Source organism: Novosphingobium sp. CECT 9465 (assembly GCF_920987055.1).
Taxonomy (GTDB): Bacteria; Pseudomonadota; Alphaproteobacteria; order Sphingomonadales; family Sphingomonadaceae; genus Novosphingobium.
In genome coordinates, this window is record NZ_CAKLBX010000001.1 from 679,747 (window position 1) to 735,044 (window position 55,298).

General features: G+C 63.2%; 54 protein-coding genes and 1 tRNA gene (2 of these 55 only partly in view). 31 read left to right on the plus strand and 24 right to left on the minus strand.

The window, feature by feature from the left end:
• The 4 genes in view from LUA85_RS03305 to LUA85_RS03320 are tightly spaced (at most 48 nt apart) and all read left to right on the plus strand, a layout consistent with a single transcriptional unit that may run on beyond the window.
• Positions 1 to 492 carry the 3' portion of a cysteine desulfurase family protein gene (locus tag LUA85_RS03305; protein ID WP_256448213.1) on the plus strand. The gene continues 528 nt to the left of window position 1, outside the view, so the window shows 492 of its 1,020 coding nt (coding positions 529-1,020); the start codon falls outside the window, past its left edge; the stop codon is at positions 490 to 492.
• Positions 489 to 1,571: a cysteine desulfurase family protein gene (locus tag LUA85_RS03310; RefSeq protein ID WP_231466912.1), complete on the plus strand. Its 1,083-nt coding sequence runs from the start codon at positions 489 to 491 to the stop codon at positions 1,569 to 1,571. The genes LUA85_RS03305 and LUA85_RS03310 overlap by 4 nt, the downstream gene beginning before the upstream one ends.
• A gap of 2 nt (positions 1,572 to 1,573) precedes the next feature.
• A complete protein-coding gene (locus LUA85_RS03315; protein WP_231466913.1) occupies positions 1,574 to 1,906 on the plus strand; it encodes a 2Fe-2S iron-sulfur cluster-binding protein in 333 nt (110 codons plus the stop codon).
• Between the two features lie 48 nt (positions 1,907 to 1,954).
• On the plus strand, positions 1,955 to 3,109 hold the full coding sequence (locus tag LUA85_RS03320; RefSeq protein WP_231466914.1) for a mechanosensitive ion channel family protein: 1,155 nt from the start codon (positions 1,955 to 1,957) through the stop codon (positions 3,107 to 3,109).
• Between the two features lie 68 nt (positions 3,110 to 3,177).
• Here LUA85_RS03320 and LUA85_RS03325 read toward each other — a convergent pair whose 3' ends face one another.
• Positions 3,178 to 3,702, minus strand: coding sequence for a type 1 glutamine amidotransferase domain-containing protein (locus LUA85_RS03325; protein ID WP_231466915.1), 525 nt, complete (start codon positions 3,700 to 3,702; stop codon positions 3,178 to 3,180).
• 139 nt (positions 3,703 to 3,841) lie between these two features.
• On the opposite strand from LUA85_RS03325, the gene parC reads away from it, so the two are divergent.
• Positions 3,842 to 6,130: a DNA topoisomerase IV subunit A gene (parC, locus tag LUA85_RS03330; protein ID WP_231466916.1), complete on the plus strand. Its 2,289-nt coding sequence runs from the start codon at positions 3,842 to 3,844 to the stop codon at positions 6,128 to 6,130.
• Between the two features lie 68 nt (positions 6,131 to 6,198).
• On the opposite strand, the gene LUA85_RS03335 is transcribed toward parC, so the two are convergent.
• Together LUA85_RS03335 and LUA85_RS03340 are read right to left on the minus strand one after the other, a co-directional pair.
• Positions 6,199 to 6,465, minus strand: coding sequence for a hypothetical protein (locus LUA85_RS03335; protein ID WP_231466917.1), 267 nt, complete (start codon positions 6,463 to 6,465; stop codon positions 6,199 to 6,201).
• A gap of 484 nt (positions 6,466 to 6,949) precedes the next feature.
• Complete coding sequence (locus LUA85_RS03340) at positions 6,950 to 8,983, minus strand: protein-disulfide reductase DsbD (protein WP_231466918.1); 2,034 nt, start codon at positions 8,981 to 8,983, stop codon at positions 6,950 to 6,952.
• 186 nt (positions 8,984 to 9,169) lie between these two features.
• Here LUA85_RS03340 and LUA85_RS03345 point away from each other — a divergent pair, with 186 nt between their 5' ends.
• Together LUA85_RS03345 and LUA85_RS03350 are read left to right on the plus strand one after the other, a co-directional pair.
• Positions 9,170 to 10,777, plus strand: a complete 1,608-nt coding sequence (locus tag LUA85_RS03345) for an alkaline phosphatase family protein (RefSeq protein ID WP_371823706.1) — start codon at positions 9,170 to 9,172, stop codon at positions 10,775 to 10,777.
• Positions 10,774 to 12,006, plus strand: coding sequence for an FAD-dependent monooxygenase (locus LUA85_RS03350; RefSeq protein ID WP_231466919.1), 1,233 nt, complete (start codon positions 10,774 to 10,776; stop codon positions 12,004 to 12,006). Before LUA85_RS03345 ends, LUA85_RS03350 begins: the two co-directional genes overlap by 4 nt.
• Here LUA85_RS03350 and LUA85_RS03355 read toward each other — a convergent pair.
• Positions 12,003 to 12,769, minus strand: a protein-coding gene (locus tag LUA85_RS03355) for an IS5 family transposase (protein ID WP_231466484.1) whose coding sequence is annotated in 2 segments (ribosomal slippage) — positions 12,003 to 12,457 and positions 12,457 to 12,769 — 768 coding nt in all. Because the reading frame shifts where the segments join, the coding sequence is not laid out codon by codon here. The genes LUA85_RS03350 and LUA85_RS03355 overlap by 4 nt on opposite strands.
• Before the next feature lie 55 nt (positions 12,770 to 12,824).
• Here LUA85_RS03355 and LUA85_RS03360 point away from each other — a divergent pair.
• Positions 12,825 to 12,992 carry a hypothetical protein gene (locus LUA85_RS03360; protein ID WP_231466483.1) on the plus strand — a complete coding sequence of 56 codons (168 nt, stop codon included), beginning with the start codon at positions 12,825 to 12,827 and terminating at the stop codon, positions 12,990 to 12,992.
• 23 nt (positions 12,993 to 13,015) lie between these two features.
• Here the strand turns inward: LUA85_RS03360 and LUA85_RS03365 are convergent, their stop codons facing one another.
• From LUA85_RS03365 to hemC, 3 genes are all read right to left on the minus strand, one after another.
• Complete coding sequence (locus LUA85_RS03365) at positions 13,016 to 13,855, minus strand: MICOS complex subunit MIC60 (RefSeq protein ID WP_231466920.1); 840 nt, start codon at positions 13,853 to 13,855, stop codon at positions 13,016 to 13,018.
• Positions 13,856 to 13,944: 89 nt separating this feature from the next.
• A complete protein-coding gene (locus LUA85_RS03370; RefSeq protein WP_231466921.1) occupies positions 13,945 to 14,625 on the minus strand; it encodes a uroporphyrinogen-III synthase in 681 nt (226 codons plus the stop codon).
• Positions 14,622 to 15,560: a hydroxymethylbilane synthase gene (gene hemC / locus LUA85_RS03375; RefSeq protein WP_231466922.1), complete on the minus strand. Its 939-nt coding sequence runs from the start codon at positions 15,558 to 15,560 to the stop codon at positions 14,622 to 14,624. Before hemC ends, LUA85_RS03370 begins: the two co-directional genes overlap by 4 nt.
• A 45-nt stretch (positions 15,561 to 15,605) precedes the next feature.
• On the opposite strand from hemC, the gene tsaD reads away from it, so the two are divergent.
• Genes tsaD through LUA85_RS03395 form a run of 4 tightly spaced genes read left to right on the plus strand, consistent with a single transcriptional unit; the run spans position 15,606 to position 19,704 of the window.
• On the plus strand, positions 15,606 to 16,658 hold the full coding sequence (gene tsaD / locus LUA85_RS03380; RefSeq protein WP_231466923.1) for a tRNA (adenosine(37)-N6)-threonylcarbamoyltransferase complex transferase subunit TsaD: 1,053 nt from the start codon (positions 15,606 to 15,608) through the stop codon (positions 16,656 to 16,658).
• Positions 16,655 to 17,650 carry an NAD(P)H-dependent glycerol-3-phosphate dehydrogenase gene (locus LUA85_RS03385; protein WP_231466924.1) on the plus strand — a complete coding sequence of 332 codons (996 nt, stop codon included), beginning with the start codon at positions 16,655 to 16,657 and terminating at the stop codon, positions 17,648 to 17,650. Before tsaD ends, LUA85_RS03385 begins: the two co-directional genes overlap by 4 nt.
• Complete coding sequence (locus LUA85_RS03390) at positions 17,643 to 19,139, plus strand: lipopolysaccharide biosynthesis protein (protein WP_231466925.1); 1,497 nt, start codon at positions 17,643 to 17,645, stop codon at positions 19,137 to 19,139. Before LUA85_RS03385 ends, LUA85_RS03390 begins: the two co-directional genes overlap by 8 nt.
• 19 nt (positions 19,140 to 19,158) lie before the next feature.
• Positions 19,159 to 19,704, plus strand: a complete 546-nt coding sequence (locus LUA85_RS03395) for a hypothetical protein (RefSeq protein WP_231466926.1) — start codon at positions 19,159 to 19,161, stop codon at positions 19,702 to 19,704.
• On the opposite strand, the gene LUA85_RS03400 is transcribed toward LUA85_RS03395, so the two are convergent.
• The 4 genes from LUA85_RS03400 to uvrB form a co-directional block, all read right to left on the minus strand.
• Positions 19,701 to 20,267, minus strand: a complete 567-nt coding sequence (locus LUA85_RS03400) for a hypothetical protein (protein ID WP_231466927.1) — start codon at positions 20,265 to 20,267, stop codon at positions 19,701 to 19,703. The genes LUA85_RS03395 and LUA85_RS03400 overlap by 4 nt on opposite strands.
• A gap of 9 nt (positions 20,268 to 20,276) precedes the next feature.
• Complete coding sequence (locus LUA85_RS03405) at positions 20,277 to 20,573, minus strand: addiction module antidote protein (RefSeq protein ID WP_231466928.1); 297 nt, start codon at positions 20,571 to 20,573, stop codon at positions 20,277 to 20,279.
• The gene (locus LUA85_RS03410; RefSeq protein WP_231471754.1) at positions 20,542 to 20,850 is read right to left on the minus strand and encodes a type II toxin-antitoxin system RelE/ParE family toxin; all 309 of its coding nucleotides are present in this window, start codon (positions 20,848 to 20,850) and stop codon (positions 20,542 to 20,544) included. The genes LUA85_RS03405 and LUA85_RS03410 overlap by 32 nt, the downstream gene beginning before the upstream one ends.
• 162 nt (positions 20,851 to 21,012) lie before the next feature.
• The gene (gene uvrB / locus LUA85_RS03415; RefSeq protein WP_231466929.1) at positions 21,013 to 23,199 is read right to left on the minus strand and encodes an excinuclease ABC subunit UvrB; all 2,187 of its coding nucleotides are present in this window, start codon (positions 23,197 to 23,199) and stop codon (positions 21,013 to 21,015) included.
• Between the two features lie 127 nt (positions 23,200 to 23,326).
• Between uvrB and LUA85_RS03420 the strand changes: the two genes are divergently transcribed.
• The 7 genes from LUA85_RS03420 to LUA85_RS03450 all read left to right on the plus strand — a co-directional run bounded on the left by LUA85_RS03420 (position 23,327) and on the right by LUA85_RS03450 (position 29,817).
• Positions 23,327 to 23,875 (plus strand): DUF3617 domain-containing protein, encoded by a 549-nt coding sequence (locus LUA85_RS03420; RefSeq protein ID WP_231466930.1) that lies wholly within the window; start codon positions 23,327 to 23,329, stop codon positions 23,873 to 23,875.
• Positions 23,876 to 23,955: 80 nt separating this feature from the next.
• Positions 23,956 to 24,756: an esterase/lipase family protein gene (locus LUA85_RS03425; protein ID WP_371823640.1), complete on the plus strand. Its 801-nt coding sequence runs from the start codon at positions 23,956 to 23,958 to the stop codon at positions 24,754 to 24,756.
• A 134-nt stretch (positions 24,757 to 24,890) separates the two neighbouring features.
• Positions 24,891 to 26,324: a circularly permuted type 2 ATP-grasp protein gene (locus LUA85_RS03430; RefSeq protein ID WP_231466931.1), complete on the plus strand. Its 1,434-nt coding sequence runs from the start codon at positions 24,891 to 24,893 to the stop codon at positions 26,322 to 26,324.
• Complete coding sequence (locus tag LUA85_RS03435) at positions 26,324 to 27,271, plus strand: alpha-E domain-containing protein (RefSeq protein ID WP_231466932.1); 948 nt, start codon at positions 26,324 to 26,326, stop codon at positions 27,269 to 27,271. Before LUA85_RS03430 ends, LUA85_RS03435 begins: the two co-directional genes overlap by 1 nt.
• 6 nt (positions 27,272 to 27,277) lie before the next feature.
• Positions 27,278 to 28,090 (plus strand): transglutaminase family protein, encoded by an 813-nt coding sequence (locus tag LUA85_RS03440; RefSeq protein WP_231466933.1) that lies wholly within the window; start codon positions 27,278 to 27,280, stop codon positions 28,088 to 28,090.
• Positions 28,091 to 28,169: 79 nt separating this feature from the next.
• Positions 28,170 to 28,934 (plus strand): proteasome-type protease, encoded by a 765-nt coding sequence (locus LUA85_RS03445; RefSeq protein WP_231466934.1) that lies wholly within the window; start codon positions 28,170 to 28,172, stop codon positions 28,932 to 28,934.
• A gap of 262 nt (positions 28,935 to 29,196) precedes the next feature.
• Positions 29,197 to 29,817, plus strand: coding sequence for a response regulator transcription factor (locus LUA85_RS03450; RefSeq protein WP_231466936.1), 621 nt, complete (start codon positions 29,197 to 29,199; stop codon positions 29,815 to 29,817).
• A 13-nt stretch (positions 29,818 to 29,830) separates the two neighbouring features.
• Here the strand turns inward: LUA85_RS03450 and LUA85_RS03455 are convergent, their stop codons facing one another.
• From LUA85_RS03455 to LUA85_RS03465, 3 genes are all read right to left on the minus strand, one after another.
• On the minus strand, positions 29,831 to 30,496 hold the full coding sequence (locus tag LUA85_RS03455; protein WP_231466938.1) for an extensin family protein: 666 nt from the start codon (positions 30,494 to 30,496) through the stop codon (positions 29,831 to 29,833).
• Positions 30,497 to 30,575: 79 nt separating this feature from the next.
• A tRNA-Val gene (locus LUA85_RS03460) sits at positions 30,576 to 30,651 on the minus strand.
• A 57-nt stretch (positions 30,652 to 30,708) separates the two neighbouring features.
• Entirely contained in the window at positions 30,709 to 32,460 is a 1,752-nt protein-coding gene (locus LUA85_RS03465) for a cation:proton antiporter (RefSeq protein ID WP_231466940.1), read from the minus strand.
• Positions 32,461 to 32,564: 104 nt separating this feature from the next.
• Here LUA85_RS03465 and LUA85_RS03470 point away from each other — a divergent pair, with 104 nt between their 5' ends.
• The 3 genes from LUA85_RS03470 (at position 32,565) to LUA85_RS03480 (ending at position 36,475) form a co-directional block, all read left to right on the plus strand.
• Positions 32,565 to 34,055: a DUF4139 domain-containing protein gene (locus tag LUA85_RS03470; RefSeq protein ID WP_231466942.1), complete on the plus strand. Its 1,491-nt coding sequence runs from the start codon at positions 32,565 to 32,567 to the stop codon at positions 34,053 to 34,055.
• Complete coding sequence (locus LUA85_RS03475; RefSeq protein ID WP_231466943.1) at positions 34,012 to 35,592, plus strand: DUF4139 domain-containing protein; 1,581 nt, start codon at positions 34,012 to 34,014, stop codon at positions 35,590 to 35,592. The genes LUA85_RS03470 and LUA85_RS03475 overlap by 44 nt, the downstream gene beginning before the upstream one ends.
• A gap of 223 nt (positions 35,593 to 35,815) precedes the next feature.
• Positions 35,816 to 36,475, plus strand: coding sequence for an SCO family protein (locus tag LUA85_RS03480; protein WP_231466945.1), 660 nt, complete (start codon positions 35,816 to 35,818; stop codon positions 36,473 to 36,475).
• Positions 36,476 to 36,595: 120 nt separating this feature from the next.
• Here LUA85_RS03480 and LUA85_RS03485 read toward each other — a convergent pair whose 3' ends face one another.
• Positions 36,596 to 37,576: a MarR family transcriptional regulator gene (locus tag LUA85_RS03485; protein ID WP_231466947.1), complete on the minus strand. Its 981-nt coding sequence runs from the start codon at positions 37,574 to 37,576 to the stop codon at positions 36,596 to 36,598.
• Positions 37,577 to 37,896: 320 nt separating this feature from the next.
• Positions 37,897 to 39,186 (minus strand): adenylosuccinate synthase, encoded by a 1,290-nt coding sequence (locus LUA85_RS03490; protein ID WP_231466949.1) that lies wholly within the window; start codon positions 39,184 to 39,186, stop codon positions 37,897 to 37,899.
• Positions 39,187 to 39,423: 237 nt separating this feature from the next.
• Here LUA85_RS03490 and LUA85_RS03495 point away from each other — a divergent pair, with 237 nt between their 5' ends.
• The gene (locus LUA85_RS03495) at positions 39,424 to 40,344 is read left to right on the plus strand and encodes an alpha/beta hydrolase (RefSeq protein WP_256448214.1); all 921 of its coding nucleotides are present in this window, start codon (positions 39,424 to 39,426) and stop codon (positions 40,342 to 40,344) included.
• Positions 40,345 to 40,979: 635 nt separating this feature from the next.
• On the opposite strand, the gene LUA85_RS03505 is transcribed toward LUA85_RS03495, so the two are convergent.
• Positions 40,980 to 41,186: a hypothetical protein gene (locus LUA85_RS03505; protein WP_231466951.1), complete on the minus strand. Its 207-nt coding sequence runs from the start codon at positions 41,184 to 41,186 to the stop codon at positions 40,980 to 40,982.
• Between the two features lie 33 nt (positions 41,187 to 41,219).
• Here LUA85_RS03505 and LUA85_RS03510 point away from each other — a divergent pair, with 33 nt between their 5' ends.
• Positions 41,220 to 41,516: a hypothetical protein gene (locus LUA85_RS03510; protein WP_231466953.1), complete on the plus strand. Its 297-nt coding sequence runs from the start codon at positions 41,220 to 41,222 to the stop codon at positions 41,514 to 41,516.
• Positions 41,517 to 41,543: 27 nt separating this feature from the next.
• Here the strand turns inward: LUA85_RS03510 and LUA85_RS03515 are convergent, their stop codons facing one another.
• From LUA85_RS03515 to LUA85_RS03530, 4 genes are all read right to left on the minus strand, one after another.
• A complete protein-coding gene (locus LUA85_RS03515) occupies positions 41,544 to 42,677 on the minus strand; it encodes an ATP phosphoribosyltransferase regulatory subunit (RefSeq protein WP_231466955.1) in 1,134 nt (377 codons plus the stop codon).
• A 249-nt stretch (positions 42,678 to 42,926) separates the two neighbouring features.
• A complete protein-coding gene (gene serA, locus LUA85_RS03520; protein WP_231466957.1) occupies positions 42,927 to 44,510 on the minus strand; it encodes a phosphoglycerate dehydrogenase in 1,584 nt (527 codons plus the stop codon).
• A gap of 186 nt (positions 44,511 to 44,696) precedes the next feature.
• Positions 44,697 to 45,836 (minus strand): phosphoserine transaminase, encoded by a 1,140-nt coding sequence (locus LUA85_RS03525; protein WP_231466959.1) that lies wholly within the window; start codon positions 45,834 to 45,836, stop codon positions 44,697 to 44,699.
• A gap of 249 nt (positions 45,837 to 46,085) precedes the next feature.
• Entirely contained in the window at positions 46,086 to 46,736 is a 651-nt protein-coding gene (locus LUA85_RS03530; RefSeq protein ID WP_231466961.1) for a TlpA disulfide reductase family protein, read from the minus strand.
• Here LUA85_RS03530 and argH point away from each other — a divergent pair.
• The 4 genes from argH to LUA85_RS03550 all read left to right on the plus strand — a co-directional run bounded on the left by argH (position 46,696) and on the right by LUA85_RS03550 (position 50,488).
• A complete protein-coding gene (gene argH / locus LUA85_RS03535; RefSeq protein WP_231466963.1) occupies positions 46,696 to 48,078 on the plus strand; it encodes an argininosuccinate lyase in 1,383 nt (460 codons plus the stop codon). The two genes, LUA85_RS03530 and argH, sit on opposite strands and share 41 nt — an antisense overlap.
• A complete protein-coding gene (locus tag LUA85_RS03540) occupies positions 48,075 to 48,326 on the plus strand; it encodes a hypothetical protein (RefSeq protein WP_231466965.1) in 252 nt (83 codons plus the stop codon). The genes argH and LUA85_RS03540 overlap by 4 nt, the downstream gene beginning before the upstream one ends.
• Positions 48,327 to 48,336: 10 nt before the next feature.
• Positions 48,337 to 49,596, plus strand: a complete 1,260-nt coding sequence (lysA, locus tag LUA85_RS03545; protein ID WP_231466967.1) for a diaminopimelate decarboxylase — start codon at positions 48,337 to 48,339, stop codon at positions 49,594 to 49,596.
• Positions 49,597 to 49,708: 112 nt separating this feature from the next.
• A complete protein-coding gene (locus tag LUA85_RS03550; protein WP_231466969.1) occupies positions 49,709 to 50,488 on the plus strand; it encodes a bifunctional precorrin-2 dehydrogenase/sirohydrochlorin ferrochelatase in 780 nt (259 codons plus the stop codon).
• Between the two features lie 60 nt (positions 50,489 to 50,548).
• On the opposite strand, the gene LUA85_RS03555 is transcribed toward LUA85_RS03550, so the two are convergent.
• The 3 genes from LUA85_RS03555 to LUA85_RS03565 all read right to left on the minus strand — a co-directional run bounded on the left by LUA85_RS03555 (position 50,549) and on the right by LUA85_RS03565 (position 53,573).
• Complete coding sequence (locus LUA85_RS03555) at positions 50,549 to 51,457, minus strand: SDR family NAD(P)-dependent oxidoreductase (protein WP_231466971.1); 909 nt, start codon at positions 51,455 to 51,457, stop codon at positions 50,549 to 50,551.
• Positions 51,458 to 51,506: 49 nt separating this feature from the next.
• Entirely contained in the window at positions 51,507 to 52,607 is a 1,101-nt protein-coding gene (locus LUA85_RS03560) for a branched-chain amino acid aminotransferase (RefSeq protein WP_231466973.1), read from the minus strand.
• Between the two features lie 417 nt (positions 52,608 to 53,024).
• Complete coding sequence (locus LUA85_RS03565) at positions 53,025 to 53,573, minus strand: hypothetical protein (protein ID WP_231466974.1); 549 nt, start codon at positions 53,571 to 53,573, stop codon at positions 53,025 to 53,027.
• On the opposite strand from LUA85_RS03565, the gene LUA85_RS03570 reads away from it, so the two are divergent.
• From LUA85_RS03570 to LUA85_RS03580, 3 genes are all read left to right on the plus strand, one after another.
• Positions 53,572 to 54,354 carry a TlyA family RNA methyltransferase gene (locus LUA85_RS03570; RefSeq protein ID WP_371823641.1) on the plus strand — a complete coding sequence of 261 codons (783 nt, stop codon included), beginning with the start codon at positions 53,572 to 53,574 and terminating at the stop codon, positions 54,352 to 54,354. The genes LUA85_RS03565 and LUA85_RS03570 overlap by 2 nt on opposite strands.
• 121 nt (positions 54,355 to 54,475) lie before the next feature.
• On the plus strand, positions 54,476 to 55,030 hold the full coding sequence (locus LUA85_RS03575; RefSeq protein WP_231466978.1) for a TspO/MBR family protein: 555 nt from the start codon (positions 54,476 to 54,478) through the stop codon (positions 55,028 to 55,030).
• A 64-nt stretch (positions 55,031 to 55,094) separates the two neighbouring features.
• Positions 55,095 to 55,298: the 5' portion of an accessory factor UbiK family protein gene (locus LUA85_RS03580; protein ID WP_231466980.1), read on the plus strand. The gene runs 60 nt beyond the window's last position; the window shows 204 of its 264 coding nt (coding positions 1-204); its start codon is at positions 55,095 to 55,097; its stop codon lies off the right edge, out of view.

The window sequence follows — 55,298 nt, forward strand, 5'->3', positions numbered from 1 at the left end:
AAGTTTGGCGGTCCGATCGGCATCGGTGCCTTGCTGGTGCGCGATTGGGCCATGCTGCATCCGACCGGAGGGCAGGAGCGTGGCTATCGTGGCGGGACCGAAAACCTGCCCGGCGTGCTGGCGATGGCGGCGGCGCTTGAGGCGGGGAATGACTGGCTGGAGGACGCTGCGCGCCTTCGGTCTTGGCTGGACGATGCGATCACAAACGCGGGCGGCGAGGTGATTGCTGCCGAGGCGCCGCGTCTGCCGACCATCGGCGCTTATCGTATGCCCGGCAGATCGGCCAATGCCCAACTGATCCGCTTCGATGGCGCAGGCATCGCTGTTTCGGCGGGCAGTGCCTGTTCATCGGGTTCGCTGAAGACCAGCCATGTGCTTTCCGCGATGGGGACCGCGGGCGCGGGTGAGGTGATCCGCGTATCCATCGGACGCGAGACGACCGAGGCGGAGATCGCGCGGTTCGTGGACGTCTGGCGGGATATTCGCGGATGATCTACCTCGATTATCAGGCGACAACGCCGCTGGCGCCCGAAGCGCGCGAGGCGATGATGCCGTGGCTGGCGGGGCCGGAAACCGCTGGGTTTGCCAATCCGCACAGCCCGCACCGCTATGGCCGCGCGGCGGCGGCGGCAGTGGAGGTGGCGCGGGCGCGAGTGGCGGCGCTGCTGCCGCCGGGCGGGCGCGTGGTGTTTACCTCAGGCGCGACCGAGGCGCTCAACCTGGCGATCATCGGATCGGGACGGAAACGGCTTGCGGTTTCTGCCATCGAACATGCGGCGGTGCTGGATACGGCGCGGTTCGTCGATCCCGATGTAACTGTGCTGCCGGTGTCGGGCGAAGGGCTGGTCGATGCCGACGGTGCGATTCCCGAAGGCACCGGGCTGGTCGCGGTGATGCAGGTGAACAACGAGATCGGGACGGTGCAGCCGGTCGAGACTATCGCCGCACAGGCGCGGGCGATGGGGGCGCTGTTCCTGTGCGATGCGGTGCAGGGCGCGGGGAAGCTGGCCGCGCCGGAAGGGGCGGACCTGATCGCACTGTCCTCGCACAAGCTTTACGGTCCGAAGGGCATCGGCGCGCTGTGGGTGCGGGACGGGGTGAAACTTGCGCCTCTGATCCATGGCGGCGGGCAGGAAGGCGGCTTGCGTTCGGGCACACTCTCGCCCGCGCTCTGCGCCGGTTTCGGCGCGGCGGCGGCGCTGTGCACAAGTCTGGGTACAAGCGATGCAGAGCATGTGGAGAAGCTGTGGACGCTGGCGCGGTCGCTGTTCGAGGACTGGACGCTGAACGGCAGCGAGACGGAGCGCTGGCACGGGAATCTCAATGTGCGACTTCCCGGTCTCAACGTGGGGCGGCTGTTGTCGGAATGCCGCAATGTCGCATTTTCCGCCGGGTCTGCCTGCGCCAGCGGGTCGGGCAGGCCAAGCCATGTCTTGCGCGCACTCGGACTTTCGGACAGGGATAGCAAAACGGCGATCCGGCTAGGGTTCGGACGCTATACCGGGGAAGAGGATCTGGTTCAGGCCGCAGCGGCAATCCATGCCGCGGCGAAGGTTCAGGGAGTCTTGTAGCCATGGTCCGCGTCACCTTCGTAACCCCCCAGGGCGAAAAGATCGCCGCTGAAGGCGAAGCCGGGACGCGCCTGCTCGAACTCGGTCAGGCAAAAGGCATGCCGCTGGAGGGCACATGTGAAGGCCAGATGGCCTGCTCCACCTGCCACGTGGTCATTTCGCCCGACTGGTTCGACAAGCTTCCCGTCGCGGCCGATGACGAGGAGGACATGCTCGACCTTGCGGCGGGCGTTACGCGCACGAGCCGCCTGTCATGCCAGATCGAACTGACCGACGCGATTGACGGGCTGGTGGTGCATATCCCGGCCGAAGCGCGGGATATGCAGGGGCGTTAGCATCCGTCCCTTCGGGAACCCGACGCTGACTGAGGCTTTCCGTTAGGCATGCAAGTTTCTCCACGTGCCACGAATCCCGCTGTTTCAGCCAATCCCGAACTTCTGATCGCTGAAACCAGCGCCTGGATTGCCGAAAACTGGCTGCGCATCGCCATTGCGGCGGGCATTGCGGCAGGCATCGTCCTGCTATTGCTGACCTTGCAGAAACTGGCGCAGCGCTTGTGCCGCGAAGATGAGGCGCTGGTCAGTTGGCGAACCATTCTGGGCCGGCTCGCGGCGCGCACGCGGTTCTGGTTCATCGTCATTCTTTCGGCGCGGATCGTCGATGGCTATGCGGCCACGCCGCCGTGGCTCGATACGACCATAGGCTTCCTCTTCACCATCGGCATGACGCTACAGGCCGCAATCTGGGCGCGTGAACTGGTGCTGGGCGTGGTCGAACACAGGGCAGGCGGTGCACAGCATGCCAATGGCGCGCTGACATCCGCGCTGGGTATCATCCGCGCGCTGGTGACATTCCTTGTCTTCGCCATCGCGCTGGTTCTGATCCTCGGCAATCTGGGCGTCAATGTCGCCGGTCTGGTCGCGGGTCTGGGTATCGGCGGCATCGCAATCGGTCTTGCCGCCCAAGGCATCTTTTCCGACCTCTTTGCAGGAGTATCGATCCTGTTCGACCGGCCGTTCAAGGTGGGCGACAACATCGGTTGGGGAGAGAACCTCGGCACGGTGGAGCGGATCGGCATGCGGACCACGCGCGTCCGGCTTTTTACCGGAGAATTGCTGATAATTTCGAACAAGAACCTGCTCGACAGGGAAATCCGCAATGTGACCGTGCGCGATCACATTCGCCTGTCGTTCATCTTGGGCGTGACTTACGAGACGCCTCCCGAAACGCTGGCGCGCATTCCGGCGATGCTGCGCGAGATGGGCGAGGCGGAAAATGCCAAAGTTGCAAGGGCCGGGTTCGAAGCCTTTGGCGCAAGCTCGCTGGATTTTTCATTCATCATCGATGTGCCGGGATCCGACTGGAACATCGCTCATCCCACCCGCGATCGCCTGTTGGTAGCGATCATGCAGCGTTTTGGGGCGGAAGGAATCAGCCTGGCCTATCCTACCCAGACATCCTACACCGCAGCGCCCGATGGTACGCTGGTCATGCCCTATCCCGATGTCAGCGCTATTGCTGACAGCATGAAAGTATGATGCTCGCCGCAAACCCGCGCCGCTTTCTCATGTAAGAAAGCGGCGCGGGACCAATCAATCGGCGCCAATCAATCGGTCAGCGCATCGATCAGTGCTTTTGAAAATGCGGGAATGTCATCAGGATTGCGGCTGGTGATGAAATTGCCATCGATGGCCACCTCTTCATCGACCACGTCAGCGCCCGCGTTTGCAAGATCGGTGCGGATCGAAGGCCATCCGGTTACGGTGCGTCCGTCAAGAATATCGGCTTCGGCCAGAAGCCACGGGGCGTGGCAGATCGCGGCGATGGTCTTGCCCGCATCGTCGAAATCGTTGACGAGGTCGATGGCATCGTCATCCATCCGCAGGATATCGGGGTTCATCTGGCCGCCGGGCAGAAGCAGCGCGTCAAAGTCGTCAGCCGAAACTTCGTCGAGCGTCATCTCTACCGCCACCGCATCGCCCCAGTTCTTGTCCTTCCAGCCGGTGATCGATCCGGGCTTGAGGCTGGCTACGACCGTTTCGAAGCCTGCATCTTCCAATGCCTTCTTCGGTTCCATCAGTTCGGATTGTTCAAAGCCATCGGCCGCGAGGATGAGGACGCGTTTGGTCATGGGGATTCTCCGGGGGAAAAGGATTGTCTACCAACCGGGGCAGACAGTTCTCTTACAATTGATCGCCGATAGGGTTGTTCCCCGGCTTTTGTTCAGCGGCCTTTCGTAAAAGCTATCCGATTGCTAAACCAGCGGTGCCATGGCGATCACCACAGACAACGAACCCGATCCGTTTGACGCAATCGTCGACGCGCCTTTCGATTCCGCGCTGTCGGAGCGCTATCTCGTCTATGCGATGTCGACGATCACGGCCCGCTCGCTGCCCGATCTGCGCGATGGGCTGAAGCCGGTGCACCGCCGCCTGTTGTGGGCGATGCGGCAACTGAAGCTGGATGCGACCGGCGCATTCAAGAAATCGGCGCGCGTGGTGGGCGACGTGATCGGCAAGTATCACCCGCACGGCGATGCCTCGGTCTATGACGCGATGGTCCGGCTGGCGCAGGATTTCGCGCTGCGTTATCCGCTGGTCGAGGGGCAGGGCAACTTCGGCAATATCGATGGCGATAATGCCGCCGCCTATCGCTATACCGAAGCGCGCCTGACGCGGACCGCGATGCGGCTGATGGCCGGGCTGGAAGACGGCACGGTCGATTTCCAGCCGACCTACAATGGCGAAGAGGAAGAGCCGGAAATCTTTCCGGGGCTGTTCCCAAATCTGCTCGCCAATGGCTCCAGCGGCATCGCCGTGGGCATGGCCACGAACATTCCGAGCCACAACGTGGCCGAGATCGTGGACGCCACGTTGCTGCTGATCGACAATCCGGCGGTCGAGCACGAACAGTTGATGCAGGTGTTTCACGGGCCTGATTTCGCGACCGGCGGCGTGGTGGTGGATAACCCTGCGGCGATTTCGGCCGCCTATGCCAGCGGACGCGGGGCGATCCGGGTGCGGGCGCGCTTTTCCACCGGGCGCGATGAGGCGGGCAAATGGGAAGAGACGGGGATCGAGCGGCTGGGCAGCGGCCAGTGGCAACTGGTCATCTCGGAAATCCCCTATCAGGTGCAGAAAGGCAAGCTGATAGAGCAGATCGCGCAGCTCATTGCCGACAAGAAGCTGCCGATCCTTGAAGACGTGCGCGATGAATCCGACGAACAGATCCGGCTGGTGCTGGTGCCCAAGAGCCGCAATGTAGACCCGGATCTGCTCAAGGAATCGCTCTACCGGCTGACTGATCTTGAAAATCGCTTCGGGCTGAACCTCAATGTGCTGGATGCACGGCGCACGCCGGGCGTTCTGGGGCTGAAGCTGCTGCTCCAGGAATGGGTGATCAGCCAGATCGACATTCTGCTGCGCCGTTCGCGGCACCGGCTGGAGAAAATCGCCGCGCGCCTGGAACTGGTCGGCGGCTATATCATCGCCTACCTCAACCTTGACCGGATCATCGAGATCATCCGCACCGAGGATGAGCCTAAGCCGGTGATGATGGCCGAATTCGATCTGACCGACCGTCAGGCCGAGGCGATTCTCAACATGCGGCTGCGCAGTTTGCGCAAGCTGGAGGAAATGGAGCTGCGCAAGGAGCAGGCCGATCTGATTGCCGAACAGGAAGAGCTGCAAAAGCTGCTCGACAGCCCGGCCAAGCAGCGCACCCGCCTCAAGCGTGACCTCAATGCATTGCGCAAGGAATATGCCGAGACCACGCTGCTGGGCCGCCGTCGCACGACGATTGCAGAGGCCGCGCGGACCCGCGAATTCAACATGGACGCCATGATCGAGAAGGAGCCGCTAACGGTGATCCTTTCGGCCAAGGGATGGATCAGGGCGGCCAAGGGGCATTTGCCATTGGACGGCGATTTCAAGTTCAAGGAAGGCGATGGCCCCGCCCATGCCTTCCACTGCCAGACCACCGACAAACTGCTGGTGGCGGTGGACAACGGGCGGTTCTACACGCTTGGCGCCGATAAACTCCCCGGCGCGCGCGGCTTTGGCGAACCCATCAGGACGATGGTAGACATCGATTCCGAGGCGCAGATCGTCAGCGTGGTGGTCTACAAGCCCAAGGGGCAACTGCTGCTGGCGGCCAATACCGGGCGTGGCTTTGCGGCAGAGATGGACGAACTGCTCGCCGAAACGCGCAAAGGGCGCGGCGTGGTTTCAACCAAGCCTGGCGTGAAGCTGGTGGTAGTGCGCGAAATCGCTGCGGAACACGATCACGTCGCGGTGATCGGCGACAACCGCAAGCTGGTAATCTTCGGCCTGTCCGAAGTGCCAATCCTCGCCAAAGGGCAAGGGGTGACGCTGCAACGCTACAAGGACGGCGGCATGGCCGATGTGATCACGCTGAAGCTGGAAGATGGCCTTTCGTGGACAATGGGCGGCGAATCCGGGCGCACGCGGACCGAGAAGGACTTGCTGCCGTGGAAGGTCGCGCGCGGGGCGGCTGGGCGGTTGCCGCCGAACGGGTTCCCGCGGGATAACAAGTTTTGACGGTGGCGGTTCTTCGAAAACCTGACGTTCCGGATACGACGCCAAAGGCGACGTCCGTCTCTCGTGCACTATCGCTTGGTTTCAACAACAGTTTGGTCTGGGTCGTAAGACTCAGAAGGCTGGCCGTCGAAAAGCACGTCGCCGCGCATCCACCATTTCCCCGCACCTTCAGCGCACATGCCGTAGGTGCAATCGAGGTTGTTCGACACCATGTGGCGCAATCGCTCGACTGCCGCACAATCCACGTTCGGGCCGAACCTGATGTGTGTAACCGGTAGAGGGTTCAGGCTGCTGGTATGCTGAACGTCGATTGGGGGATCGGCCTGCCATTCCACTCGATGCGGTCCGCCTGCGGGACGTCAATTACGTTCAACACCAAAAGGGTGCTTCGGCCTTGCCGCGGTGTGATCCAGCCGTCGGGAGGAGCAGCACACCCTTCAGCATAGGTCCTCGCATTGCCGCAGCCTGCGAGCAGAAAAGCCAGACTTGCGAACATGGCTGCGATCTTCATTGGTTCAGCTTAGATTACAGGCTTCCAGAAACAACTCGAATGTCGCAAATCCACCCAATTTCCGTCATTCGACACCTAAGGCTCCAACCTCAAAACCTGCCGTCACCCTGAGCTTGTCTCAGGGTCTATCTCTCCCCACGCACTGCCGTTTGAGGTTGCACGTTGGATGCTGAAACGAGTTCAGCATGACGTTTGGTGGGAAGTGATCGAGAGCCTATTCAACTGTGCCCCCTCCTAGCGCCGTTCGTGTCGAGCGAAGTCGAGACACTGCGCACTGTGTCTCGACTTCGCTCGACACGAACGGGGCTTCAGGAGTTTGGCAATCCTGCCAGCATGTCGGGCGTCAGCACTTGCGGCAATTGGCGGGCGTCACCGCCTGCTGGATACCACAGGTAAAGCGGCACCCCCGCAGCACCTTGGGCGGTGAGGAATTTGGTGATGGCGGGATCGCGGCGGGTCCAATCGCCCACCAGCACGACGACGCCTGCTTTTTCAAATGCGGCGCGGGTGCTTTCGCGCTCGATCGAGGTGCTTTCGTTCACTTTGCACGAGAGGCACCAGTCGGCGGTGAAATAGGCGAAGACGGGTTTACCGGACTTGCGCGCCTCGGCCAATGCGGCTTCGCTGAACGGCTTGGCGGCGAGGAGGCCGCTGCTTTCCGCAACGCTGGCGGTGGCGAGGCGCGGCGCTCCGACGAAGGCGATTGCGGCAAGCACAAGCGTTGCGGGCGCGACCCAGCGGGCGACGGCGTGGCCTTGGCGTTGGCCTCTTCCGGCGAAGGCCAGCACGACAATGAACGCAGCGGAGAGCGCCACGGCGGCGGCGGCGAATGTCTCACCGCCCAGGCGCCACGCCAGCCAGCCCAGCGCCAGAACGGTCAGCGCCATCGGCACGGCCATGATCCGGCGGAAGCGGTCCATCCACGCGCCGGGCTTGGGCAACAGACGGCGCAGCGCGGGGATAAAGCCGAGCAGCAGGAACGGCAGCGCCAGGCCAAGGCCCAGCGCCGCAAACACGCCGAGCGCCGCCCACCATGGCAGCACCAGCGCCGCGCCCATCGCGGCGGCCATGAACGGGCCGGTGCAGGGCGTGGCGACGAAGGCGGCGAGCAACCCGGTGCCGAATGCACCCGATGATCCCGCGCCCCGCTCTATCGACAGGCCGGGAAGTTCGAACAGTCCGGCGAAGTTTGCGGTGATCGCCACGGCCAGCAGCAGCAGCACCGCGACCACGCCGGGCTCCTGCAACTGGAATGCCCAGCCTACTTGTTCGCCGCCCGCGCGCAGGGCCAGCATCACCCCGCCCAAGGCAAGGCAGGCGAGGACCACGCCGCCGGTATAGGCCAGCCCTTCGGCCTTGGCGTTGTGCGAATTGCCGCGCGCCAGCGCCAGCGCCTTGAGGCTGAGGATGGGAAACACGCAGGGCATGATGTTCAGCACCAGCCCGCCCAGAAATGCGCCAATCAGCGCGAGGGCAAGCGCAGAGGCGGTGAATGCCGCCCCGCCCACTTCATCGCCGCCTTCGGGCACGGCACCGGGCACGGTGGCAAAGGCGATGCCGCCCGCGTCCCTGCCCATGGCCAGAACGCCTTCGACTTTTGCGGGTGAAGCGGGAGATTTGCCCAGCGGGACTTCGACGACCAACGTATCGCCATTGCGAAAGAATCGCTGCGGTGCGGCGTAATCAGCCAATCGCTCGGTCGAGAGAAACAGGTGCGGCGCGTCGAGCGGGGCGCTGGCAGGAAAGGGGAGCGCGAGGCGCAAGACCTTGGGACCAAAGGCGAAAGTGCCGTTGCGGTCCAGCGGCGCGGGCATGGCGGCCCGCCAGCCTTCGAAACGCGCGTCCTTTGCCCCGCTGCCGATGGTGACCGCCCCGCTAAGCTCCGCGCGTTCTGGTACGCAGATCGCTTCGGTGCAGACCAGCCACTGCGCTTTGACGCGGATGGGCAGAAGGGTGCCGGGGCGGGCATCGGCGGGAACTGTCAAGGGCACGAGCACGGCATAATCGTGTTCGTACACATGATTCATCAGGCCCTGGATCAGCAGGGTCTGGGGGACCGGGAACTGCATGGGTCCGGCGCTGGCCCCATCCGGCAGCGACCAGTCGAGCGTCAGCCCATAGCCCGCATCGCCGGGATTGGACCAATAGCCGTGCCACCCCGTTTCTGGTTGCATCAGCAGCGCGAGCGTGACCGTGCCGCCCGGCTCGACCGGACCTTCGGCCAGCAGCGAGGCGCGCATGTGATTGGGCGCCGCGGATAAAGGCGCGGTGCCGAGGCTGAGCGATAGCCACAACAGCGTCACAAACATCGCTATGGTGCGCAGTGTCGGCAGGTTCGGCATCGTGATCCAAAACGGCCCTTGAACCGGAACGCCGCCGGGGCCATGCGTAGCGCTCTTCGGGCGTCCTACGATTGGCCTTCTCCCGTGTCCAGTGCGTGTGCCCCAAGGAGTATGTCCTGCGTGATTAGATTTGCCCGCAAAGCCGCCGTCCTGTTTGCCGCCGCCGCGCTGCCGATCGTGCCTGCCATGGCGCAGGAGGCTGTGCCCGCCGTTTCGCAGAAGCTGCCCGCCAATGCGCCGCGACTCGTCGTGGCCATCGCGATCGACCAGTTCTCGTCCGATCTCTTTGCCCAGTATCGCCAGCGCTTTACCGGCGGCCTTGCACGGTTGACGACAGGCGCGGTGTTCCCGGCAGGATATCAGAGCCATGCCGCGACCGAGACCTGCCCAGGTCACTCGACGATCCTGACCGGCAACCGACCCGCACACACCGGGATCATCGCCAATTCGTGGATCGACCAGTCGGTCACCGTCGGGCCAAAGGTGGTCTATTGCGCCGAGGACGTTTCGAAGCGGAAGGCCGGATCGAAGGACTACGTGGCCTCGGTCGATCATCTGCTGGTGCCGACGCTGGGCGAATGGCTGAAGCAGGCCAATCCGGCAGCGCGCAACATTGCCGTTTCCGGCAAGGATCGCGGCGCGCTGATGATGGGCGGGCACGAAATCGATCAGGTGTACTGGTGGAAGGGCAAGGGCTTTGCCACGCTGGAAGAGCGAGACCTGGGGGCCACTGCCATCGCGCAGAACGGCGAGATCGCAGCGACGCTCGCCAAGGGCGCGCCCGCGTTTGCACTGCCTGCGTGGTGCGCGCGCAATGATCGGGCGGTTACGGCGGGCGAGGCAACGGTTGGAACCGGACGCTTTGCGCTGAAGGCTGGCAACGCCGATGGTTTCCGCGCGTCGCCCCGGCTGGATCGGGCCACGCTCGATCTGGCGATAAAACTGTTGGACGAGGAGAAGCTGGGCAAGGATGCCGTGCCCGATGTGCTTTCGGTCAGCCTTTCGGCAACCGACTATGTCGGGCACAGTACCGGCACCGAGGGCGCCGAAATGTGCATCCAGTTGACGCAGCTCGATATGGCGCTCGGTGATTTCTTCGCCAGCCTGGACAAGCGCGGCATCGATTATGCGGTGGTGCTGACCGCCGACCATGGCGGGTTCGACCTGCCCGAACGCCTGCATGAACAGGCGCTGGAAACATCGTCGCGGGTAGGTGCCGATGTTTCGCCGGAGGCGCTTTCGGCGGCACTGGGCAAGGCCTACGCCGTGGCCGCCAAGGGACTGGTCCTGTCTGACGGCGCATCGGGCGATTACTGGCTGCGCAAGGACATCGCGCCGGGCCTAAAGGGCAAGATGGTGGATGATGCCAAGGCCATCCTGATGGCCAATGCGCAAGTCGAGGCCGTGCTGTCCGCCGCCGAAATCGCGGCCACTCCGATGCCGGGCGGATCGCCGGAAACCTGGACTTTGGCCGAACGGGCGCGCGCTTCGTACAATCCGCTGCATTCGGGCGATTTCGTGGTGTTCCTCAAACGCGGTGTCGTGCCGATCCCGGTCCCGCGCGCGGGCTATGTGGCAACCCATGGCAGCCCGTGGGATTATGATCGCCGGGTGCCGATCCTGTTCTGGCGCAAGGGCATGACCGGGTTCGAACAGCCGAGCGGCGTGGAAACGGTGGACATCGCGCCCAGCCTTGCCGCACTCGTCGGGCTGAAAGTGCCCGAAGGATCGTTTGACGGGCGCTGCCTCGATCTCGATGGTGGGCCGGGCAATACTTGTGGAGCCGCGAAATGAATGAACTGCATGCCGACGTCGTGATCCTTGGCGGTGGCCTCGTCGGCATGACGCTTGCCATCGGTCTGGCGAAAGCCGGAATCACCAGCCATGTCGTCGATAATTCCGACCCTGCGGCGCAGACCGCCGAAGGGTTCGACGGGCGCGCTTCGGCGATCTCGACTGCAAGCTGGAACCTCTATGCCCATCTTGGCATGGCCGAGGCGCTGACGCCGCTGGGCTGCCCGATCGCAGCGATTGCGGTGACCGACGCGATGAAGCCGGGGCGGATCGACTTCAAGCCGGGCGAGGGCGCTAAAGGCTCTGGGGACTCGCTGGGCAGGATGTATGCCAACCGCGATCTGCGCATCGCGATGTACGATGTGGCGGCGAAGGAAGAGGCGATTACCTTCCACCCCAACGCGCACGTGGCAAAGCGTGAGCGCGGGGAACATGGCGTGGCGGTGACCCTGGCCGATGGCCGCATCCTGAAAGGGCGGCTGCTGGTCGGCGCGGAGGGGCGCAAATCTCCCACGCGCGACGAGGCGGGCTTCACGCCCGCGCGCTGGGACTATGGCCATCGCGCGATCATTGCCGGACTGACGCATGAAAAGCCGCACGACAACGTGGCGTGGGAAGTGTTCTATCCGGCGGGACCGTTCGCGCTCTTGCCGCTGCTTGATGGCGCGGACGGGGTACACCGTTCGGCGCTGGTCTGGACCGTGGCCGAGAAGGACGCCGCCGCCGTGCTGGCCATGCCTGAGGCGATGTTCCTGAACGAAGTGTCGACACGGATGCACGGCATTTTCGGGGCGATCAAGCTGGCCAGCCCGCGCACATCCTACCCGCTGAACTTCCACCACACGGTGAAGATCGTGGACGAGCGGCTGGCGCTGGTCGGCGATGCCGCGCACGGAATGCACCCGATCGCAGGGCAGGGCCTGAACGTGGGCCTGCGCGATGTGGCGGCGCTGGTCGAGGTGCTGTCGGACGGTGTGCGGCTGGGGTTGGACGTGGGCGATGCACAACTGCTCGCCCGCTATGAACGCTGGCGCGCGGCCGATACGTTCATGGTGGCGACGGCCACCGATGTGCTGACGCGCCTGTTCGGCGTACCGGGCAAGTTGCCCTCCGCCATCCGCCGCTTCGGCATGGCAGGTGTGCAGCGCGTCGGGCCTTTGAAGCGCTGGTTCATGGACGAAGCGCGCGGGATGAGCGGCGACCTGCCGAAGCTGCTGCGGGCTGCCTAGGCCGTAGACTCATAAACGCGCAGCCACAGGCGCATTGAGGCGAGTTGGACCATGGCCAGAAAGTTTTCGGCCAACTTGTCGTAGCGGGTAGCTACTCTGCGGAAGTGCTTCAATTTGGAGAAATAGCGTTCGATCAGGTTCCGCTCGCGGTACAGCCATGTGCTGAAGTACGGTTTCGACTTCCGGTTTGCCTTGGGCGGAATGTTGGCAAACGATCCCTTTTCGCGGAGAGACGCTCGGATACGATCGGCGTCATACGCCTTGTCTGCCAGCACGATTGTTCCGGCGCCAACGTGATTGAGTAGATCGTCAGCCGCTTGCCCGTCGTGGCTTTGCCCGGCAGTCAGGCTGAGCCGGATCGGGAGGCCTTGCCCATCGACGACCGCGTGGATTTTGGTGGTGAGCCCGCCTCGGGAGCGACCGAGACAATGATCTCGATCCCCCTTTTTGCCGTCGCAGCCTGTTGGTGCGCCCGGATGGAAGTGCTGTCGATCATCTGGATATCGCCATCATGGGCGGCGGTGATGGCGTCCATCATTCGATCCCACACACCGGCTTTTCGCCATCGCACGAAGCGATTGTAGCAGGTTGTGCGCGGGCCATAGCGTTCCGGCAAGTCTCGCCACGGCGCCCCTGACCGCAGCACCCAGAAGATGCCATTCAGCACACGCCGGTCATCGACACGTGGCACGCCTCTAGGCTTGTTGGGCAACATTGGTTCGATCACACGCCACTCGAAATCGGTCAGGTCATATCGGCTCATCCAGTCCCTGAATCAGCTTTCGCTCAACAAGGAAAGGCGTGTTACGATGAACCCTATGAAGCCCTGGATGTCTTGGACGCTATTCTTCTTTGCCGCTGCCTTGATCGCATTCTTCAGCGGTGAGCAGTGGAACACCCGACTTATCGTGTTCCTGATTCTGACAATTCCGATTGTCATCTGGGCGGTGCGACAGATCAAGAAGGCTCAGACACCGTCGCGTTAATGGGTTCACGGCCTAATTTCTGCTCAGATTGCCGGAACGGAAGATTCCGGCGTGGGGCTAAGCTCAACCGTCGGAGCCGCACTCGGCGCGGCAACAGGCTGTGCGCCCATCAGGGCGGCGGCTTCGATCTGGTCGAGTGCGCGCTGGGACGCCATGTAATCGCGGGCGTGGGCGAGCCAGCCGGTTGCGGCTGTCTGGCCGGGCATGCGTTCGACTTCGGCGATCGCCGCTTCTACCTTGCCACCGGCGAGGAAGGCGCGGGTGCGCACGAGGCGCGCTTCGGGCGCGGGGGAGGGGGCATCGTCGTGGCGCACCACGAACAGGTCCGATACCTGCCGCGACAGCCAGTCCCATGTGCCTTCATCGGGCGCGCCACCGGCGAGTTGCGGGGCGAGAATTTCGAATTGTTCGGCCAGTAGCGCCAGCGTGACCGGGGCCGATCCGGCGGCGATCACGCGATCCACTGCCGCGCCCTGTGTGGCCCCGAACCGGACGCGCAACTGGGTTTCGATCCAGCCGAGCGGCTGACCACGCTCCACCGCGCGGCGGGCGGCAAAGGCGAGCAGGAGGGATTCGGCGCGGGTGGCGTTGCCCGATGCGGCGATGGCCTGGCTGTTCAGTTCGGCAAGGCGCTGTTCCAGCATGGCAACCTTGGTGGCGGCATCGGCGAATCGGTTCTGGGCGGCCGTATCGACGGCGGGCGGTGAAGGCATCGGCGTGGCGGTGGCGCCGGTGATCAATTGCGGCACACCATCGGCAAGTTCAACATCGATCAGCCCGTTTCGCCAGCCAAGCCATGCGGTGCCTGCCGCCCCTGCGAGCAGGCAACCTGCAATGAGCGCGGCGATGGTTCGCGTACGCATCCCGCTGCGTTGCCCGGCCCCATATTGGGCGGCACGCGGATTTTGGCCGTAATCCTGCATTCGATTTTACTTGTCCTGTCGCCCCGATGTCACACTGTCTGGCACATTCGTGTGGCCAGTTCCAGCAGGTCCGTATCGGTCCTGGTTAGCGCTGTCTCGATGCCCGCCCATCCCGGACCGGCAAGGTCGGCAATGCGCGGTGCAAGGCAGGCCAGATAGAGACGATTGCGCGCGATTCCAAGGGCTTCACATTCACCCCTGAAATGGCCCGCCGCTTCGCCGGAGTGAAGCAGGACCACACCACCCTTTTTCAGCAGCGCTGCAAAGGCAGGCGGAATGGCCCGTGCCTGCGCCGCATATACGACCACGGTGGCGATTCGCACGGCCTCCGGCGGTGCCAGCGTGACCCGGTCCCGCCCGGCAAGACGCAGGTAATTTCCTGGCGGCAGCGTCTCGACCAGAGGCTGCAAGCCGCCCTCGCCAGTGCGGGCGACGGTGAACCCGGCAGCCCGCGCGGCATCAGCCGTTGCAGCACCCACGGCCATCACAGGCACGTTTGCGAAGGCCGCCAGCTGTGGGCCGCCGTGGCGGAATGCGTTGGCGCTGCCCGCAAGGATGGCGTCGAACGGGCCTTCGGGTGCCTGCCAGGAAAGCGAGCCGACTTCGAACAGGGCAAACCCCCGCGCATCGATCCCCCGCGCGTGCGCCGCTGCCAGCGTGGCCGCGTTGCCCGGTTCTGGGCGGATGACGAAGACGGGCAGGGCGGTCATGCCACTCCGTCAAAGTGCAGGCGAATGGCATCGGGCGATTGGCGGAGCAGGCGGGCGGCAAGGCGGGCCGGGCCTTGCCCATCGTGCGGACCAAAGGTTTCACGCCCTTCGGTACGCTCCACGCCATCGGGGCTGAAGATGGCGGCGCGCAAGGTGATTGAGCCTTCGCGCACGCTGGTCAGCACCGCAATCGGGCTGTGGCAATTGCCGCCAAGCGCCAGCAGGAGTGCGCGTTCGGCACGGATCGCGGAATGACTGGTGGCATCGTCGATTGCCGAAAGCCAGCCGCGCAGATCGTCCCGCGATTCAAGGCATTCGATGCCGATGGCGCCCTGCGCCGGGGCGGGCAGCCATTCGAATTCCGACAGCGGGTGGCCAACGCCGGTTTGCCCCAGCCGTTCCAGCCCGGCAGCGGCAAGCAGCGTCACGTCGGCCTCGCCCGCCTGCAGCTTGGCAAGGCGCGTGGCAACATTGCCGCGAAAGCCGACGACTGTCAGGTCTGGCCGCGCATGGAGCATCTGCGCCGCGCGACGCGGGGCGCTGGTGCCGACGCGCGCGCCGGGCGGGATGGCCTGGATGGAGGCGGCACCCACCAGAACGTCACGCACGTCGGCGCGCGGAAGAACGGCGGCGATGGCAAATTCTTCAGGGCGGACTGTCTCTACGTCCTTCATAGAATGGACGGCAAAGTCGATCTCTCCCGACATCAGCCAGGCATCGAGTTCCTTGGTCCACAGCGCCTTGCCGCCGATTTCGGCCAGCGGACGATCCAGAATCTTGTCGCCACTGGCGGTTACGGGCACCAGGTCGACCATGGATTGCGACCAGCCATGCGCGGCGCAAAGGCGCGCGCGCGCCTCTTCGGCCTGCGCCATGGCAAGCGGGGAGCGGCGGGTGCCGAGCTTGAGCGGCTGTTGTGGAGTGGCAGGTGTCATGCGGCGCTTGCCGTAAACGGGATTATCTCTAGAGGAAAGCGCCTGATGGCCCTGATCCTTGGCATAGAATCCAGTTGCGATGAAACCGCAGCGGCGGTGATCGATAGCAATGGCGCGACGCTGGCGACGCGTATCGTGGCGCAACGCATCGCTTCGCAGGACGATGCGCACCGGCCTTATGGCGGCGTGGTGCCTGAAATTGCAGCGCGCGCGCATGTAGAGGTGCTGGCGCCGATGATCGAATCGGTGCTTGCCGATGCCCGGCTGACGCTGGACGATATGGACGCCGTTGCGGCCACGGCGGGACCGGGGCTGATCGGCGGGGTCATGGTCGGGCTGGTCACGGGCAAGGCGCTGGCAATGGCGGCAGACAAGCCGCTGATCGCGGTCAATCACCTTGAAGGGCATGCGCTTTCGCCAAGGCTGGCCGATCCGGGGTTGCACTATCCCTATCTTCTCCTGCTGGTTTCGGGCGGGCATTGCCAGATTCTGGAAGTCGCAGGGGTCGGCCAGTATCGCCGTCTTGCCACGACCATCGACGATGCGTTGGGCGAGGCGTTCGACAAGACGGCGAAGATTCTCGGTCTCGGCTATCCGGGCGGGCCTGCGGTTGAGCGCATGGCGCGCGAGGGAGATCCGCGCGCGGTGCGCCTGCCGCGCCCGCTGGTGGGAAGCGGCGAAGTACACTTCTCGTTCGCTGGGCTGAAAAGCGCGGTGATGCGGGCGAAGGACGCTGGAATTCACGCGGACGCGGACATTGCGGCCTCGTTCCAGCAGGCGGCGATCGATTGCGTGGTGGACCGGACCCGGATTGCCCTGGGCGCGGCTACACCGGGAATGACCGCGCTGGTCGTGGCGGGTGGGGTTGCCGCCAATGCCGCGCTTCGCGGCAGCCTTGAGGCTCTTGCGGGCGCACACGGGCTGCCGCTGATCGCACCGCCGCCGAAACTGTGCACAGACAATGCCGCAATGATCGGCTGGGCTGGCGCAGAACGGTTCGCTCTGGGATATGTCGATGCGCTCGACGTGGCGGCGCGTCCGCGCTGGCCACTGGACGATAATGCCGCGCCGGTGCGTGGGGCAGGGGTGAAGGCATGAGCGTGGAAGTGGGTGTCGTAGGGGCCGGAGCCTGGGGCACGGCACTGGCGCAGATGCTGTCGAGCGACGGGCGCGACGTGCTGCTGTGGGCGCGCGAGCCGGAACTGGTCGCTGAAATCAACGATGATCGGCGCAACGGGCTGTTCCTGCCGTCGGCGCAATTGAATGCTTCCATCCGGGCTACGGAAAATCTGGCGGACATGGCCGATGTTCCGGTGCTGCTGCTGGTGACGCCTGCACAACATCTGGCGCGGGTGCTGGGCGGGATCGGGCGCAGCGGCGGTGACGTCGTGCTGTGTTCGAAAGGTATAGAAGCGGGGACTGGCCGGTTGATGGCCGATGTGGCGCGTGATGCCGCGCCTGACGCCAGCCTTGCGGTGCTGTCCGGCCCGACATTCGCACATGAAGTGGCGGCAGGCCTGCCGACAGCGGTGACGCTGGCCTGCGAAGGCGGTGAAGCGCAATGGGCGCGGCTGGCTTCTGCGATCGCGCGGCCTGCGTTCAGACCCTATTATTCCGATGATGTTACCGGTGCCGAAATCGGCGGTGCGGTGAAAAACGTGCTCGCGATTGCCTGTGGCGTGGTGGATGGGTTGCAGCTTGGCCAGAATGCGCGGGCTGCACTGATCAGTCGCGGTTTTGCCGAAATGCAGCGCTTCGGCCTTGCATTGGGAGCAAGGCCCGAAACGCTTTCCGGCCTTTCGGGATTGGGAGACCTTGTGCTGACCTGTTCGTCCACATCCAGCCGCAATTTCTCGCTCGGCAAGGCGCTGGGCGAAGGGGCGAATGCTGCCGAAGTGCTGGGCGCGCAGGCGACCGTAGCGGAAGGGGCCTTTACCGCGCCGGTGCTCGCCGAACTTGCGAATCAGCGTGGCATATCGATGCCGATTGTCGAGGCGGTGATCAGCCTGTTGAAGGGCACCGCCCCTGCGCGCGATGTGGTGGCAGGATTGCTTTCGCGCCCGCTGAAGGCGGAAAACACGCTTGTCTGATACCGCCAAGCCTTTGGATCATCAGGCAGGCCAGCAGGATATCGCTGCGCTCGCCAAGGGCGGGCGGACGAACCTGTTCGGTTTCCTGCTGCGCCTTCTGGCGCGCATCCCGTTCCTGATCATCGCCAGCCGCCTCTACGGTGCGCCTGCCATGGGACGCTTCGCCTCGGCGCTTGTCATGGTCGAGTTTGCGGGCATGCTGGCGACACTTGGGCAAAAGCGCGGGCTTGCGCAGCGTCTCGCGGAAGGTGACGAACACCCGGCAAACACCGTGGGCGATGCGATCCTGCTGGCGATGGGGCTATCGCTGGGCATGGGCGCGCTGATCTTTGCCTTCCCCGAATCGATGTATCCCGGCGGCAATTTCACGCTGGCGGACCGCCTGCTGATGCTGGCAATCCCCGGTCTTGCACTGGGCGATCTTGCGTTGGCGGCGCTGGCCTATCGGTTTGACGTGGCGACGACCGTGCGCGCGCGCGCTGTGGTGGAGCCGTGGACGATCTCGATCGCCGCGGGAGTGTTCTTTTTCGTCTCGCCTGCATCGGGTCTCAGCCTTGCCTATCTCCTGTCGATCTGGGCAGCGACGGCAGTGGCGCTGTTTTCATTGGTGCGGTCCTATGGCCTGCCAAAGGCTTGGAAGCCCAAGCCCGGCCTGCTGTGGCAGATTGCCAAGCGCAACATTCCGCTGGCAGGCGCCGACGCGGTGGAGTGGGGTACGCGCAAGCTGGACGTGTTCATCCTGCGCTTCTTCGTGGGCGAAGCGCCGCTGGGCATCTACTATTTCGCGCAACAGTTCGCGTCCTTGCCGCAAAAGCTGAAGACAAGTTTCGAGCCGGTGCTGGGACCCGTGATTACCCGCAGCGTGAAGGACAAGGACTACGCCGGGATTGCCAAGCAGGTGTGCCAGGTGGGCTTCTGGATCACCGCCGCGCAGATCGGCATCGCGATGGCACTGGGGATTCCGGGCGAAGGGCTGATGGGCCTTGGCGGGCCTGACTTCGTGGCGGGCACGGCGGCGCTGGTATTCCTCCTGCTGGCCGAAGTGGTCGCGTCCAAGGCGGTCGTCAGTGAAGCTGCGCTGGTCTACCTCGCCCGCATGCGCAACTTGTGGATCAGCCTTGCCACGATCGCGTTCCAGCTGGTGCTGACCATCGGGCTGATCATCGTGGCGCGCAATGCGGGTTGGGGACCGATGTATGTCGCCGCCGCTGCCGCACTGGCGCTGGCGCTTTCGCTGGGGCTGGCCTCGATGGTCAAGTCGCGCGTACTGGCGCGCATTCTGGGGCAGAGCATCAGCAACTGGCGCTGGGGTCTGGCATGGGCGGTCGTCCCCGCCGCTGCCGTTGGCGTCGCCTTCACCTGGCTGCCTGAATGGGCCGAGATGGCGGTGGGAATCCCTGCCATTCTGGCAATCTACTGCTATATGTTGTGGGTCCGTTCGTTCGGACCGGAAGACCGGGTGCTGTTCCGCAAGCAGCAACCGGCATGAAGCGCATGAGGGGTTTGCCATGCTCGAATTGATCGAGACCAACCAGATCGTCCTGGCAGGGATCGTCCTGCTGATCGCCTTCGTGGCGTGGTGGCTGTGGGGGCGGAGCAAGCCGACGCCGACCCGGCGCGAATATACCGATGTCCTTTCGGAAGGCGCGGCTCCGGCAGAGCGCAACAATGCCTTGATTTCGGCCCCAAGCGCCGCCGCGCTGGTCACCCCGCCGCCGGGCGTGGGCACGATGGCGGGCATTGGCGAGATCGTGGCGCATGCGGCGGCTGAGGAGGTGGCGGAGGCGGTTCCGGTTCCGGTTCCGGTTGTCGCAAGCGGTGATGACCTTGGCCGGATCAAGGGCATCGGGCCGAAGCTGAAAGCGCTGCTGACCTCGCTGGGTGTTACCACCTACGCACAGATCGCAAGCTGGACGGATGAGGATATCGCCCGGATCGACGCGCAGCTTGGATCGTTCGCCGGGCGTGCAAGGCGCGATAACTGGGTGGAACAGGCCAGGCTTCTCGCCAGCGGCGATGCGGCGGCTTACGAAGCGAAATTCGGAAAGATCTAATCGACGGTCAGCGCCGGGGCGACGGGTTCGGGCGCTGCGGTCGGTGCCGTGCGGCGGCACTGCGCGATGACATCGCGTGACGCACCGCCGCCCGAAACCTTGATCATGCCCGCGCCGGGAAGGGTGCCGGTATAGGCCCCGCCAAGCACTTTGGCGCGCGCATCGTCTGCCGCCAGCGTACCTTGCCACAGATAGCCGCGCTGGCCGGGAATGGCGGTGGCATCCACCGGCAGGCGCAGGATGCCTTCACTGCCCACCAGCGCGAACAGCGCCTGCGCGCCCACCGGGGCAAAGGCATGGCGGGTGACGATGAGCATGCCCGACCGGCAGGCAACCGAGACCAGCGGCTGTTCACCCGGATGCCCGAACCGCGCGGACATGCCATCGGGCGATGCGGCCCATGCGGGCGGCGCAGTTTCATCCTTGATACCCGGCAGGGTTTCCCCCTCCGGCATTGCCATCCGCACCGCATTCTCCGGCGCCCCTTCGCGCACCGGCGGCGCAGGCGATTTGGAACAGGCGGCGAGGGTTAGAGCGAGTGCGGCGGCGATGGGAAACTTCATGAGACGAGATCAGGCGGCGCGCTTCTGGACCGTCAATTCTAGACCGAGGACCGCAAGCACAGCGACGAGCGTTTCGAGAGTGGGATTTCCATCTTCTGAAAGCGCCTTGTAAAGCGCCTGACGTCCAAGCCCGGCCTTGCGCGCAATATCGCTCATGCCCTTGGAACGAGCGATATTGCCGAGCGCCCCGGCGATATGCTTGGGGTCGTTCCCTTCCATCGCTGCCTCAAGATAGAAGAGGATGTCCTCTTCGGTCTCAAGGTAGTTGGCGGGATCAAATGGGCTTAGCTCCATTGGTGCGCTCAATCTCTTCCTTCAGCCGCTTTGCATGTGCAATGTCGGCATCTTGCGTACGCTTGTCGCCTCCGCAAAGGAGAATGACAAGCTCTTTGCCCCGCTGGAAGAAATACACCCGGTAGCCCGGTCCATAGTCGACGCGAAGTTCGTGAACGCCGCCTTTGACAGACTTGTGGTCACCGAAATTCCCGTCGGCCAAGCGTTCAAGGCGAACCACGATCCTTGCTCGTGCCCGCCGGTCCCGCAAGGAGCCGAGCCAATCCGAGAAGTCGGGCGTTTCCGACAGCTGGAAGGTTTGTCCTTTATAGGGGACATTTGGCCCAGAGTCAAGATCGTCACTCAAGTGTAGCTCCATCACTGCGGACATCGAGTTAGGGTCACTACACGAGCAGACTAGCGGTCGTTACCGCCGTCATAGCATCTCACCCGGTACCTTCGGTATTTTTTCCTACTTCCCCCACTTCTTCTGGCTCTTCCCATACCGCGTCTTGCGCGTCCCCGGTTTGCCCTCGTTGCTCCGGCCGGCAATCGGCGCCTTGTGTTCGCCTGCTGGCAGTCCAAGTTCCGTTGCTTCCAGCCGTCGGATTTCGTCGCGCAGCCTTCCGGCCTCTTCGAACTCCAGATCCGCCGCTGCCGCGCGCATGCGCTTTTCCAAGTCTTCGATATACCCACGCAAGTTGTGGCCGACGAGGTTGTTGATCCCGTCATCCTCGATATCCACCAGCACACCGTCGCGGCTGGCGGTGTCCGCCACGATGTTGTGAATGTCGCGCTTGATGGATTGCGGGGTGATGCCGTGTTCAAGGTTGTAGGCCTCCTGCTTCGCGCGGCGGCGGTCGGTTTCGGCGATGGCGCGTTCCATGGAGCCGGTCATGCGGTCGGCATAGAGGATCACGCGACCGTCCACATTGCGCGCGGCGCGGCCGATGGTCTGGATCAATGACGTTTCGCTGCGCAGGAAGCCTTCCTTGTCCGCATCCAGAATGCAGACGAGGCCGCATTCGGGAATGTCCAACCCCTCGCGCAGCAGGTTGATGCCGACCAGCACGTCATAGACGCCCAGCCGCAAGTCGCGGATCAGTTCGATGCGTTCCAGCGTTTCGACGTCCGAGTGCATGTAGCGCACGCGCAGGCCGGCTTCGTGCATGAACTCGGTCAGGTCTTCGGCCATGCGCTTGGTCAGCGTGGTGACGAGTGTGCGGTAACCGTTGGCGGCAACCTTCTTGCATTCTGTAATGCAGTCCTGCACCTGATCTTCGACCGGGCGGATTTCCACTGGCGGGTCGATCAGCCCCGTGGGGCGGATGACCTGGTCGGCAAAGACGCCGCCTGCCTGCTCCATTTCCCAAGCGGCGGGCGTGGCCGATACCGCGACGGTTTGCGGGCGCATCACGTCCCATTCGTTGAAGCGCAACGGGCGGTTGTCGATGCAGCTGGGCAGGCGGAAGCCGTATTCGGCCAGGGTCAGCTTGCGGCGGTGGTCCCCGCGCGCCATCGCGCCGATCTGCGGTACGGTCTGGTGGCTTTCATCGAGGAACAGCAGGCAATTGTCGGGTAGATATTCGAACAGCGTTGGCGGCGGTTCGCCGGGCAGGCGGCCGGTCAGAAAGCGGCTGTAATTCTCGATCCCCGCGCAACTGCCGGTGGCAGCGATCATCTCCAGGTCGAAATTGGTGCGCTGTTCCAGCCGTTGCGCCTCCAGCAGCTTGCCCTCGGCCTCCAGTTCCTTGAGCCGCTCGGTCAATTCGAAGCGGATCGCGCTGGCCGCCTGCTGCATCGTCGGGCCGGGGGTGACGTAGTGCGAATTGGCGTAGACGCGCACGTTGTCCAGCTTCGCGCCGGTCTTGCCGGTCAGCGGGTCGAATTCCGCGATGGATTCCACTTCGTCGCCGAAGAAGCTGATGCGCCATGCGGTGTCGTCATAGTGCGAGGGGAAGATTTCGAGATTGTCCCCGCGCACACGGAAATTGCCGCGCCCGAAGCCCAGGTCGTTGCGCTTGTATTGCAGCGCCACCAGCTTGCGAATGATCTCGCCGCTGTCCACGCTCTGCCCGGCTTTCAGATCGAAGATCATCGCCGAATAGGTTTCGACCGAGCCGATGCCGTAGATGCACGAAACCGAGGCGACGATGATCACGTCATCGCGTTCGAGCAAGGAGCGCGTGGCCGAATGGCGCATCCGGTCAATCGCCTCGTTGGTCGAGCTTTCCTTCTCGATATACGTGTCAGACCGGGGGACGTAGGCTTCGGGCTGGTAGTAATCGTAGTACGAGACGAAATATTCCACTGCGTTTTCGGGGAAGAAGCTCTTCATCTCGCCATACAATTGCGCGGCGAGGATCTTGTTGGGGGCAAGGATCAGCGCAGGTCGTTGCAATTCCTCGATCACCTTGGCCATGGTGAAGGTCTTGCCTGAACCGGTGACGCCAAGCAGGACCTGGGTCATGTCGCCCTCACGCGCTGCTGCCACCAGATCGGCAATCGCGGTGGGCTGATCGCCTGCGGGCTGGTATTCCGAGACGACCTTGAACGGCTTGCCACCCTCGATCTTGTCGGGGCGGGCGGGACGGTGGGGCACGAAGGTGCCGGACGTGTCAGGCTCTTCCAGCCCTCTGCGGATAACGAGTTCGGCCATGCGCGGAGATATGGGGAACAAACCGCGTCCGCGCAACAGGGTGAGAGGGGCAATCACAGTGACCGGAAGCACTGGCGCTTTGTCAGGGCGCTGTTAGCCTGCGCTGGATCGTATTGAGGAGAGAACCATGCGTGCCGCCTGTGCCCTGATCCTTGCTGTCGCTCTGGCTGGCTGCGGGGATGACAAGACTGTTGAGAAAAAGGACGCCTCTACCGCCGAAGTGGCGAAGTCCGTTGCCGATTCGGGCATGAAGCTGAAGCCGGGACGCTGGGATCTGACGATGAAGTTTGCCAGGTTCGAAGTGGAAGGCATGCCGCCTGAGGCAAAGCAGGCGATGCAGCAGATGCTGGGGCAGGGCCGCACTTATTCCAGTTGCCTGACGCAGGAAGAGGCGGACAAGCCCGACGGTTCGTTCTTCGGGCAGGAGGCTGAGAATTGCCGCTATGACACCTTCACCATGGGCGGCGGCAAGATCGATGCGGCAATGACCTGCAAGGGGCAGGGGGCTGAAGGCGCGACCGAGGCGAAGATGAAACTGGTCGGCACCTACAGTCCCGATAGTTATGACATGACCATGGACATGAACGGCGCCGCCCCCAACGGCAAGACGATGACCATGCAGATGACGCTCGTTTCCAAGCATGTCGGCGCATGTGTGGGCAACGAAGATCGGTGAGGCCGGGATTCTTGACGCAAATATGAAACATTTCGCCATTGCTGGCGTTCATCGGACGTTAGGCCGATAGGGCGCAGGCAATGGCGATGATGACCGGACAACAGCAACCCACGGTGAGCAACGGGCAGGTTCTTGCCCGGCTTTCCATGCTGCGCGATGAAATCGTGCGGCGGCGGGCGCTGGCGTTCGAGCCGCGCCCATCTGGTGCGCGCGGGCCTGCGTGGGAGCGCTTGCTGGGTGAATTGCGCACACCGATCGAGCATTGGCAGGCGGCGCATCGTCCTCGCGTGGTGGAGCCGCTCCACGGTCCGTCACGCCCGGTGATGCTTTTGCCCGGCTTCGGAACCCACCCTGCCCGGATGAAGCCACTCGCCCGCGCATTGCAGGACGCCGGACACCGTGTCAGCGACTGGGGTCTTGGCTTCAACTTCGGGCCGAGCGAGGAACGCTTCGACCGCCTGTGTGAACGTGTCGTCACGATGGCGCGCAAGGAAGGCGAACCGCTGGTGCTGGTCGGCTGGAGCCTTGGCGGCATCTTCGCGCGTGAAGTGGCGCGGGCACATCCCGAATCCGTACGGTTGGTCATCACCATGGGTTCGCCGTTTTCGGGTGATCGCCGCGCGAACAATGCGTGGCGGGCCTATCAACTGATTGCCGGACATTCCGTGGATTCCCCCCCGATCGGGCGCGACATGGCAGTCAAGCCACCCGTGCCGACGGTGGCATTGTGGAGCCCGCGCGATGGAATCATCTCGCCGCGGTCTGCCTGCGGGCGCAAGGGGGAGCGCGATCTGGCGGTACCCATGCGGTGTACGCATCTGGGGTTCGCCGCGCATCCTGATGTGGCGGCGATGGTCAACCGGCTGATCGACGCCTGGTGATTGCAGCGCCCGTGAAGTGATCAATTCGATCGGGCGTTTCAATCTGGCACCAACTTTATTTCGCAAGTGCAGCATTCGCATGCTTGGCAAACCCGATTCGTTGTGCAAGCTTGGGCTTCAGACGGGATGTGCCTATGAAAAAAACCTTGCCCGCGTCATATGACGAGATGCTCGATACCGATGGTTCGGTGCGATCTGCATATGCCGGTTACTGCCAATGGCATGATGAACAACCGACCGACTTGTTGCGGCGCAAGGGCAGTGAGGCTGAGGCCTTCTTCCGCCGAACCGGGATCACCTTCAACGTCTATGGCAACGAAGACGCCGAAGAACGGCTGATCCCTTTCGACATGGTGCCGCGGATCATCACCGCACAGCAATGGCGCAAGCTGTCGCGCGGGATCGAACAGCGGGTGCGCGCGCTGAACGCGTTCCTTCACGACCTTTACCACCGTCAGGAAATTGTCCGCGCAGGCCGGTTGCCAGAGCGGCTGCTGAAAAGCAACGTGGCGTTCCTGCCTGAAATGGTCGGCTTCACGCCCCCCGGCGGGGTTTATACCCACATCGTCGGGATCGACCTTGTCCGCACGGGCGAGGATGACTTCATGGTTCTTGAAGACAATGCCCGCACCCCCTCCGGCGTGTCCTACATGCTGGAGAACCGTGAAACGATGATGGCGATGTTCCCGGAACTGTTCACCCGCGTTCGGGTGCGCGAAGTTTCGGACTATCCGCGCCGTCTCGCCCGCAGCCTTGCTTCTTGCGCCCCGCCTGCGTGCGATCGCAAGAAGCCGGTCGTCGCGGTGCTGACGCCGGGCATCTATAACTCGGCCTATTTCGAACATGCCTTCCTGGCGGACCAGATGGGCGCGGAACTGGTCGAAGGCAGTGATTTGCGGGTGGAAAACGGCCGCATCGCCATGCGTACTACGCGCGGCTATGAACCGATCGATGTGCTTTACCGGCGCGTTGACGACGAATACCTCGATCCCCTGACGTTCAACCCCAGCAGCGTACTGGGTGTTTCGGGCATCATGGACGTTTATCGCGCGGGCGGTATCACCATTGCCAACGCACCGGGCACGGGCATCGCCGACGACAAGGCGATCTATTCGTTCATGCCGGAAATCGTCGAGTTCTATACTGGCGAGAAGCCGATCCTGCAGAACGTTCCGACATGGCGCTGTTCGGAACCGGAAGCGCTGAAATATGTGCTCGACAACCTGGCTGAACTCGTCGTCAAGGAAGTCCATGGATCCGGCGGGTATGGCATGCTGATCGGCCCTACCTCATCCCGGCGTGAACTGGCCGCGTTCGAAGCGAAGCTGAGGGCAAGGCCCGAAAATTACATCGCACAGCCGACGCTGTCGCTTTCGACCGTGCCGATCCTGACAAAAGCGGGGCTGGCGCCGCGCCATGTCGATCTGCGGCCGTTCGTGCTGGTAAGCCCGAACGGCATCGACATCACGCCCGGCGGGCTGACGCGCGTCGCGCTCAAGAAGGGGTCGCTGGTGGTGAATTCGTCGCAAGGCGGTGGCACCAAGGACAGCTGGGTACTGGACGACTGATGCTAGGCAGATCCGCAAACGGCATATTCTGGCTGTTCCGCTACCTTGAACGGGCGGAGAACATCTCACGCCTGATCGAGGCTGGCTTCCGCATGGCGCTGACCCGCTCTGCATCCGACGCAACCGACGAGTGGCGCTCGCTGATCGTGACGCTGGGCCTGCGACAGGCATTCGAGGCGCGGCACGGGACCGAATATACCGGTCCCCACGTGTTCAATTTCATCCTGCGCGACAAGGAAAATCCCGGCAGCATCCTTGCGATTACCGAAGAGGCGCGGACCAATGCCCGCATGGTGCGTGGCGGGATCACGCGCGAGGTGTGGGAATCGGTCAACGACGGCTGGATGCAGCTTAAGGAAGCGCTGGCCCGCCCGGTCACTGAAACGCGGCTGGGTGCGGTGCTTGATCTGGTCCGCCGCCAGTCGACACAAGTGCGCGGGGCGATGGAAGGCACCATGCTGCGCAACGAGATATACAACTTTGCGCGCATGGGAAGTTTCATCGAGCGGGCGGACAACACCGCGCGCATCCTTGACGTGAAATATTACGTGCTGCTGCCTTCGGTATCCTATGTCGGATCAAGCCTCGACAATGTGCAGTGGGAAAACGTGCTGCGTTCTGTTGCCGGGGAACGCGCCTATCGCTGGCTCAATGCCGGCCGCATGGACCCGCGCGGCATCGCCGAGTTCCTCATTCTTGATGGCCGGTTCCCGCGCAGTCTTGCGTTCTGCTATTCGAAGCTGCGCTCGAATCTTGCCGGGCTGGCGCGCGAGTACGGCAACGAGATGCATAGCCACGAAATCCTGCGCGATGCCGATTGCCAGTTCCACCAGGCCACGATCGAACGCATTTTCGAACAGGGCCTGCATGAATTCATCGGCAAGTTCATCCGGTCCAACACCGCTCTCGCGCTGCAGATTCAGCGCGATTACCGATTTACCGAGTAAGAAACCATGCGCATTGCGGTCGATCACACCACGCATTACGTCTTTTCCGGGCCGGTCAGCCGTGGATTGCAGCGTTTGCGCCTGATGCCGAAAACGTCTTCCGGCCAGCGCGTGATCGAATGGAACATGTCGTTCGAAGGTGCGCAGCTTCAGGTCCAATACGAAGATTCGAACAGCAATCACGTTTCGCTGATTTCTTTCAATCCCGGCGCAACCGAAGTGACGATCCGCTGCGAAGGCGTTGTTGCAACCAACGATGAAGCCGGGATCATTGGCCGCCATTCCGGCTTCATGCCGATGTGGCAGTTCGTTGAACAGACCGACCTGACCCGCACCGGGCCGAAAGTGCGAAGCCTGCTTGCGGCCTTGCCGGATGAAGCCAGCATGCTTGATTCCCTGCACAATCTTTCGACGTTGATCCGCGCGCGCGTGGAATATTCTGCTGGTCATACAGACGCTGCGACAACGGCCGAGGGCGTTCTGGCGGCGGGACGCGGGGTCTGCCAGGACCACGCCCACGTCTTTATCGGAGGCGCGCGCGCAATGGGCATCCCTGCCCGTTATGTCAGCGGTTACCTGATGATGGATGATCGCATCGAACAGGATGCGGGCCACGCCTGGGCAGAGGCGCATGTCGAGGGACTGGGCTGGGTCGGGTTCGACATTTCCAACGGCATCAGCCCCGATGCGCGCTATGTGCGCGTAGCCACTGGACGCGATTACAGCGATGCTGCACCCATCACCGGCATACGCTATGGCGCGCGCGACGAAGCCATGCATGTCAAACTTGCGGTCGAACAGCAGCATATCGGACAATAACCTGCTACTGTGACGACGATGCGGATTCGGCCATGGGCTGCAATTCGGCAAAGTGGGCAGGGAAAATCGGGGCAGGTCAATGACGTATTGCGTGGGAATGATGCTCGACAAAGGTGTCGTGCTGATGAGCGACACCCGTACCAATTCGGGAGTCGACAACATTTCGGTGTTTCGCAAGATGTTCCACTGGTCAGTGCCCGGCGAACGCCAGATCACGATCATGACCGCGGGCAATCTTGCAACCACGCAAGCCGTCGTTTCGCAACTCGAAGAGCGAAACAAGGCTCCTTGCGATCGCCGTCCGTCGATTCTCGAAGCGCCGACGATGTTCCAGATTGCAACCCAGGTAGGGGAATTGCTGCGCAACGTGATCGAGCGCCGTCAGGATGGCGGCATGCAGTCAGCCGGACCGCGCTTTACCGCATCGATGATCGTGGCCGGGCAGATCAAGGACATGGAGCCGCGCCTGTTCATGGTCTATCCCGAAGGCAACTTCATCGAGGCAAGCTTCGATACTCCGTTTTTCCAGATTGGCGAGACGAAGTATGGGCGGCCCATCCTGCTGCGCGGGTATGATCGGACGATGAGCTTCGAGGACGCGGTCAAGCTGCTGATGGTCTCGTTTGATTCCACCCTGGCCGCCAATCTATCGGTCGGTCTGCCATTCGATCTCATGGTGATCGAACGTGACCGGTTCGAGCCGCTTCACCAGCGCCGTATCCTGGCGAGTGACCCTTATTTCAAGGCGATCTCGTCAAGCTGGAGCGAGGCATTGCGCCAGGCGTTCCATTCATTGCCGGGGTACAGCTTCGAACAGGATGGTGAACAGCCTGGCGGAAATTGACATTTCCACGCCGATTTTTGCAATTGCGAAAGAGGTTTCAGGATTAACGGCGTGTTGTCGGTGGAGCCATGATTGCGACGGAGGTGTGCAATTCGTAGCTGCGGCTTCCGGCAGAAACGCAAAATGCAGTAAGGAATGATCCGTTCCCGAAGCGAAACTCCTTAGGAAAAACCTGTAGGAAGTCCTGCGCTACCATAACAATCGGTTCATTACGAAACAAACGCTTGTGGCGTTATTCCGCATCCGGGTGATTAATCCGGGCATGGCTGATCGCGTAACTCTTCACATCCTAGATGGTGACACCGCCCGCAGGGCCCAACTGGCGCGTCTCGCGTTTGCAGCAGGGCACCATGCCGAAATTTACGCAAACGCACAGGAGCTTCTGGCGCATGCGCCATCGGGTGGCCTTGTGCTGGCGCAGGATGATCCGGTGGGGGAGGGCATTCCCGACCTGATTGCTGCGATGATGCGCGCAGGGCACTGGCTGCCGGTGATCGCAATTTCTGAAACCCCTGAAACGTCCGCGGTGGTCCGCGCGATAAAGGCAGGCGCGCTCGATTACCTTGCCATGCCCACGCAGATTGCGCCGCTGAATGAAGCTGTGTCGCAGGCCGCGCGTGAAGCCGATTCCTTCCGCGTCCAGCGCGCCCGCGCGGCCGAAGCCCGCCAGCGCATTGCCCGGCTCAGTTCGCGCGAACGCGAAGTGCTCGATCGTCTCGCCGAAGGTTGCAGCAACAAGGCCATCGCCCGCGAGCTCGATATCAGCCCGCGAACGGTTGAAATCCATCGCATGAAGATGATGGGCAAACTTGGCGCGCGTCACGCCGCCGAAGCAGTGCGTCTCCGCATTGAAGCCACGGGGCTGGACGAACTGGCCGCTTGATACAAAGCCTGCGCTATCGACAAAGAGGCCTTGGCCCACCCGGCTCCAGATGCAGATGATCGCGGTGGGCCGCGTTGTATTCGGGTGTCAGCACCGTTCCGAACCGCTTGCAGGCGCTATCGCGCACCGTGCGCAGAAAGGCGCGGGTTTGCGGCGAGGATGAATTCCAGTCGCCCAGAATGCTGATCCGTCGTCCGTCGGCCAGCCGGAACGCGGCCACATCTATCGCATTGGCAGTGGCATGGGCGGAAAGGCGGCTTGTGCCGGCCACGTTGCGGCATGAATAGCTGCCCATGGTTTCGATGCGGACGAGGGCGCTGCCGAGGATTTGCCGGGCTGCACGATCAACCCCGTAACGCGCCCAGTGCTGGAGCGAATTGGCCATCGGGCATGTGACCGGGCCGAGGTTGGCAACTTCCAGCCGCCGGTCATCGCCTTTGAGCCAGGCCATCTTCACTGCGCCAAGAGTTGAACATCCCGCCCCGTAATACTGATCCGCCAGCGGCGTGAAACCGGCTTGCGTCGTTCCCAGATTCGCCAGGCAGGCGCGGCCTTGCGGCGTCTGGCTGATTGAAGCGCCAGTGTTGCGCGAAGGCGCGCGCGCGGTCTGTTCGGGTGCGCCGATACAGCCTGCGACCATTGCGGCCAACGACAATGCAGCGATTATCCTCCGGTCCATGCCCGAAAGATTTGCACGATACGGTTAGCGCCGCGTTAACAACGCGATAGATCGTGCTGTGGTGGCGATGGAGACAGGATGGTGGGCGCTGACGGGCTCGAACCGCCGACCCTCTCGGTGTAAACGAGATGCTCTACCAACTGAGCTAAGCGCCCCAGCCTGTGCAATTGCCTATTGCCGGGTTTGGCGCGGGCGTCAACTGCCGGACATCGTCAATTGTCAGGACCTTGTGGCTGCGTGATGATCCGGTCGCGCGCCACGCGGATGTCACCGGCTTCGACCTGCAGTTTCAGGCGTTCCTTGTCGCGGGCGCGGAACATGTCTTCGGCGCGGTTTATCGCTTCTTCCGAAAGGCCGGCATCGTTCAGCGCCATGCGCGCCATGCGTACCGCGGATTCGAGCACTTCGCGCACCACGGCGCTGGCGGGCGAGCCTTTCAGGCGAATCAGTGCGCGGCGGTCGAATGCGCGGATGTAGATTGCGGCGCGCGGGAATGCTTCGTGCACGGCCTCGACGAATTCCGGCGAAATCTGGTCACCGTCGATGCAGAAGAAGATCATCTCTGCCTCGCCTGCGCCTGCCTGGCGCAGCAGGTCGATCCGGGTGCCATCGCCGAAATAGACCTTCGCACCGAAGCCTGCCGCAACGTCGATCATTTCGATGTCGGTATCGACCATCGTCACCGCGATGTTGCTTGCCAGCAGCATCTGGCTGACGCCCTGCCCAAAGCGCCCGAAGCCCACGATGATCGCGTTGGCACCGTCCGCCTGCGGCCCGGCGCGTTCGCCTGCCGGAACATCGGCTTCCTTGCGGAAGCGGCTGGTGGCCATCATCAGGAACGGTGTGGTCGCCATGGAAAGAGTGACGACCGCGCCGAACAGGCTGGCGGCATCGGGCGCGACCAGCAGCGCCTGCTGGGCCTGCGCAAACAGCACGAAGCCGAATTCGCCGCCCTGGCTCAGCAGCAGACCCAGCGCCAGCGCGCCGCGCCACGGCATGCGAAACGCGAGCGCGATCAGAAAGATGATCCCGGCCTTGATCACGATCAGGCCCATCGCCATCGAAATCACGAACAGCGGACGATCGGCAATGGCCTGGAGATTCAGCATCATCCCCACGGCAAGGAAGAACAGGCCGAGCAGGATCGAGCGGAACGGCTCGACATCGGCTTCGAGTTCGTGCCGATAGGGACTGTCGGCCAGCATCACGCCGGCGACAAACGCGCCCAGCGCGGTGGAAAGGCCCAGCGCTTCCATCACCGCCGCCGAAGCCATGACGGTAAACAGCGCCGCCACGACGAACATCTCGCGTTCGCCCAGGTTGCCGATCAGTCGGAACAGCGGGCGAATGACGAAGCGCCCCGCCGCGATCAGCCCGACCAGTGCAGCCACAGTGTAAAGCGCCAGCAGCCAGCCGGGGGGACCACCGGCATCGGCCGGATTGCGGCTCATCGCCGCGATGATCGTGATCAGCGGGATGATCGAAAGATCCTGAAACAGCAGGATCGCAAAGGCCCGTTCGCCGAACGGCGTGCGCAAACGGCCCGACGATTGCAGCATGGGCAGGACCTGCGCTGTCGATGAAAGTGCCAGCGGCAGGCCGAGCGCCAGCGCCGCCGCCCAGCTGAATTCCGTCGTCAGCCCGATCATCGCCGCCACGGCAAGGCCGCATGCGGTCACCTGCAACAGCCCAAGGCCCAGAATGTCGCGCTTCATCCGCCACAGCCGCGAGGGGTTCAGTTCCAGCCCCACCAGGAACAGCAGCAGGGTGATTCCCAGTTCCGCAATGCCCAGCTTCTGTTCGGCATCGCCGACCAGCCCCAGCACTTGCGGGCCAACCACCGCCCCTGCCACCAGATAACCCAGTGTCGCGCCCAGTCCCAGCCGCCGGAACAGCAGAACGAAGACTAGCGCGAAACCAAGCAGGAGGAATCCATCGTGAAGCAGCGATGCGTGTTCGGTCATGGCTCCTGTTTAGGCCACGCGCCGCTCATCGCAACCGCCGTTCAGCTTGCGTTGATCTGCGGTCACGAAAAGTCTAGCCATCGGGACTCGATGGAGGGGCACATATGCGCAAGGTTCTGGCACTGGCGGCGGCAACGCTGCCTGCAATCGCAAATGGCCAATCTACTCCCCCTTCCGCTCAAGGCGACGTCTCGCTGACGATCTACAACAACGATCTCGCGCTGGTGCAGGATGTGCGCCAGATGAGCCTGCCCACGGGCCGCACCCGGCAGGAATTCCCCGATGTCTCCGCCGCGATCCGGCCGGAAACGGTGACGCTCAACGCGGGCGGCACTGGCATTGTCGAACAGAACTTCGATTACGACCTGCTCACGCCCGAAAAGCTGATGGACAAGGCCGTGGGACAGACAGTTACCCTTGTCCGTACCAATCCCGCCACCGGCGTTGAAACGCGTGAGAACGCCACGATTCTCGCCAACAACGGCGGCACCGTGGTCCGCGTGGGCGATCGGATCGAAGTGCTTAACCAATACGCCGCCCGCGTCGTGTTCCCCAGCCTGCCCGCTGGCCTGCGCGCACGACCCACGTTGTCGGTCACGCTTGATACCACCACGCCGGGCGCGCGGCCCGTCTCGCTCAGCTACCTCTCGCGTGGTTTCGGCTGGAAGGCAGACTACGTGGCCCTGTTCGATGAAGCGGCGGGCAGGATCGATGTGCAGGGCTGGATCACGCTCAAGAATAACAGCGGCACCACATTCGACAAGGCGAAGGTCCTGCTCGTTGCCGGGGCGGTCGGGCAGGAAAACAACGGCTACAACCAGAACTACCGCCCGCAGCGCCCGACGATGTCTGGCAACGTCATGCCCGGCAACCGCCCCGGTACGCAGAGCGCCAACCGCGAAAGCCTCGGCGATTTCTACGTCTATCCGATCGCGGGCCGCACCACCGTCGCCAATGCCCAGCAGAAGCAGGTCAGTTTCCTCGACGTGGCTGGCGCTCCGGCAACCAGGGCCTATCACTTCCGCAACGGCTGGCTGCAGAACCAGACCGAACCGCAAAGCGCTGACACCGTGCTGCGTTTCTCCACCGCGCGTGAGGCGGGCCTTGGCGATGCGCTGCCCGCAGGCACCGTGCGTGTCTATATGCGCGATGCACGCGGTCAGCCGCAGTTCATTGGCGAAAACGGCATCGGCCACACTCTGATGGGGTCCGCCCTGGCGCTGAAAACCGGCGAGGCGTTCGATGTGAAAGTCCAGCCCATGCTGGACAAGCGCGACCGGATCGACACCGGCGAATGGGAGCGCACCGCCCGCTATCGTGTGACCACGCCGGGGAAGGCCGCCGCCGAAGTCACCGTGGAAACCGAAAAGGTCTTCTGGCGCACGACGATGACCTACAAGGTCACCAACGCAAAGGCGACGCCGGTCACCGTGGAAGTGGTGCAGGGCGGGCTGGACAACTGGTGGCACGATACCCGCGTTCCGTCCGAAAGCATCAAGGGCGAACAGCGCTCTGCGGATGAGCGCGCGTGGCAGGTCCCCGTTCCCGCCAATGGCGAGGCCACGCTCACCGTCCAGTTCGACTCACGTTACTGAGCCGCCGGTGCGCCGCGCGCTCACCCTTGCGTTCCTGCTCTGCACCGGCGCCCCTGTGATGGGGCAGGGTGTGGTAACGTCCTCAGCGCCGGATTCCGTTTCTGTCAGTGTCTATCGCGCGCCGGATCGCGATAGCGACAGGGCGATGGACCTGAACTGGCTGGAGGGCTACGCACTCATCACAGAAAGGCGCACGGTCCAGATTCCGGCAGGCAAAGCCACGATCCGCTTCGAAGGCGTCGCGGCGGGGCTGTTTCCTGAAAGCGCCATCGTCACCGGGCTGCCTTCCGGTGTGCGCGAAAAGAACCTCGACGCCGATCTGCTGTCCCCGCGCAGCCTCTATGCGCGCATGTTTGGAAGGCCCGTAACCCTGCGCCGTACGCTGCCCGGCAATGGCGGCATTCGTGAGGAGCGCGCCGTGATCCGCTCCGCCCCCGACGGCGCGGCCATCCTGCAAACCACCGCCGGGTTCGAAGTGGCCAATTGCGGCGGGCTGGACGATGAAATACTCTATACCGAAGCGCCAAAGGACTTGTCCGCGCGCCCCACGCTCTCGATAGAGACCGAAAGCGCCGCGCCGCAGAAGGTCACGCTCTCGCTGTCCTACCTCGCATGGGGTTTTGACTGGCAATCGAATTACGTGATTCACATGAACCCCGATGGCCGCACCGCAGACCTTGCGGCGTGGGTCACGCTTGCCAGCAGCGATTCCACCAGCTTTACCGATGCGGAAACCGCGGTGATCGCGGGGGAAGTGAACCGCGAAGATGCGGAGCGGAGCGAAGTTCCATCGGGCGGTGAACTCGTCATGCGGTGCGAACTCTCGCAGGTCCCGCCCCCGCCACCCCCGCCACCTCCACCGCCGCCCGCGCCGATGGCGATGTATGCCCCAGCCATGGAAAGGGCCGACATTATCGTCACTGCGCAGCGCGCGATGAAGATGGACTCCCCGGTTACCGTCCAGCAGGAAGGCCTGGGTGACCTCAAACTCTACCGCGTACCCGTGTCGGTCACCGTCGCCGCGAATGCGCAAAAGCAGGTTGCACTCGCGCAGAAGATGGGCGTGAAGATGGACGCCCTGTACCGCGCCGAGGTGTGGGAAGACAGCGCGGGCGAAGTGCGCCAGATGTTGCGCACACGCAATCGCACCGAGGACGGCCTTGGATTGCCGCTTCCGGGCGGTCCGGTTACCGTGTTCGAGCCTTATGGCGATGCGCTGCTGCTATCGGGCGAAGGTGGCATTGCCGACCGTGCGGTGGGCGAGGACGTGGAGATCATGCTGGCCGAGGCGACGCAGGTCACCGTCGAAGTCGAAACGGTGAAGACCGATGCCCGCTCGCAGACCTTGCGGCTTGTCGTGCGCAATGCCCGCCCCGTCCCGGTGCGTTTCGAGGCGCGGATCGCAACCGGTGCCAACACTCGCCTGCAATCGGCCTCTGCACCGCTGCGGCGCAAGGACGGACGCAGTACATGGGGTGTGACGGTCCGCACAAATGGCAGTGCCGAACTGACCTACAGGTTAAGCAGGCCTGACTAAAGCGGGACCCGGCCTGATTGCATAAGTTGGCTGATCCAGATCATTGTCCTACCATGGTTTTCGATGCAGCAGGTGTTTCCGCTTGCTTTGAAAACACGGTGCAGGTCTGAATTTCAGCAGGTTCGTATTGGCCGGGACGAACTGGCAAACATGCCCGAAAGGGCATGTTCAGGTGACAATAAATCCGCTTTGGGTCAACGGTTTCGGGATGGTACAAACATCGATGTCAACGAGCACGGTCGCCCGGAAATTCCTTGCGTATGTGGCGCTGGCGATCATGGGTGTGCCACTGGCCATCTGGCTGCTGGGATCGTCAGCATATCCTGAAACCAGCGTGGATGATGCGGGCCGGTACAAGCTGGTTGCAGCCGACGGCAGCCTGTTTGATCGTGCAAGCCTGAAAGGTCGCCCGAACGTGGTCTACTTCGGCTACACGCAATGCGCCGATCCATGTCGAACCATGTTGAGGCGTGTGCTGAAGGTGCGCAAATCTCTTGGCCAATCTGCATCTGATCTGCCGGTCGTGTTCATTTCGATCGATCCGGCGCACGATACGCCCGAACGGCTTGCAGCTTTTGCAAAGGAACTTGGGGCAAAAGAGCTTGGCGGAGAAATTCAGGCACTCACCGGCAACCCCGCAGTCCTTGACAAAATCGCCGATCGCGCCGGCGTGTTCGTCAGGCGCGTTGCCGCAGCGGACGGTCGCGAAACACTAGACCACACCACGTCTGCGTTCCTTTATGACCGCAACGATTTTTTTGTCGACATCATCGCACCGACCGACAGCGACGCGGCGTTTGCGCAAAAACTGCAGAAGTTGCTGGCGGAACCGGCACCTGCCGCGTCAGCAAAGATATTGGCTACCCATCAGGCTGGAAACTAGGCTGGGTCTGCGTTGTTTCGGTCCTCCATTCGCCGATCCTGCCGGCCAGGTCGAGCATTCTGCGCGGCAGCAGATGGCCGATTGTCTGAAACCCGCAGCATGGCGCTGGGGATGTTCGCTTCAAATGACTAGGCCTTCTGATACGACTTCGGCAAAGTAGTGGGCCATCGCATGGGTTGCTTGGTCTGACAGGGTAATGAAGGCGCGCCTGCGGTCGGTCTGGTCCTCTGCCCGGCACAGCAGCCCCAGTTCGGACATCTGGCTGATCCAGCGCAGCGCAGTCGTAGGCGGTACGCCCGACGCGATGCACAGTGAGGTGACTGACACGCGGTTGTGCTCTGCCTGTGCGGCGGTGAGATCCAGCAGCATGTCCCATGCCGGATCGGCAAAAAGCTCTCCTTCAAAGAATCGCGCGCGCATCTGCCGTTGCCGGATGATCTTGCGCACATGCCGAGGGTCAGGAAGCGCGGGGCGCTGCTTGCGCACAAGCCGCTGGGACGCGGGGTCGCGCGCGCCGCTACCGTCGAAATTGAAGGTCGATGCCTTCACCACTGCGCTTTCGGGCGATGCCGACGACAGCGATTCAAGCTGCAATGCGATCTGTGAAACCTGTTCGGTCAGGCGCAGCAGCGACATCCGGTCATGGTCCGACAATTCCCGCACCCGCGACCCTTCTGTGGTCAGCAGACGGCCAAGGGCTATGATCCGGTCCGCTCTGCTTGGGCTGACGAGGATATGCGCCTCGGACTGATCGAGGCAGCCGAATACGTCATCAAGCGAGCCGATGCTGGTAGAGACGACCAGCTGGGTCCCCGCCCGCGCGGCGCGCATGTCGAGCCGGGTAAGCGCGGCCAGATCAGCCCCTTCGAGCACCGGGCAGTCGACGAGCACCATATCGCCAAGCGGTTGTTCCGCTTCGGCCAGCAAGGCGCCCAGTTCTGCCATCCGGGTGACACGCAGCCCCGCCGCCGCTGCATCTTCTGCCATTTCCGTGCGCAGATAGGCCCGGTCTGAAAAGATCGCTACGGCTGGCGGGGAGAGCGGCTGCAGAAGCGCGACATCCCCAACCGGATAATCGAACTGTGCCAGTGTTTGCGCCATCGACATGTTCCTTAGTATCACTACGTGCGGAACAAGTGAGGAACAAACAGGGTGCAGGTCAAGACCATTTACTTCGGTTTTGGATCAAGTGGAGTTTTGATCGGAGTTTGGTCGCCCGCAAGGCCACGCAATTGCGCGCTTTTCCGTCCTGGACGGTGCCAAGTCGCTGTCGGCCCTGCCGAGGTTATGCATCCATTGTGGAGAAAATATGCCTGTAGTGGCTGAAGAATCACTATGGCCACCAACTGCCATCACGCTTCGAACAGCAACAGCGCCGCCACGCGCCCCCTTTCGGACGTAGGCGGCGCTGGCTTCCCAAATCAATCGATGAACGGATCGCGGACAAGGATCGTGTCTTCGCGCTCCGGGCTGGTCGAGACCAGCGCAACCGGCGTTTCGATCAGTTCCTGTACGCGCTGGATGTATTTGATCGCCTGCGCGGGCAGGTCTGCCCACGACCGCGCACCGGCCGTGGTGCCTGCCCAGCCGTCCATTTCCTCGTAGATCGGTTCGACTTCGGCCTGATCGGCGGCGTGGCTGGGGAAGTAGTCCAGCACCTTTCCGCGCAGGCGATAACCGGTGCAGATTTTCACCTTTTCCATGCCGTCGAGCACGTCGACCTTGGTCAGCGCAATGCCGGTGACGCCGGAAATGGCGCAGGACTGGCGGACCAGCACGGCATCGAACCAACCGCAGCGGCGCTTGCGGCCTGTCACGGTGCCGAATTCGTGGCCGCGCTCACCCAAGCGCTGCCCGGTTGCGTCTTCCAGTTCAGTCGGGAAGGGGCCGGAGCCGACACGGGTGGTATAGGCCTTGACGATGCCGAGCACGAAGCCGGTGGCGTTGGGACCAAGGCCCGAACCCGAAGCGGCGGTGCCCGATACGGTGTTCGACGAGGTGACGAACGGATAGGTGCCGTGATCGACATCCAACAGTACGCCCTGCGCGCCTTCGAACAGGATGCGGGCGCCCGCCTTGCGCACCTGATTGAGGCGCTTCCACACTGGTTGCGCGAATTGCAGAACGTAAGGCGCGATTTCGCGCAGTTCGGCCAGCAGCGCCTCGCGGTCCACCGGCGGCTGGCCGAAGCCTGCGCGCAGTGCGTCATGGTGCGCGCACAGGCGATCAAGCTGCGAATCCATCGCATCGAGGTGCGCCAGATCGCACACGCGGATCGCGCGGCGGCCGACCTTGTCTTCATAGGCCGGGCCAATGCCGCGCCCGGTGGTGCCGATCTTGCCCGAACCCGCCGCCGTCTCACGCAGGCCGTCCAGATCGCGGTGGAGGGGCAGGATCAGCGGGCAATTATCGGCAATGGCGAAGTTTTCGGCGTTGATCTCTACGCCCTGCCCGGTCAGCTTCTCGATCTCGGCCTTCAAGGCCCAGGGATCGAGCACCACGCCGTTGCCGATGATCGACAGGGTGCCGGTAACGATGCCCGACGGCAGGAGAGAAAGCTTGTAGACCTGTTCGCCCACTACCAGCGTGTGACCGGCGTTGTGGCCGCCCTGAAAACGTACGACGGCATCGGCGCGGCTGGCCAGCCAGTCGACGATCTTGCCTTTGCCTTCATCGCCCCACTGGGCGCCGATTACGGTTACATTGGCCATGGTTTTACTTTTCCACCCTGCCCCAAAAGGACTTAGATATGGATCCGGTAGCGCCCTTCGACAGGACTCGGCGAAACGGATGGTTTTGACGGGCGGCATGCGCCCTGATTTCGGAGCGCGCGTTAGGGGCTTAAGCGCGTGAAAGTCAAGGGTGTGACACCGCACAGGGCAATTCATCATGCGTAAACGGGCAAAGGCGCAACTTTCGCCAAGTCATCGACAGGTAAGGGCCGGATCATGCGGAAGTTCTGGATTGCGGGCGCTCTGGGCGTGGCGGTCGTCTCTGGCAGCGTGGCACAGGCCCAGATTGGCGAGCGCTGGCGCGAACGCCGGGCCGAGCGGATGGAGCAGAAGGCGGTTCAAGGCCGTATCCCCGGCGCGCAGACCATCGCTTATGGCAAGGACCCGTTGCAGGTGCTGGACCTCTGGCTGCCCAAGACGGCCAAGGGCAAAGCGCCGCTGGTGCTCTATGTCCACGGCGGCGGCTGGAAGCGCGGCAGCAAGGACAGCGCGACGGGCCGCGCCAAGCCGGTGCACTATCCCGAACAGGGCTATGCCTTCGCGTCGATCAATTATCGGCTGGTGCCAGCGGCCACAGTGGAACAGCAGGCCGCCGATGTCGCCTCGGCGCTGGCTACGTTGCTGGCGCGGGCCGATGCCTTGGGGATTGACCGCACAAGGGTCGTGCTGATGGGCCACAGCGCGGGCGCGCATCTGGTGGCGCTGGTGGGCACGGACGAGCGCTATCTGCGCGGGGCGGGGCTGTCCTTCGCCGATGTGGACGGCGTGATCCCCAACGACGGCGCGGCCTATGACGTGCCTGCGCAGATGCGAGAGGCCGGGCGGTTCATGGCTGATACCTATGTTCAGGCATTCGGCACCGATCCGGTGCGTCAGCGCGCGCTATCGCCGACGTTGCAGGCCGCCGCGCCCAATGCGCCGCAGTTCCTTCTGTTGCATGTGCAGCGTTCGGACGGGGTGAAACAGGCTGAGGGCTTGGCCGCTGTGTTGCGCAAGGCAGGGACGGGCGTAGAAGTCGCCAGCTTTCCGGGCGAAGGCCTGAAGGGCCACGCCGAGATTAACCGCAAGCTGGGTGAGGCGGACTATCCGGCGACGGGCGTTGTGGACCGCTGGTTGAAGGGGGTGTTCGGGAGGTAGGTTTGTTCGCCAGCATCCAACACCCTGCCCGTCGCCCCGTGCTTGACACGGGGCTTGGCTTCCCTTGCAACCTCACCTTTGGGCGATTATCCCATTCGTCAACGTAGCAAAACCGTCATCCTGAACTCGTTTCAGGATCCATCTATCAACGCGCACGGCTTTTCGTGGGGCGAAATGGACCCTGAAACAAGTTCAGGGTGACGAAAAAGGGGGTAGCGTATGCAAGCCGGATAGACGCCCACCTTTGGCAAGACAAGGCTGGTCTATGCCGAGCGGCACGACGAAATCGAACCAGCGATCGCTCGCGAGAAGCTGGTCAAAAAGTGGCGCCGGGAATGGAAATTCGCGCTGATAGAGGCGGAAAATCCCGATTGGCTGGACCTGTGGGACCAGTGGTGTCCGGCGGTGGAAGCGCGGGACGGCGAGGTCGAAAGGTAGCCAAGCCCCGTGTCAAGCACGGGGCCACGGTAGAGGGGGCGGTGGTTTGTGGGGCTGCTGTTGAATTGGTTGAATGGCGAAAGTTGTGGGACGAACCGTCTTCTTCCGTGCTGTAGAAAAACAGATATTCAGAGATTTTCGCACCTGTTGTCGTAATTGCCGTATCAAAATTTCTTTATATTATTTCTGACACGTAACTACATGCCTAAACGCTGCTCCAATTCAGCCACGCGGCTTTCAAGAGCGTCCACACGGTGGATCGCGTTCCGGGCGTTGACGTCGGCAACGTCTAGCCGGTCATAGTCACCCTCTGTAAAGCGACGATAGGCATTGTCGCCACAACTGCCCAGCAGCAACATTGCGCCAAGGGCGATCTCAATCCTAACATGAGCGTTAAGCCGCATAGGTTCCTCCTGCTAAAAGGACAGATCAGCCCAATGCGTGGCTGGCGTCAAGTGTGGCTCAAGGGGATAAACCGGAAATTGAAAGCAAATTCCCTTCCGCTTTTTCATATTCCGATAGACGATGTGCATGGCACTTCTTTATACACGCTGGGTTCACCGGGGAGCCTGAGCGACTACATCGACAAGCCGATGAATCAACAAGTGGATATGTACCTCGCGGCTATTGGAACATTCTTTGCTGGCGTCCCAAGCGATGATGAAATGTCCGTGGATGTGCATCGGGAGGCGTGTTGGCTTCTGTGTATTGGTGTCATTGCATTCGTAGGTTGACAGGAGGAGAGACGTTCCTTTTTCCCCTCAAACCTTCTCCGGCCCACCCACACCCAAAACATGCGTGCAGCCCAGCGCCTCAGCGCTATCCGCGTCCGACAAAGCCGCAACCGTGCGCCAGCCTATCGACCTCAACCGAGCAGCCTCATCGCGATCATGCCCCAGCGGCAGGAACACGCGGTCTTCCGCCGGTTCGTTCGCCGCGAGAAGGTCGATCAGGGCGTCGGGGTAGAGCGAGAAGCCCGTTGCAGCCTCGCCTGCTCCGTTGCCGGCGATGCGGTAGGTGCCGCCGCGACCGACGGGGCCGCGCACGCCTTGCGCGTAGAGGGTGAAGCCGAACCAGGTCTGGTATTCGAAGCCGTGGCGTTCGCTGGGGTCGAGCGTCAGGCGGGCCATGCCGTTCAGGCTGGCGGCGATTTCGCGCAAGGCCTTGATGCGGCTGGCGAGCGCGCCGCCCCCATTTGCATTTTTGGCGTCGATCGCGGCCAGCTTCTCGATGGCGCTGTCGAATTCGCCGGTGGCGTAGAGCAGCGGCACGTATGCTTCGCCGCCCACATCGCGCAGGCCGCCTGCGTCCTTGGTATCGAGTTCACGGCGGACGGCTTCGATCTGTGACGGGTCCAGCGGCAGGGCCTTTTCGGCCAGCGTATCGACCAGATCAGGCAGGGTGAAATCGACACTGACGCCGCTTGCACCAGCGGCCTGAAGCGCCTCGATGGCCAGCGCGACGATCTCGGCGGCGGCGGCGACATTGTCCGCGCCGACAAGTTCGGCACCGCATTGCAGCTTTTCGCGCGCGGGGTTCAGGCCATCGGGCTTGATCGTGACGATCTGGCCTGCATAGCACAGGCGCAACGGGCGCGGGGCTTCGGCAAGACGGGTTTCGGCGAGGCGGCCGATCTGCGGGGTGTAGTCGCTGCGGAGCGCCATCATCCGCAAGGACAGCGGATCGACGAAGCGGAACATGCGGCGCGATTGAATGCCCGCCATGCGCGCGGCAAAGCTGCGTTCGAATTCGATGGAGGGGGGCATGACCCGGTCATAGCCGTGGCCGTGCATCGTGCCGTGGATGGCGCGCATCACACGCGTGGCCGTGGCCGCATCGCGCGGCAGGCGGTCTTCGAGGCCCTCAGGCAGCAGATCGGGGTCGCTGTTATCCATGACGCGCGCCCTTAGCGGGGAATTTGCGGCGTGTCGATGAAGGGCTGGTCAGTGTGCAAACTTGAGGTTGGAAGCCCACCCCCAACCCCTCCCGCTTGCGAGAGGGGCGAAGTTTAGGTGTCCTCCCGATTGCGGGAGGGGGGAAGTTTAGGTGCCCTCCCGCTTGCGGGAGGGGGAGTTACGGTCGGCCCTTCTACTCCCCTCCCGCGGGCGGGAGGGGCTGGGGGTGGGCTTCCGCGCTCCGTCAGATCAGAACTTCAGCGCCTTGACCACGCGGACGCCCTTGATGTCGCAAGCGGCCTTGAGCACGTCCTGCGGGACCGGGTTGTCGAGCGAGAGCAGCAGCACCGCTTCGCCACCGGCATCGCGGCGGCCAAGGTGGAAGGTGCCGATGTTGATGCTGTTTTCACCCAGCAGCGTACCGATGCGGCCGATGAAGCCGGGTGCGTCGGTGTTGACGATGTAGAGCATGTCGCCATCGAGATCGGCTTCGATGCCGATGCCGAAGATTTCGACCAGACGCGGCTGGCCGTTGCCGAACAGCGTTCCTGCGACCGAGCGTTCGCCCTGCGACGTGCCCACGGTGACGCGGACCAGCGTACGGTATTCGCCTTCACGGTCATGGCGCACTTCGCGCACGTCCAGCCCGCGTTCCTTGGCGAGGAACGGCGCGTTGACCATGTTCACGGTCTGCGAATACTGCTTCATCAGACCGGCCAGAACCGCTGCGGTGATCGGCTTCTGGTTCAGTTGCGCGGCGGCCCCTTCGACCTCGATCGAAATCTTGGTCAGGTTGTCATGCGCCAACTGGCCGACAAGGCTGCCGAGCTTTTCCGCCAGCGCCATGTAAGGCTTCAGCTTGGGCGCTTCCTCTGCCGAAAGCGACGGCATGTTGAGCGCGTTGGTGACGCCGCCGGTGACGAGGAAATCGGCCATCTGTTCGGCCACCTGCAACGCGACGTTGACTTGCGCTTCGTTGGTCGAGGCGCCGAGATGCGGGGTGCAGATGAAGTTCGGGGTGCCGAACAGCGGCGATGCCTTGGCCGGTTCCACTTCGAACACGTCGAGCGCGGCGCCTGCAACCTGTCCCGAATCGAGTGCGTCCTTCAGGGCGGCTTCGTCGATCAGACCGCCGCGCGCGCAGTTGATGATGCGGACGCCCTTCTTTGTCTTGGCGAGGTTTTCTCTGGAGAGGATATTGCGGGTCTGGTCGGTCAGCGGCGTATGCAGCGTGATGAAATCGGCCTTGGCCAGCAGTGTATCGAGATCGGCCTTTTCCACGCCCATTTCGATGGCGCGTTCCGGCGTCAGGAATGGATCGAACGCGACGACCTTCATCTTGAGGCCAAGCGCGCGGCTGGCGACGATCGAGCCGATATTGCCCGCGCCGATCAGGCCGAGCGTCTTGCCGGTGACTTCGATGCCCATGAAGCCGTTCTTGGGCCATGTGCCTGCCTGGGTCTGCGCATTGGCTTCGGGGATCTGGCGGGCGAGGGCAAACATCAGCGCGATGGCGTGTTCGGCGGTGGTGATAGAATTGCCGAACGGAGTGTTCATCACCACCACGCCCTGCGCCGAAGCTGCTGGAATATCGACATTGTCGACGCCAATGCCGGCGCGGCCGATGACCTTGAGGTTGGTGGCAGCGGCAAGGATTTCCCTGGTCACCTTGGTGGACGAACGGATGGCAAGGCCATCGTATGCGCCGATGCGGGCGACCAGCTGTTCCGCGGTTTCGCCGGTGATCACGTCAACATCGCAGCCCATTTCGGTGAAGATGCGGGCGGCGTTGGGGTCCATCTTGTCAGAGATGAGAACTTTGGGCTTGGTCATGATTCGATCCAGTCCGATGTAAAAAGCAGTCGTCATGCTGAACTTGTTTCAGCATCCATCCGTCGGCAGGAAATGTCGGTGCCGGGGGAGGCATGGACCCTGAAACAAGTTCAGGGTGACGGTTGGTTTCAGGAGGGCTTCGGCGTCATCCCGGATCAAGTCCGGGGTGACGCAAAGAGATGTGGTTTAGGCAGCAGCCAGTTCGGCCTGAACCGTCGCGTATGCCCAATCGAGCCACGGGCCGAGGTCAGTGATGTCTTCGGCGTTGACGGTCGCTCCGCACCAGATGCGCAAGCCTGCGGGGGCATCGCGGTATCCGGCGATGTCGTAGGCCGCATCCTGCTTTTCGAGCAGGGCAGCGAACTTCTTGATGAAGTCTGCATCCGCCCCTTCGACCGAGAGGCAGACCGAAGTCTTCGACCGGGTTGCTTCATCGGCGCAGAGGTGCGCAAGCCACGAGCGCTCTTCGACGATCTTGTCCAGCGCAGCCGCATTGGCATCGCTGCGCGCCTTGAGGCCTTCGAGACCGCCCAGATCCTTCGCCCATTCGAGCGCGAAGATCGCGTCTTCGACGGCGAGCATCGAAGGGGTGTTGATCGTTTCGCCCTTGAACACGCCTTCGGCCAGCTTGCCCTTGGACACAAGACGGAACACCTTGGGGAGCGGCCATGCCGGGGTGTAGGTTTCCAGCCGTTCGACGGCGCGGGGGCCGAGGATCAGAACGCCATGGCCACCCTCGCCGCCCAGGACCTTCTGCCAGGAGAAGGTGGCGACGTCGATCTTCGACCAGTCGATGTCGTAAGCGAAGACGGCCGAGGTGGCGTCTGCGAACGAAAGACCCTCGCGGTCGGCCGGGATGAAGTCGGCGCTGGGAACGCGGACGCCGGACGTGGTGCCGTTCCACGTGAACAGCACGTCGTTCGACCAGTCGATCTGCGACAGGTCTGGAATCTGGCCATAATCGGCGCGCAGGACCGTGGGATCGAGCTTGAGCTGCTTGGCAGTATCGGTCACCCAGCCCTCACCGAACGATTCCCAGGCCAGGGTGGTGACGGGGCGGGCGCCCAGCATCGTCCACATCGCCATTTCGAAAGCGCCGGTATCAGACCCCGGAACGATGCCGATGCGGTGCGTATCGGGCAGCTGCAGCACTTCGCGCATCAGGTCGATGCTGTACTGAAGACGCGTCTTGCCGATCTTGGCGCGGTGTGACCGGCCCAGCGATTCGGAGCTAAGCTTTTCGGGAGAATATCCGGGCGGCTTTGCGCAGGGACCGGACGAGAAGAACGGGCGCGCAGGCTTGCGAGCCGGAATAGCAACAGACATGTAGTCTCTCCTTACAGAGAGCACGCGCGGCGTTGGGACCGCGTGGCCCGCTGGCCCCTCTAGAGACGCGGCGGGGATTGTCAATCGCGATCGGTAGTGTGCGTTGGGGATGCGGCGGATGCCCACCCCACTGCGACTAAATTCGCCTACGGCTCATTAAGTCTCGCGGCCCTCCCGCCCGCGGGAGGGCGAAGTAAGGCATTTCTTCCCCCCTCCCGCAGGCGGGAGGGGCCGGGGGTGGGCTTTCTTTTACTTTCCAACCGTCTCCGACAGCATTGCGGCAGTGCGTGGGCTGCACCAATTATGCGCGCCGATCATCCGCCACACTTCCTTGCCCTGAGAATCGTAAAGGACAGTCGTTGGCAGCATTCCGGTTTCATAATGAAAACCGAGATTGTTGTCCGGATCGAGCCACGGTTCCAATTTAGCGAATTTCCGCTCTGTATAGAATGCGGCGACTTTATCGGCACCGGCCATGTCCTGCGAAACGGTCAGCACGCGAAGCTTATCGGCATAGTCCACCCCCAGTTTATCGAGAACAGGCATTTCCAGAACACAGGGGCCACACCACGTTGCCCAAAGGTTCACCAGTAATGGTTTTCCTTTCAGATCTCGTAGTCGAAGCGATTTCTTCGACGGATCGGTCACAGTGAAATCCGGTATCTCGGCCCCTCGCGATGAGATGTCGAATTCCCCGGTGAGCGAACTCACGCCATCAGATTCACAGGGGTTGGTGCTGCTCTGCGGTTGCGCGTCGGGGGCGGCTTGCCTATCGCACCCGGCAACGGCTAGCGCCGCCAGCAGGACCAGCAATTTGGGCGAATGGACGGATATGAGCGGCAATTCAGGCTCCAACCAGATGTGGGGCGGGCGTTTCGCAAACGGCCCTTCGGCCATCATGCGCGAGATTAACGCCTCGATTCCCTTCGACAAGGCGCTGTGGAGGCAAGATATCGCCGCGTCAAAGGCCCATGTGGACATGCTGGCGGTGCAGGGCATCGTCACGCACGATGATGCGGCGCAGATTGCGGGCGGTCTGGACAGGGTTGCCGCCGAATACGAGGCCGATGGAGTCCCTGAAAACTGGGACCTGGAAGACATTCACATGACCACCGAAAGCCGCCTTGCCGAACTGATCGGCCCGGTGGCAGGCCGCCTCCACACCGCGCGCAGCCGCAACGATCAGGTGGCGACCGACTTCCGCCTGTGGGTGCGCGATGCGATGGATCAGGCCGAACTGGGGCTGAAGCAGTTGCAGGTCGCGCTGGTTGGCCGGGCGGGCGAACATGCCGATTCGATCATGCCGGGCTTCACTCACCTGCAAACCGCGCAGCCGGTGACGCTGGGGCATCACCTGATGGCCTATTACGAAATGGCCGGGCGGGACCGGTCGCGCTTTGCCGATGCGCGTGTGCGCATGAACCGCAGCCCGCTGGGTGCTGCGGCTCTGGCAGGCACCGGCTTTCCCATCGACCGCTTCCGCACCGCCGAAGCGCTGGGCTTCGATGGCCCGACCGACAACAGCCTCGATTCGGTATCCGACCGCGATTTCGCGCTCGATTACCTGATGGCCGCTGCGCAATGTTCGCTGCACTTGTCGCGTCTGGCCGAAGAGTTCATCATCTGGGCAAGCCAGCCTTTCGGTTTCGTGACGCTGCCTGACAGCCTTTCGACCGGCAGCTCGATCATGCCGCAGAAGAAGAACCCCGATGCCGCCGAACTGGTACGCGGGCATTCGGGGCGTATCGTCGGCTGCCTGACCAGCCTGATGATCACGATGAAAGGCCTGCCGCTCGCCTATTCGAAGGACATGCAGGACGACAAGCCGCCGGTGTTCGAAGCCGCCTCGCTGCTCGCGCTGTCGATCGCCGCGATGACCGGCATGGTGGCCGAGGCCAGGTTCCGTACCGAGCGGATGCGCGCCGCCGCAGAGCTGGGCTATGCCACCGCCACCGATCTGGCCGACTGGCTGGTGCGGCAGGCCAACATCCCGTTCCGCGAGGCGCATCACATCACCGGCAGTGCCGTAAAGCTGGCCGAAAGCCGGGGCGTTGCGCTCGATCAATTGCCGCTGGGCGACCTTCAGGCCATCGACGCGCGCATCGATGATCGCGTCTATGCCGCGCTCTCGGTCGACGCCAGCGTTGCCTCGCGCGCCAGCCATGGCGGAACCGCGCCGAACGAGGTAAGGAAGCGCGTGGCCGAAGCGCGCGTGGCGCTGGGGCTGGAGGAAACGGCTTGAGCGTCTCGCGCACATCCTTGCTGGCCATTGTGGGCGCGCTCGCGCTCGCAGGCTGCGGCAATCGCGCCGAGCTGAAGCTGGCCCCCGATCAGCGCACCCCGCCGATCCCCTATGGCCGCGAGGTTCAGCCTGGCGCGGACGACCTGCTCAAACCCCCCGCGCAGGCTGCCCCTGCGCGCAATGTCGAGCCGCGTCGCCGCTCGCAGGATCGCGAAGACGATCCTTTCGACCTGCCTCCCGAAAACTGAGAATTTTCCGATGGACCATTTTGATCTGAACGCCGGCGTCCTGCATGCCGAAGACGTGCCTTTGCCCGCGATTGCCGCTGCAGTGGGCACCCCCGTCTATGTCTATTCGCGCGCCACGCTCACCCGCCATGCGCGCGTATTCCGTGATGCGCTGGGCATCCTGCCCGCCGTGAAGATCGCCTTCGCGGTCAAGTCCAACCCCAATTTGTCGGTGCTGAAGGTGCTGGCGGCCGAGGGATATGGCGCAGATGTCGTCTCCGGCGGCGAAATGGAACGCGCGCTGGCCGCAGGCATGAAGCCCGATGGCATCGTGTTTTCAGGCGTCGGCAAGACAGAAGCCGAAATGCGCCGGGGGATCGAAGCCGGGATCGGCCAGTTCAACCTCGAAAGCGAAGAAGAAGGGCTGGAACTGGCCGAAATCGCCGCTTCGATGGGTAAGGTCGCCTCGGCTGCGCTGCGGGTAAACCCCGATGTCGATGCAGGCACCCACGGCAAGATTTCCACCGGCAAGGCAGAAAACAAGTTCGGTGTGCCGTTTGATCGCGCCGCCGCCATCTACGCGCGCCTTGCGCAAACGCCGGGCCTCAACATGCGCGGGCTGGCACTGCACATCGGCAGCCAGTTGTCCTCGCTCGATCCGCTCGAAGCCGCGTTCATCAAGGTTGGTGGGCTGATGCAGACGATCCGCGCGGGCGGCCACGCGGTAACGCATATGGACCTCGGCGGCGGCGTGGGCGTGCCCTACAAGGCGGGCGAAGTGTTCCCGCAACCCGCCGAATATGCCGCGATGGTAGCCAAAGTCACCGCCGATTGGGGCGTCACGCTGATGTTCGAACCGGGCCGCGTGATCACCGGCAACACCGGCGTGCTGGTAACGCAGGTGATCCGCGTGAAGGAAGGTGCGGGCGCTCCCTGGGTCGTCGTCGATGCCGCGATGAACGATCTGGCGCGGCCTGCGCTCTACGATGCCTGGCACGATTTCGTTGCGGTTGAACCGAAGGGCGAGACGTTTGTCGCCAACATCGTCGGCCCGATCTGCGAAAGTTCGGACACCTTCGCGATGGGGCGTACCATCGATACCGTCGCGCGCGGCGATCTGGCGGTGTTCCGCACCGCCGGGGCCTATGGCGCGACGATGGCCAACACCTACAACTCGCGGCCCTTGGTGCCCGAAGTGATGGTCGATGGCGCGCAGTGGGCGGTGGTGGCCGACCGCATCGACCCCGCCACGATCCTTGCGGCAGAGAAACTGCCGGACTGGCTCGCCTGATGCGAGGGCGCACGGGAATGCTTCGACAAGCTCAGCATGAGCGGGTTTGGGAGGGAACGCTCACCCTGTCCCCGCTCGTCCTGAGCCTGTCGAAGGACGCTGGCGCAACCTTATGACCCTCCACAGCCTCCCCCTCTTTCACCGCATCGCGGGCCAGCCGGTCATTCTGCTGGGCGAGGGGGATGCAGCAAAGGCCAAGCAGCGCCTGATCGAACGCGCGGGCGGCAAGATCGTGCGCGACATGGCCGAAGGCATCGACGCGGGCGCGCGCCTCGCCTTCATCGCGCATGACAATCCCGACATGGCGCAAGGCGACGCCATCCGTCTGCGCTGCGCGGGCCTGCTGGTCAACGTGGTCGACCGGTCCGAACTGTGCGATTTCACCACGCCTTCGATCCTTGACCGCGACCCCGTGCTGATTGCGGTGGGCACAGGCGGCGCATCGGCGGGGTTGGCGAAGATCCTGCGGTTGCGGCTTGAGCGTTTGTTGCCGCAAGGACTGGGGGCGCTCACCAAAGCGTTGGAAGATGCCCGTGAAGGCATGCGGGCGCGGTGGGCGTCTGTCGCTGATCGCCGCCGCGCGTTGGATGCCGCGCTGGACGAGAGTGGAGAACTTGACCTGTTCCGTGCTGGCAGTGAGGCGAAGGTCCGCGACTGGCTCACGTCTGGCGCGGAAGGGCAGTCCGGGCGGTTCGAGATCGTGTTGATCTCGAACGACCCCGAAGACCTGACCCTGCGCGCTGCGCGCCTGCTGGGGCAGGCGGATGTAGTGGTGTATGATGCTGGCGTAGCGGCGGAGATTTTGTCGCGCGCGAGGGCCGATGCGGTGCGGGTGCTGGCGGAGGGTGAGGTGCCTGAGGGCGGGATTGTGGTTGTGCTGCGGTTGGGGTGATCTCAGTCCGTCTGTTTACCCCCATCGTCATCCCAGGTCACGTCCGCGACGACGGTGGTGCTACCCCTTCATCGCCGCCTGCAATTGCCCGATAATCACTTGCGCCTGTTCCGGGCCTGAGCGCGGGACGAAATCGTCCGTGCGGTCGGTGATCCTGTTCCAGTGGGCGGCGAAGCCTTCGACGGACTGGTCGTCCGGTGGCAGCAGCACGCCTTTGTTCATCGTCACCCAAGCCGAGTGATAGCCGCCACCGCCCGCGCCGATGATGGCGTTGGTGGGGGCATCTTCGGAGACGAGGAACAGGGCGGCGGGGACGACGGATTCCGGGTTGAACAGCTTGAAGGCTTCTTCGGGGAAGATATCCTCGGTCATCCGCGTGGCGGCGACGGGGGCGAGGGAGTTGACCCTGATGTTGTTTTTCGCGCCTTCGAGGTAGAGCGTCTTGGCGAGGCCTGCGACGCCGAGCTTGGCCGCGCCATAGTTCGCCTGCCCAAAATTGCCGAACAGGCCGGAGGAGGACGCGGTCATCAGGATGCGGCCGTAATTCTGTTCGCGCATCGTGTCCCAGCATGCCTTTGTGGCAAAGGCCGAGCCGATGAGGTGGACGCGCACGACCATTTCAAAGTCGGCGGGGTCCATCTTGGTAAAGCTCTTGTCGCGCAGGATGCCCGCGTTGTTGATCAGCACGTGGACGCCGCCCCAGCGCTCTTTGGCGCGGGCGACCATCTCGGCCATCTGATCGTATTCGCTGACCGAGCCGCCATTGGGCATGGCTTCGCCGCCCATGGCTTCGATTTCCTCGACCACTTTCAGTGCCGCGTCGGAATGCCCGCTGCCATCGCGTGACGCGCCAAGGTCATTGACCACGACCTTCGCGCCGCGCTTTGCCAGTTCCAGCGCATAGGCACGGCCCAACCCGCCGCCAGCGCCGGTGACAATCGCCACGCGGCCTTCGAAGGAAATGCTCATGTCCGGTCACTCCATTCGTATGCCGCGGCGCTTTAGCATAAATGCGAAGTCAGGCGATGCGCTTTACCCAGCCATGCGTGTCGGCAATCTCGCCGCGCTGGATGCCGACGAGTTTGCTGCGCAGTTTCTGCGTCAACTGACCGGGGCCGCCCGAACCGATGGTGAATTCGCCCGCGTGGCTGGCAACCTTGCCGACCGGGGTGACCACCGCCGCCGTACCGCAGGCGAACGTCTCGATCAGCTTGCCCGAAGCGGCATCGGCCTGCCACTGGTCAAGGCTGTAGCGTCCCTCGCGCACGGTCAGCCCTTCTTCGGTCGCCAGCGTGAGCAGGCTGGACCGGGTAATGCCGGGCAGGATCGTGCCGGTGAGTTCCGGGGTCAGGATCGATCCGTCCTCGAACACGAAGAACAGGTTCATGCCGCCCAGTTCCTCAACCCACTTGTGTTCGGCGGCATCGAGAAACAGCACCTGATCGTGCCCGCGCGCAAAGGCTTCGGCGGTGGGCACAAGGCTGGCCGCATAATTGCCGCCGCATTTGGCAGCGCCCGTGCCGCCGGGCGCCGCGCGGGTATAATCGCTGACCCAGATCGAAACCGCAGGCGCGCCCGATTTGAAGTAGTTTCCGGCCGGGCTGGCGATGACGAGAAACTTGTATTCCTTGGCCGGGCGCACACCAAGGAACGCTTCGCTGGCGAACATGAAGGGGCGCAGATACAGCGACCCGCCTTCGACGTTGGGGAACCAGTCCTTGTCGGTCAGCACCTGTTGCCGCACCGCTTCCACGAACAGCGCTTCGGGCAGTTCGGGCATGGCAAGGCGGCGGGCCGATGCGTTGAAGCGTTCGGCGTTCGCTTCCGGGCGGAACAGCGAAATGCCGTCGTCTGCCAGGCGATAGGCTTTCAGCCCTTCGAAGATTTCCTGCGCATAGTGCAGAACCGCTGCTGCCGGATCGAGTGGAATCGGGCCATAAGGCACGATTCGCGCGCTGTGCCAGCCTTTGCCCTCGGTATAGTCGATCTCGACCATGTGATCGGTAAACGCACGACCGAAGCCCGGATCGGCCAGCACGGCATCGCGCACATCGGCAGCCGTGGGGGCCGGGTGCGCCGTACGGGCGAAAGTCAGGCTGGGATCGGCGGTCGTCGCCATGGCAAATCGGTCCTTGCGCTAGATTCAAAAAAGCGCGGTTGAACGATTATTGCGCAGATGGCAAGTGTTATGTAATAAATGTGAAGGGCCGCGCCGGTCAGTCCGGGCGGCCCTTCGCATGGTCAGCGGCCGGAAGTGCCGCCCACAAAGCCTCTATCGCTTAATCGAAACTCAGCGATAATGCCTCGCAAGGGACTGTACCGACCTCTGTGCTGAACCATGAGACATCGGATCACCTCCTTTCGCGCTGTTGAGCCATTGCGCCACCCTTCCGAGTGACTGAGCCGCAGGATCGAACTCCTTCGGCCTTGACATCAATGTGATTCATTCTGTGGCGAACAACAAGACTTGCATTGATTTTTTTTGGCGTCAGTATCTTTGCTTCGCAGTTGCACAGTAGCTTTATAGGGCGCGCTGTCAGCGACGGCGGCAATCCTCGATTACCCGGCCCACTTCCGCCCATGCAGGCAGGTACAGCGTGGGCAAGCCGTTCACTTCCACGGCAAACCGTCCCCGGCTGAACGCCATGGCGTCCAGCACGGCGTCCTGCGCGCGGACGGTTGCGGCCAGCTGGGTTTGGCTGGCTGGTTCGGCGGACAGTGCGCGGATTTCGCTGGTGGTGGCAATCGACATCGGCAGCGAAACGGATGATGTCCCGGTGCGAATCAAAGACACGGTGCCAGAAGCGCGATTGCAGGCCAGCGCGAACAATGTGGCCGTGCTTGATCCATATCGCGCAACGCCGCCTTCGTTGCGCTGTTCGTAACGCCAGTCTCCCGGTGTCTGCGGTGCATCGCGCCAGTCCTTGAATGCGGCTGCGGGCGGTGGGGGAGGGGCTGGCGCAGGCCGCTGTGCAACCGGCGGCGGAGGCGGCGGGACGACCTGCGGAGACGAGCAGGCGGCGACCAGCACGAAGGCTGTGCCGGAAAAAGCCCTGGCAATGGCGGATGCGCGATTGATTTTCATGGCAAGGTTATGGAAGGAACTCGCCGTGACCTCAACCCACACCCCAAAATCGAAAATTCGCGTCGATCAGCTGCTGGTCGAGCGCGGCCTTGCCGAAAGTCGCGCCCGCGCGCAGGCGCTGATCCTTGCGGGGCTGGTGTTCCTGGGCGAAACGAAGATCGCCAAGGCGGGGCAGGCGGTTGCCGCAGACGCCGTGCTGGAGGTGCGCGGGCGCGACCACCCGTGGGTTTCGCGCGGCGGGATCAAGCTGGCCCATGCGATCGAGGTGTTCGGGCTGGATCCTGCGGGCGTGATTGCGATGGATATTGGCAGTTCGACCGGCGGCTTTACCGACGTTCTGCTCCAGAACGGTGCAATTCACGTCTTTGCGGTCGATTCGGGTACGAACCAGTTGGCGTGGAAGCTGCGCCAGGACGATCGCGTGACCGTGTATGAACAGACCAGCGCCCGTGTGCTGACGCCGGGGCATATCGATCGGCCCGCGACGTGGGTGGTGTGCGATGCAAGCTTTATTGCCTTGCGCAAGGTGCTGGAAGTGCCGCTCGCGCTGGCCACGCGGCCGACGCGCCTGGTCGCGCTGATAAAGCCGCAATTCGAAGTGGGGCGCGGCGAAGTGGGCAAGGGCGGCGTGGTGCGCGATCCGGCCTTGCACGAACGCGTCTGCGTGGACGTGCGGGAATGGCTGGAAGGCGATGGCTGGCAGGTGCAGGGCGTGGTGCCCAGTCCGATCACCGGTCCCGAAGGCAATGTGGAATTCCTGATTTCGGCATCGCGAAGCTGACTTATCCACGGCTTCTGTCTCCACACGGGATTGCATAAGGTTCAAGTCCCGATTGCGCACTTGCGCGTGGCCCGTCAGTATCGGGATCGAATCGCGCTGCGTCGCATTGCCAACGGGTGACATGAACTACCTTGCTTCTCCCGGCCAGTTACGGGCCAGTCTTCTGCGCTGGTCGCTGTTCACAGTGCCTCTCCTGCTCGTGCTTGGTTTCTTTTCAGGACAGGCTGCTGGAAGCGGTCCGGGAAATCCGTGGTTCGATGATCTGGTGAAGCCCGCCATATATCCGCCACCGCTTGCGTTCCCGATCGTCTGGTCGCTGCTTTACGCAATGATGGGCGTTTCGCTTGCGATGATTCTTTCAGCGCGAGGCGCGGGCGGTCGCGTGTTGGCGGTTGCTGCATTCGTGGCGCAGCTTGTTCTCAATCTTTCGTGGTCACCGGTATTTTTCGCCATGCACCAGATCACCGGGGCTTTCTGGATCGCCGTCGCGATGGCGGTGATGGTCCTGATAACGCTGGTGCTGTTCTGGCGCATCCGCCCGGTCGCGGGCATGCTGTTGCTGCCCTATCTCGCCTGGGTCTGCTTTGCCAGTGTCCTGACGTTCGAGATCGGTCGCCTCAACCCTGAAGCTGATGGCGCGTTCGGTTCGTCAAGTGCGGTCCGTGTAGAGATTTGACCCTTGCAGGCAGGCGACGGGCCGCCCACATAGCAGGCCAGTACGCTCCAGACAGGAACCTGCAATGCAAAGCGAAAACCCGATGATCGCCGACTTCGTCAAGCTGCTCAACAGCGCCGCCGGAACGATCGCGGGCATGGGCCGCGAAGCGAGCGAGACTGCGCGCGAAAAGGCCAAGGAAGTGTTCGGCGGCCTCGATTTCGTCAGTCGTGAGGAATTTGACGCGGTAAAGGATCTGGCCTCTGCCGCGCGTGAGGAGGTTGAAACC

Coding starts and splice junctions, on each gene's coding strand:
- LUA85_RS03310 (WP_231466912.1), top strand. CDS start 489: ATGATCTACCTCGATTATCAGGCGACAACGCCGCTGGCGCCCGAAGCG.
- LUA85_RS03315 (WP_231466913.1), top strand. CDS start 1,574: ATGGTCCGCGTCACCTTCGTAACCCCCCAGGGCGAAAAGATCGCCGCT.
- LUA85_RS03320 (WP_231466914.1), top strand. CDS start 1,955: ATGCAAGTTTCTCCACGTGCCACGAATCCCGCTGTTTCAGCCAATCCC.
- LUA85_RS03325 (WP_231466915.1), bottom strand. CDS start 3,702: ATGACCAAACGCGTCCTCATCCTCGCGGCCGATGGCTTTGAACAATCC.
- parC (WP_231466916.1), top strand. CDS start 3,842: ATGGCGATCACCACAGACAACGAACCCGATCCGTTTGACGCAATCGTC.
- LUA85_RS03340 (WP_231466918.1), bottom strand. CDS start 8,983: ATGCCGAACCTGCCGACACTGCGCACCATAGCGATGTTTGTGACGCTG.
- LUA85_RS03345 (WP_371823706.1), top strand. CDS start 9,170: ATGGCGCAGGAGGCTGTGCCCGCCGTTTCGCAGAAGCTGCCCGCCAAT.
- LUA85_RS03350 (WP_231466919.1), top strand. CDS start 10,774: ATGAATGAACTGCATGCCGACGTCGTGATCCTTGGCGGTGGCCTCGTC.
- LUA85_RS03360 (WP_231466483.1), top strand. CDS start 12,825: ATGAAGCCCTGGATGTCTTGGACGCTATTCTTCTTTGCCGCTGCCTTG.
- LUA85_RS03365 (WP_231466920.1), bottom strand. CDS start 13,855: ATGCGTACGCGAACCATCGCCGCGCTCATTGCAGGTTGCCTGCTCGCA.
- LUA85_RS03370 (WP_231466921.1), bottom strand. CDS start 14,625: ATGACCGCCCTGCCCGTCTTCGTCATCCGCCCAGAACCGGGCAACGCG.
- hemC (WP_231466922.1), bottom strand. CDS start 15,560: ATGACACCTGCCACTCCACAACAGCCGCTCAAGCTCGGCACCCGCCGC.
- tsaD (WP_231466923.1), top strand. CDS start 15,606: ATGGCCCTGATCCTTGGCATAGAATCCAGTTGCGATGAAACCGCAGCG.
- LUA85_RS03385 (WP_231466924.1), top strand. CDS start 16,655: ATGAGCGTGGAAGTGGGTGTCGTAGGGGCCGGAGCCTGGGGCACGGCA.
- LUA85_RS03395 (WP_231466926.1), top strand. CDS start 19,159: ATGCTCGAATTGATCGAGACCAACCAGATCGTCCTGGCAGGGATCGTC.
- LUA85_RS03400 (WP_231466927.1), bottom strand. CDS start 20,267: ATGAAGTTTCCCATCGCCGCCGCACTCGCTCTAACCCTCGCCGCCTGT.
- uvrB (WP_231466929.1), bottom strand. CDS start 23,199: ATGGCCGAACTCGTTATCCGCAGAGGGCTGGAAGAGCCTGACACGTCC.
- LUA85_RS03420 (WP_231466930.1), top strand. CDS start 23,327: ATGCGTGCCGCCTGTGCCCTGATCCTTGCTGTCGCTCTGGCTGGCTGC.
- LUA85_RS03425 (WP_371823640.1), top strand. CDS start 23,956: ATGGCGATGATGACCGGACAACAGCAACCCACGGTGAGCAACGGGCAG.
- LUA85_RS03430 (WP_231466931.1), top strand. CDS start 24,891: ATGAAAAAAACCTTGCCCGCGTCATATGACGAGATGCTCGATACCGAT.
- LUA85_RS03435 (WP_231466932.1), top strand. CDS start 26,324: ATGCTAGGCAGATCCGCAAACGGCATATTCTGGCTGTTCCGCTACCTT.
- LUA85_RS03440 (WP_231466933.1), top strand. CDS start 27,278: ATGCGCATTGCGGTCGATCACACCACGCATTACGTCTTTTCCGGGCCG.
- LUA85_RS03445 (WP_231466934.1), top strand. CDS start 28,170: ATGACGTATTGCGTGGGAATGATGCTCGACAAAGGTGTCGTGCTGATG.
- LUA85_RS03450 (WP_231466936.1), top strand. CDS start 29,197: ATGGCTGATCGCGTAACTCTTCACATCCTAGATGGTGACACCGCCCGC.
- LUA85_RS03455 (WP_231466938.1), bottom strand. CDS start 30,496: ATGGACCGGAGGATAATCGCTGCATTGTCGTTGGCCGCAATGGTCGCA.
- LUA85_RS03465 (WP_231466940.1), bottom strand. CDS start 32,460: ATGACCGAACACGCATCGCTGCTTCACGATGGATTCCTCCTGCTTGGT.
- LUA85_RS03470 (WP_231466942.1), top strand. CDS start 32,565: ATGCGCAAGGTTCTGGCACTGGCGGCGGCAACGCTGCCTGCAATCGCA.
- LUA85_RS03475 (WP_231466943.1), top strand. CDS start 34,012: ATGGCGAGGCCACGCTCACCGTCCAGTTCGACTCACGTTACTGAGCCG.
- LUA85_RS03480 (WP_231466945.1), top strand. CDS start 35,816: ATGTCAACGAGCACGGTCGCCCGGAAATTCCTTGCGTATGTGGCGCTG.
- LUA85_RS03485 (WP_231466947.1), bottom strand. CDS start 37,576: ATGGCGCAAACACTGGCACAGTTCGATTATCCGGTTGGGGATGTCGCG.
- LUA85_RS03490 (WP_231466949.1), bottom strand. CDS start 39,186: ATGGCCAATGTAACCGTAATCGGCGCCCAGTGGGGCGATGAAGGCAAA.
- LUA85_RS03495 (WP_256448214.1), top strand. CDS start 39,424: ATGCGGAAGTTCTGGATTGCGGGCGCTCTGGGCGTGGCGGTCGTCTCT.
- LUA85_RS03505 (WP_231466951.1), bottom strand. CDS start 41,186: ATGCGGCTTAACGCTCATGTTAGGATTGAGATCGCCCTTGGCGCAATG.
- LUA85_RS03510 (WP_231466953.1), top strand. CDS start 41,220: ATGCGTGGCTGGCGTCAAGTGTGGCTCAAGGGGATAAACCGGAAATTG.
- LUA85_RS03515 (WP_231466955.1), bottom strand. CDS start 42,677: ATGGATAACAGCGACCCCGATCTGCTGCCTGAGGGCCTCGAAGACCGC.
- serA (WP_231466957.1), bottom strand. CDS start 44,510: ATGACCAAGCCCAAAGTTCTCATCTCTGACAAGATGGACCCCAACGCC.
- LUA85_RS03525 (WP_231466959.1), bottom strand. CDS start 45,836: ATGTCTGTTGCTATTCCGGCTCGCAAGCCTGCGCGCCCGTTCTTCTCG.
- argH (WP_231466963.1), top strand. CDS start 46,696: ATGTGGGGCGGGCGTTTCGCAAACGGCCCTTCGGCCATCATGCGCGAG.
- LUA85_RS03530 (WP_231466961.1), bottom strand. CDS start 46,736: ATGATGGCCGAAGGGCCGTTTGCGAAACGCCCGCCCCACATCTGGTTG.
- lysA (WP_231466967.1), top strand. CDS start 48,337: ATGGACCATTTTGATCTGAACGCCGGCGTCCTGCATGCCGAAGACGTG.
- LUA85_RS03550 (WP_231466969.1), top strand. CDS start 49,709: ATGACCCTCCACAGCCTCCCCCTCTTTCACCGCATCGCGGGCCAGCCG.
- LUA85_RS03555 (WP_231466971.1), bottom strand. CDS start 51,457: ATGAGCATTTCCTTCGAAGGCCGCGTGGCGATTGTCACCGGCGCTGGC.
- LUA85_RS03560 (WP_231466973.1), bottom strand. CDS start 52,607: ATGGCGACGACCGCCGATCCCAGCCTGACTTTCGCCCGTACGGCGCAC.
- LUA85_RS03570 (WP_371823641.1), top strand. CDS start 53,572: ATGGCAAGGTTATGGAAGGAACTCGCCGTGACCTCAACCCACACCCCA.
- LUA85_RS03565 (WP_231466974.1), bottom strand. CDS start 53,573: ATGAAAATCAATCGCGCATCCGCCATTGCCAGGGCTTTTTCCGGCACA.
- LUA85_RS03575 (WP_231466978.1), top strand. CDS start 54,476: ATGAACTACCTTGCTTCTCCCGGCCAGTTACGGGCCAGTCTTCTGCGC.